Below are 42750 nucleotides of genomic sequence, written 5' to 3'. Positions count from 1 at the left end.
ATTATCAATTCTCCTTAAAATTTTATTCGAGGTGATTAATCTCATGGTCTATTATACCCCGAAAAAAATTTCTCTACCCAAAATATTTTTACTTCTTGATTTTAATATAAAAAATTTAATATGACAAGGTAATCATAAAAAATGTTTACAAATTGTAACATTAAATTTAAATATGTGAGTTTCTAATGCACATATATAAATGTATTTGCCAAATTCAGCTAGATAAAGAAGTATCAAACAATGTAAGATTAACCATAAAAAACCAGTGCTTTTCATATTATGCCATTAGATAATTTCTTAATTTGTAAAATTATTAAAATTCAATTGACTTTTTATAATATATCATTTAAAATATATAAGAATGTGTAGATAAGTTGTCCATTAGCCCCGGACTTATGATACATTATTAGTGTATTGTTTATTTATGCATACTCATTAGGAGGAAACAAATCAATGAAGTGTTATTTACAAAAACCTTCCGAAGTTGAAAGAAAATGGTATTTAGTCGATGCCAAAGGGAAAACTTTGGGCAGACTATCCACAGAAATTGCTACAGTTTTAAGAGGTAAAAACAAAGTTACTTTTACACCTAACGTAGATGGTGGAGATTACGTAGTAGTAATTAATGCAGAACAGGTTCAAGTTACTGGTAAAAAGAGACAAAACAAGGTTTACAGACATCATACAGGATATATAGGTAACTTAAAAGAAATCAATTTTGATAAACTGCTTGTCAAAAATCCAACCAAGATAATCGAATACTCTGTAAGGGGTATGCTTCCTAAAAACAAGCTTAGAGCTGACATGATGAAGAGACTTAGAATTTTTGCGGGTCCAGAGCATCCACATCAGGCTCAAAAAGTTGAAGTTTTAGAATTTAATTAATAGGAGGCAGATTAATGGCAAAGATACAATATATCGGCACAGGCAGAAGAAAAAGTTCTGTTGCTAGAGTTAGACTTCTTCCAGGAGACGGCAAGATTACTATAAACAAAAGAGACATAGAAGAATACTTCGGTCAAGGCTATGAAGTACAAAAAAGAGAAGTAAGACGTCCTCTTGAGCTTACAGATACAACAGGCAAGTATGATGTGTTTGTAAATGTTACTGGTGGCGGATTTACCGGTCAAGCAGGTGCTATAAGACATGGTATATCTAGGGCATTGTTATTAGTTGATCATGACCTTAGAAAACCACTTAAAGCTGAAGGCTTCCTAACAAGAGACCCAAGAATGAAAGAAAGAAAGAAATACGGTCTTAAAGCTGCTCGTAGAGCACCTCAATTCTCTAAACGTTAGTATTTCAGAATTTAAAGGCATTGAAAATTATAAATTTTCAGTGTCTTTATTTTTTTAGGTATTAATTTCTGATGTTTAGCTAAATATAAAAATATTTCCTCAGCTTTTTCAAAAAAGAAGTAATATAAATATCTTATACAATGGGGTAAATACCTACAGTCGCTGTATATTTTGTTTGTCAGAAAATAAATGTTTTATAAAAGTATAGGTCAACTTTATTATTGCATTTTAGCCTAAAATTTATTCGATTATAGTTTGTATTTTACGAACAGAGCTAAGCGCATAAAAAAATCCCCATCAGGTAAACTTATACCTAATGGAGGTTTTAATCAGAAAAATTTTATTATTCGGGGTATACTACGTGTTTCCAGCCGGCATCTTCAGCTTCTTGTGCTGTCTTAAACCATCTTTCGCCTTTGCTTTCTTTTATGATTGTAATGAAGTAGTCTCTATCATCGGGCATATTGTAAATTTTTTCGCCATCGTAATTAATGTTTCCCTTAATTAATAAGTTTTGGGTAGATTTATTGGCATTTTTATCTGATTTTTGAGCTTTTGCTTTTTAGTTGTCTTTTTTGTCTTGCTTTTCTTCTTTTTGATTGTCAATTGTCATGTTTTCTTGTTCTTTATTGATTTTTTTATGTTCAGACTTTTCTTCATTAACTTCTTTTATTTCATCTTTTTCTTGTTTGCTGTCAGTATCTTTTACATCTTCATCTTGTGCTTTTTCTATTTGCTTAGCTGAATGATATCTGTTTATATCGCCTAGTATTACGGTTTTGCTTTCGTTGTCCCAGTTTGTATCTATACCAAGAGCTTTTGTGATAAAGCTGATTGGTACCATGGTTCTATCATTTTTTATTTCAGCAGGTGCATCCAACTTCATTATATGTCCGTCAACTAGAGCATTTTTATTATTAATTGTTACTAATATGACCTTGCCATTTTTCTTAATAGTCGCCGTTTTGCTGATGTTTTCCCATTCAACTTGGCTTTCAAGTCCTTTGGATATTGCGGAAAGTGGCACCATTGTTCTACCGTTTACTATGTATGGATCAACATCGGTTTCGACTTTAGTTCCATTTAAATTAATATCAATAGCTGATGATGAGCCAGCCATCATTAAAAATGCGAATGCTGCTACAAATAATTTTTTCATAAAATTCTCCTTTAATAAGGTTTTTGTTAAATTATTTAATCATTATAATACTTAAAGCTTAATTTAAAAATATAATAGGGCAATTAGTAACCTAAAATTAATTTTCTTTATAAAATTGATAATTGAAATTAATTGACAGCTTATATACATTTTTTATGTAAAATAGATTTTGATGTATATTATTGGGTATCAAATAACAATATTTTAGCAAATATACATTACATTTTGTTTTCTAAACTGTTGAATGGAAAAAATATGAATAAAAAAATTTTATTGGCAGTAATTATTTTAGTTGGTATGCTGTTTTTTATGTATTTAAAAATGACAAGCAGTCCGGCTAATAATGCAAAAGAGGGTGCAAGCATAAATAAAAAGGAGGCAGATTATATCATGGCAAATAAAAAAACAATATATCTTGCAGGAGGATGCTTTTGGGGAATGGAGGGATATTTCCAAAGGATTAATGGCGTAATAGATACAGACGTAGGCTATGCCAACGGAAAGACCAAAGATACAAATTATCAGACCGTATCTCAGACAGACCACGCAGAGACCTTGAAATTGGACTACGACATTTCAAAAATATCACTAGAAGAAATTTTGCTACACTACTTTAGAGTGATAGACCCAACCTCTGTAAATAAGCAGGGTAATGATATAGGTAGACAATACAGGACAGGTATTTACTTTGAAGATAAAAACGATAAGCCGATAATCGATAAAATCATGGCATTTGAAACAAAAAAACATGGTAAGCTTGCGGTAGAGGTGCAAAAATTAACCGAATTTATTTTAGCTGAGGATTATCACCAAGATTATTTAGATAAAAATCCAAATGGGTATTGTCATATAAATCTAAATATGTCAAACGAGCCACTAATAGATGGAAAATATCTTGTGCCATCAAAAGAGGAGCTTAAAAAAAGAGTGGACGAGCTTTCTTATGATGTTATGGTAAATGCAGCTACAGAAAGACCATTTTCAAGCCCATTGGATAAAGAGTACAGAAAAGGAATATATGTGGATAAAGCCACAAAAGAGCCACTTTTTGCCTCAAAAGATAAATTTGACGGAGGTTGTGGCTGGCCGAGTTTTTCAAAACCGATATTGACTGACAAAGTAAAAGAAAATCAAGATACAAGCCATGGCATGATTAGGACAGAGGTAAGAGCACAAAATTCTAATTCACACCTAGGACACGTTTTTACAGATGGACCAAAGGACAAAGGCGGACTAAGATATTGCATAAATGGAGCATCACTGGAATTTATCCCATATGAAGAAATGGACGAAAAAGGATACTCAGAGTATAAAGTTTTTGTTGAGTAGATAGTTAATATAAGTAAACGTAGAATAAGCTGAAATCTAAAAATTAGATTTCAGCTTCTTTTTTAAATATGTATAAATATTTAAAAAAGATAAACTACGGCGTGTATCACTTGTTAAATACTATTTCTATATCTCAATCAACAAATCCAATTCCTACTCCTTGGTAGTTTTTTAATATATTGGAATATGACCATTGCTCCAAATACTTTTTTATAAGCTGTATCATTTTGTCTAAAATTTCATCCCAAGCCTTTTCTTCGTTCCAAGATAATGGTTTTTCTCTTGTTCCAAAATCAAAAATCTCATCACAACACCAGTTTTCATCTTCTAAATCGAAACTCTGTGTTCCAACTAATTCAATCGACCAATTATTTCCGTTGTAAGAAATATATTAATAGCTGAGGACATTGTTAAACCCATAGCTTTACAAGCACTATCAGCTTTTATCTCCTATTTTCTTTTTTCTTTTTTCTTTTTATTTTACACGTTATAGCTCACTTTATCAACCAATTATCGCTCAATATTTTAGTGAAAGAGGACTGGCGAGGTGTCAAAAAAATGACATCTCCCAATATTAAAGTTTAAAACTTTTAATTTTCAGGTTTTTTAGGAAAGGCTGCCTCGTAATTTGCCCATATGCCTTGTTTATTTTGCTTTACTCTTTTTTCTATTTTTTTGTATTCATCATATCGTGTTACATTTGGCTCAAATTTTACGACCTTTGCAAGGGATGCCTCAATCAGTGCCTTGTTAAGGCAGTCTCCGTCTTCTGTATACACAAAGGCTAGGGTGCGTCCGTATTGGTCTAATTTTTCGATATCATATTCTAGGTAGACTTTATGTCCGTCTAAGAAGTTTTTTGTAAAGCTTGAGGCAGTTTTACCAAGTGGTACGTTTCTATATTCTTCTTTTGCCACGCTTTCGGGGGTATTGACGTTTAATAATCTTATGGTTTCTTTTTTGCCATCAATATACACTTTTAGTGTGTCGCCATCTACTACCCTTGCTATTTCATAAAGCTGGTGTTTTTCATTATTAGTTGAGCTTTCCTCTGATTTTGTTTCTTTTTCAAGTATTTCGCTTTGTGTAGAGATATCTTGAGAATTTTTCTTAGGTTCATTGTTAGTTTCATTAGTTGTGACAGCTTTTTTTACTTTTGCAGCTTTGTTGGAGTTTTCCAAGTCGGTTTTGCCGCATACTAGAAACATTACTGCTATAAGTAAGATCGCCAGTCCAACTAGTTTATTGACATTTTTAGTATTATTTTTATTATTCTTATTTTGAAATCTTACTATAAAAAACACAATTATAGGTACTAATATTGCAGCAATCCTTGTCATAGTATCGTGTGTAGTATAAAATACAGATGCAGCATAAAGCACTGCAGCAATTATTCTTGTTAAATTATCTTTATTCATTTATCCTCCGGTAAAAGCTTAGGGTATTAAAATCTTGTATTTTTATTATAACACAAATTATTAAAATTAATTGGATAAAGATAAAAAGCCATGACCTAGTTTCAAATAAGTCATGGCTTTTTTAAATTTTATTAGTAAATTCAGCTATTGCTTTAGTAAGCATTTCTTGCTAAATTTTTAATTTATGCTTGTTATTCTGAATATATTATCCCTTTGTGAACCTTTTACATTTAAAGTATCACCGACTTTAACAAATGGCAATTTTTCTGAGGCATCAATTGAGGCGATGTAGATTGTTTTGTCATCGTTTGCTAGGATATAGTAGAGCGTATTTCCATCTGTAACTACCGGATGAATTTCTTCTACTATAATTGATTTATCTTCATTGCTATATTCAAAAGAGTTAAAGTCGCTGGTTATCTTCATATATTGGTCTAAGGTATCATTTATAGTGTAGCCTACTGCAACCTTTTGATAGCTTTGAGCGTCTACTAGTGAGTACATTTTTGTGAGCTGTGCGGCATCTTTCAACGCCATAAAGTAGGTTGGACGTCCTCTAAGATTTATCAGTATAGGGAAGGTCGCCTTGTATCCTTTTTCTTGTACTGAGCCGGCGGCACTATCCATTACTGAAAATTCCTCAGCAGAGGATACCGGATAGTAGGAGGTCTGTTTTGTACGCATATTTATAAATACAAAACCTATATTAGACGCGTCTTGCAATACAGATGTGATACCGGTGTAAAGAAATATATCCTCACCCCTAGAAACGTAGTTGTAGCCATCTGTTGGCTTAGTTACTCCATCTTGTTTAATCTTTGAGTTGATAAAGCCTTTTTGGTATTGTCCGTTATTATATAGCTGTGCAAGCACTAGGTTTGACGGATATACTCTGTCTATCCATTCAGGAGCCTCAGTAGGTGAATATTTTTCAGTTTTACCTGTGATTGCATCTACGACAATGACATATTTTACATCGGGTGCACCGAATAAACCTATCGTAGGCTCTATTGCTGAAACTACATAATAAGGATTTTTTTCATCATCCAGCTCAAAATTTATTTCGCCGATAATCGCTGTAGGGTAATTAAATCTAACGTGTCTATACAAATATCTGCCAAATTTATCGCTCATGGAGTATTTGATAGGCTTTTCCAGCTTAACCAGCGAAGAGTTTTGAGTAACCATATCTATTGAAATATAGTAAGGAATACCATCGCTCTTGTTTAAAAACCATTTTATCACATCAGCGTAAACAAGAGGTGTTACCCTTACCGGCTTTCCTGCAAGATTTATTTGAGAGTAGGTTTCGTCTATGTCATATTGAGAAACAAGGTCGCCCATTTCTCCCATTTTCCTTGCCCCAAGTTTTACAGCTGTTTCTCTGTCTACTACAGGCAATGTGTTAAAGTCAGCCTCAGGAAAGTCTTTAACAAAATCTGCAGTCTCTTTTTGTAGCATATTTGCATATTTTTTTGCATGAAATATCGGTGAAGAATATAAATTTGATAGAATAATTGCTACCACTAATAAAGCTGCGATGGATATCAAAAATTTATATATTTTTTTGCTGGTATTATTTGCAAATGAATCTACAAAAAATATAAAGGTCAAAATACCAAACAGCACCAACAAATACATATCAAATTGCAATGATTTTAGATTAATCGGGAACAGCGTGAAGTAATAAAATACAAAAGCAAAAATAACAAGAGCAATCAAGCTGAATGTTTTAAAGTGAGAAATAGTGGCATGAATCTTGCCGGTTGTATTGCCATCTTGCTCAAAGCTTTCTACAGTGACCTTATCCTTGTGGAAGATTTTTTTTAATTTTGCAAAAATGTTAGACATCTTTACTCCTAAAATTTTTTATTTCTATTGATTAATAAGCCTCTTCAAATGCACGAGTAAGCTCAGGAAGAATTTGTTTTTTTCTAGAAACTAGATATGGAGCAAAAACCCCTTGCTTAGATTCAGTGCCAAGAGCATTTTTAATTACTGAAGAATCAGCATAATAATAAATATATGAACCCTCTTTTACTATATCGGTGACAGCTAAGACTACATTGAAATAACCCTTTTGCTCAGCCAGCTTTTCAAGATAGACTACAAGCTCTTCGCTGATCTTGTCTATATAGTCAATATCAAGAGTAAATATCTGAGAAATAGCGACCAGTTTTCCTTTTATTGTAAATTCTTTCAAGTCATTATTTAAAATCTGCTCAAGGCTAAGACCCTTTATAGAAGAACCCTCCTTAAACATTTGATTAGTGTAATTATCTAAGTCAAGCTTTAAAATTTTGTTTAGGGAATTAGCCGCATCGATATCATATTTTGTGCAAGTCGGAGATTTAAAATGAAGAGTATCAGAAAGTATACCGCTAATCAGTAAACCGGCAATATCATAAGGTATCATTATACCCGCATCTTTAAACATCTGATGAATAATAGTGCAGGTAGAGCCTACAGTCTTGCTGATATATTGTATAGGCTCAACAGTTTTGAACCCACCTATTCTATGATGGTCGACCACCTCAAGAATATTTGCCTCATCAATACCATTTGCACTTTGATGAAATTCGTTGTGGTCTACAAGAATGACATTTTTTCTACCAGGTCTTATCAAATGCCTCCTACCTATAAAACCGATATACTTACCATCATGGTCTAGTAATGGGTAATTTCTAAACTTAGTTTTTAAAGTAGTGTCCTTTATATCGCTGAGATAGTCATCCATTGTGAACTTGACTATATTGCTCTTTTTCATGATAGACTCGATACTCCTTGATTGAGTAATCTTTGTAACTACACCTGCAATAGCTACATTTACGGATAAAACAGGAATATCATATTTTTCTATCAAACTTTTTTCGTATTCTGAAATACTGTCAATACCTGACAAAATCAGTAGACCAAGAGAGTGATTTAAATTTTCAAAAAAATCCTGCCTATAATTTTTTTCCAAGATTACAACAGTATCTTCATTTAAATTATTATGACTAAAAGAATTGGAATCAAAAACCTCAAGATTTCCTTTAAGAGCTATATCCAATCCAGCCTTGGGTGTATGAAAAAGATTTAGCTCGTCATCACAAAATGTTCTAATAAGTGATGACAAAGTTGAATCCACCGCATCATAGTCAGCATAAAACAGACCTGAGGCGATATCTTGCATCGAAACTATACCAAGTAATTTACCTACATCATCAATAATTGGAAGAGTATGGATTTTTTGTTTTTCCATAGTCTTAAAAGCATCATATATAGAAGATGTCAAAGTAAGAGGAAGAATTTTTTCATAATCAAGGTCTTTCGCTTGTATCCAAACATTATCAAGAAATGCAGGAGCTTTTACCTTAAAATAGTCAAGCACAAATTTTGCCTCGTTTCTTATTTCGCCCAAAACCCTAGGCTCGACAGCATCGTTAAGCTTGTCCTTGAGGTACGCATAAGAAATGCTAGCACAAACTGAATCAGTATCAGGATTTTTATGACCAAAAACAAGAGTTTTCATTTTCCCACTCCAATTTATAACGCTTTATCCAAAACGCTTTTAACTTGCTCCTTTTGAGTTGCACCCTCTACTACCTTTTCACCATCAATGTAAAAAGTAGGAATGTACTCAAAATGTAACCCCTCTAATTTTTCTTTTTGATGGTCTACATCTATTGTCTGTATATCAAGCTTTGCATACTCAGGATTTTGCTGCTGCAATTCTTTTATCCAAGCCTTTGCGTGTGAGCAATGAGGACACCAATCAGCAGTAAACAGTTGTATTTTTTTCATAGTATATCCTTTCGATAATTAAATAAATTTATTTTATTATAACATTATACCCACAAAATAAAAAGTAAATTGATTTTAAGCTATATTGATAATATACATCTAATAGTTTAAAAGAAAATTAACTAATGACAAAAAATAAAACTTTTGCAAAAAACATCACACAATTTTTCTTTTTATGGGAAAATAATGTTTTCTATATAAAAATTTTGACTTATATATCAGATAATACGTATAATAGTAAAAAAACTTTGCACATAATATTTTATACATTGAGATATAGACAGGGCATAAGATTACTTTAAAAACAACAACAACTATTTTATATAAAGAAAAAATAGAGGTTTAATATAACGGAACAAGTGACATTTGGTAAAAATTAATATATTAATTAAAATCATAAACTATGCAATTTATAAAAAATTCGTTTGACAACAAGAGAATTTTGTAGTATATTGTACGAGTATATTTCCGCACATAGATTAGGTGATATATAACATTGCCATCTTGGCAAGACCAATCGTGGCGAGACTTGAAAAAACAGGAGGTGTAAAAATGTACGCAATAATCAAAACTGGCGGTAAACAGTACATGGTAAATGAAGGCGATGTACTAGAAGTTGAAAAGCTTAACGCAAACGAAGGCGATACTGTAGAAGTAGAGGTACTAGCAGTATCAAATGACGGAGACGTTAAAGCAGGAGAAGATGTAAAATCTGCTAAAGTCGTTGCTAAAGTTGTAGAACATGGCAAAGGCAAGAAGATTATAGTTTTCAAATACAAAGCTAAAAAAGACTATCGTAGAAAAAAAGGTCATAGACAACCTTTCACTAAAATACAGATAGAAAAAATCGAAGCATAGTTGATATGATTAAAATTAATATTAAGAAAACTAATAACAAGATAACAAACTTGCAGATAAGTAATCACGCTAATTATGCCGACTATGGTAAAGATATAGTTTGTGCGGCAGTATCTGTATTATCTCAAGCAGTAGTCAATTCAATGATACTTGCACTGGATAACAGAGACGATTTTTTCACAGTGGATGAAAAGACCGGTCAAATTACTATCGATGTACCACAAAAAGTTGACAATATTCAGCAGATAAAGCTAGATACCTTAACTCAAATGTTAGAAGTTAGCTTTAGAGATTTGCAGGAACAATACGAGAATAATATTTCACTTAACTTTGAGGAGGTGGAAATATGATAAAGATTAACTTACAGCTTTTTGCTAGTAAAAAGGGTGTTGGTTCATCAAAGAACGGCAGAGACTCTCATTCTAAAAGACTAGGAGTTAAAACCGGTGATGGACAACTAGTTACAGCAGGCTCTATCATAGTTAGACAAAGAGGTACAAAAATCCATCCGGGAACTAACGTAGGTCTTGGTAAAGACGATACTTTATTTGCTATGGTTGATGGAGTAGTAAAATTTGAAAAGAAAGATTTAAAAAGAAAAAAAGTTAGCGTTTACGCTAAAGAAGCTTAGTTTGAAAACATTAGCAGGTATTGCCAAAAGGCAATACCTGTTTTTTATAACGGTTAGAACTTTTATTGACAACGTCTTTAATTATCTGTTTAAAAAGACATAATAATATTGTGCCGTCAACAGCTAACATTATAGGAACTGTGTAAAAATTTATTACAAAAAACTGTATAATAATGTTTAAAAATCCTGCGATGAAAAGATATGCTAAATATTCTATAACAGCACCTACTATTTTATTAATATAATATATATTATTATAGCATAGCTTTTTTCAATATGCTATAATAGATGACAATTGGATTTTAAAGCTGCAACATATTTTAATTTAACATTAAGGATTGTATTTGAAAATGTTAAGAAAATTTGAACTAAGACATCCAGCGGTTATTATATTTATTTTTTCTTTTCTTTTAACAATCATATATTTAAGATATGACCTCAAAAAATTTGAGCCAAATCAAAATGTCAAGGATAAGATAGTAACTGTAAAAGAGGTAAGAGTAAAAAATAGCAGTGTGACGATTTATTGTGAAGATACAGTTATAAATTTAATTTTTGCCAAAAAAAAATATAAAGCCGGAGATGTACTAAAGGTTAGCGGACTTTTGACAGATAACAGAGCTGAAAACAAAGGTAAAAAAATACATAAACCTAATTTGTATACTGAAAATAAATATGTAATCACATCATCAGCAATTAGTTACAATCTATACCTAAAATCCAAGGGGTATGATTATACATTAAAAGCAAACAAAATAGAAAAAATCGGCTACAAATCCAATCCGTATATATACATACTAAAAATAAGAGAAAACCTAAATAAAACTATAGACCGCATATATTTTAAGCACAACGGGATTTTAAGAGCCTTAATTACAGCGGACAGAGGGTTTATAAATTCTGAGCAAAGAGGGCTTTATCAATTAGCCGGTATAAACCATTTGATAAGTATATCAGGCTTTCACATAATTGTTTTTTCAGGTATATTTTTTAGCTTGCTGTTTTTTCTGCCGGTGAAATCAAGATATTTTACTTCTGCGGCATTGACCTTTTTTTATGTGGCATTAATAGGGTTTGCAAGTCCATGTGTCAGAGCGTATATCTTTTACATTACATATATAGCAAGCATTTATTTGAATAAAAAATATGACGTATATTCGATAGGATTTTTGCTATCGACTGTCTACATGATTTTAAACCCGTATATATTGTTTGACGCTGGCTTTATCCTGTCACTCTTGTCGGTTTTTTCCATAGCGATGTTTTACAGCAAAATCTATAAGTTTTTCACAAGAAAAATGGCCAATAAGTACATCAAAGCTGTTTTTGCACTAATTTCAATGACAATTTCCGCACAAGTTTTGACATTTGTGTATGTGGCTGTAGTATTTAAAGGCGTTGCTACTTACAGTATACTTACAAATCTGATAGCTGTACCGCTGGTTTCATTTTCCTATCCATTTTTAATCAGTTCAATATTTTTGTATCCGATACCATTTTTATCTAAAATTTTGGCAAATATAGTTAATGCAATATATGATTTTTTCTATTTTTCCATGGAAAAAATTACCGGACTTCCTTTTTCGTATGTGGAGTTTACTCCAAGAGCTTATTATCTAATATCTGTTTATACTTTTGCTATTTTAGCCATATATTTTTATAGTACACATAAAATTATTAGAAGAAATTTAGTATCTTTAGACAAATAAATATCTTGATATTTTCGTAGTAGGTAAAATCCAAATAAATGTTTCAAGTCTTGTAATACTAAAGTACGTTAAATATTGTAGCATATATTTTATATCTCACGTATCCAATTTCTTAATGTAATACTTTTTACCATATCTTTTGTAAGTTGATTTATTGTTTCACATAATCTATCAATTACGTCTTTTAATGTCTTAAATACTTCATTCTTGAATCCCATTTGTCGGATTTATTTGCATATCTGTTCTATGGGATTTATTTCCGGTGTATATGGAGGTATGTGTATTATTTTGATGTTTTTTGATATTTTTAGCCCTTTTGATTTGTGCCAACTTGCTCCATCACATATTAATAGTATCATATCTTGTTCATATTCTTTTTCTGTTATTTCGTATATTTTTTTATATTTTATATTATACTATAAATTTTAATGTATTTCAGTATTATACCCGAATTGCGAATTTATAAATAAGATTTTTTTATTTCATTCTCTATATACTCTTAAATCACAATGATAAACGTGTATCACCATAACAGATTTGTTCTCGTGTAAGTTGTGAGCGTGTTTATATAGATGTTTTGAATTACATGTCTGCCCGCTTACGGAAACATTTTGATGTTTGTGTTGATTTTCCGAATGTTTGGCTGTATAATAATAGATGAATTAAGAAAACACTGCTGTTTTTGTTTAAAAATGCTTTGAAATGTTTCAATCTTTGATACAGCGTTTTTATAGCGAAATTCGGGCGTGTTGTTTTTTACATTGCCGTAAAGTTTGAAAGGACAGAAAAATGAAAGTAAACAAGAATCTGACAGGAAGACATGTATTTAATTTTAAAAGCATCGGGAAAAAAATAAGCATAACCTATTCAGCAGTGGTATTCGTTGCAATACTTATATCAGTCATAGGGTTATCCGTATTTTTGAGAAAAATCATCCTGGATAACAGCAAATCTTACATAAACGCCATCACCGATGAGCAGGCACTGCTTTTTTCTTCAAAACTTAAAGAAAAAACCACAATGCTGGAACAGTTAGCCGCAGATGCTGATATATACTCAATGAACAAAGAAAGGCAAGAAAAAGCACTTGGACTAAGGGCAAAAGTTTTTGAAAATAAAGGCGAAAAAGTTGACTTTCAAATATCCTATATGAATGGAGATTCATTCGTTCCAAATACTGATATAACATTCAATTTAAAAGACAAGCCTAATTTTATAAGTACAATAAAAGAAAACAAAAGCATAATAGCTAATCCACTGCTTAACGAAGGCGACAAAAAATTAAACACAATAATCACAACCCCGATATACGAAGACGGAGATTCCACAAAAAACATGGTCGGTGTACTTGGAGCGGTCTACGATTCACTTGAATTTAATAACATCATTATAAACAAAAATACAGATACTCCGCAAGACTTTACATTTGTAGTCGATAAAAACGGAAGCATAATCGCACATAACGACATAGAATTGGTTAAGAATATGAAAAACTACATAAGCGACAGCATACAAGGATATGAAGAGCTTCAAAGCTTAGTATCCGATATGGTGCAGGGGCATACAAATACCGTTGAAAAGACGATTAACGGCAAAGACTATATCCTTAATTACGAGCCTATAAAAAACACCGATCTGTTTATGTGTACGGCAAAACTTGAACACTATATATTAAAAGACCTCGCAAATTTACAAAACCTTATAATTTTAGTTTCCATTGCGGTATTAATAATAATCCTTTTGATATCCAATCTGGTTTCAAAATCAATTACAAAGCCGATTAAAAAAGTTATCGAAGAAGTGCTGAAACTGTCAAACGGTAATCTCAATATAGAAATCGACAATGATTATATTGACAGAAACGATGAGCTTGGAGATATGTCAAAAGGAATAAAGCGGATGGCGGAAAACATTAAATCTACAATAATCAAAATAAACGAACATTCCAATAACACAGCAAGCACATCACAAAAACTTAAAGAAATTGTCGAATCCACCGTTCTTTCAGCAAATGAAGTATCAGGTGCCGTTTCAAACATTGCAAATGGAGCAACAAATCAGGCACAGGAAACACAAGATGCAGCTATGAGCGTCGAAGATAATAACCTTCTTCTTGGAGAAATGTTAAGTGCGTTTGAGAACGTATTAGGCTCGGTGTATTTAATTAAAGAAAAGAAAGACGCGGGAAACAGAACGATATCAGAATTGCAAAACTCCATAAAAGAAAGCAGCAGAGCAAGTGATGAGATCACAGACGTAATATTGAACGCAAATAAAAGTGCCGAAGAAATATCAAAAGCCAGCGAAATGATCGAGTCAATATCCGACCAGACCAACCTATTGGCACTCAACGCCGCAATCGAAGCCGCAAGAGCCGGTGAAGTTGGAAAAGGCTTTGCAGTGGTTGCAGAAGAGATAAGAAAATTAGCCGAACAATCCGCCGGATTTACAAACGACATAAAAAAAGTAATAAATGAACTCAGAGAAAGAACAAAACTCGCGGTAAACACCATAGAAGGAAGTTCAAAAATTGTAAAAACGCAAAACCAAAAAGCTCAAGAAACAAATAATAATTTTATGGAAATGTCAGCTTCCATAGAGGATGCCGAAAAATTCATACAAAAAGTAGGAAAACTTTCAGAACAGATTGTAAAAAGCAACGCAAATCTAATAAATATTATACAAGACTTATCGGCAATCTCCGAAGAAAATGCGGCGGCAACGCAACAAGCGAGTGCCTCAATGGATACACAGGCTCAATCAATGGAAAATATAAGAAAATCATCAGAAGATTTAGCCAAAATATCAGAAGACCTTCAAAAGGAAGTAGCAAAATTTAAAATAATATCCTGACACTAAAACCTGTTTATATCAACACCTGTGTTAAATCAGAATGCAAGTTTATAAAAAATGAGTTTGAGTTGTTCGACAAAGGAGATTGCCAGTGCTCGTCATAGGCAAAAAGTGCTCCGATGTGAACAACTCAAAGGTAGCGTTTTTATTCTAATACTAAAGTACGTTAAATATTGTAGCATATATTTTATATCTCACGTATCCAATTTCTTAATGTAATACTTTTTACCATATCTTTTGTAAGTTGATTTATTGTTTCACATAATCTATCAATTACGTCTTTTAATGTCTTAAATACTTCATTCTTGAATCCCATTTGTCGGATTTATTTGCATATCTGTTCTATGGGATTTATTTCCGGTGTATATGGAGGTATGTGTATTATTTTGATGTTTTTTGATATTTTTAGCCCTTTTGATTTGTGCCAACTTGCTCCATCACATATTAATAGTATCATATCTTGTTAATATTCTTTTGATAATTCTTGCATGAATACATTCATATTATATGTATTACAATTTGGCATTACTAAGAAAAAATTTTCTCCTGTTTTTGGTTCTACTACTCCATATGTGTACCTATATTCTCTTATATGATGACATGGTACTTGTGGTCTTATTCCTTTTCTACACCAACAATACTTGGGTTTATTTATTCTACCAAAGCCGGCTTCATCTTGAAACATTATTCGTATTTTCTTATTTGGGTAATCGTTTTCTGATTTCTTTGCTATTCTTTTAATTTTTTTGAGGATTTTATATCCTAATTACTCGCTTTTTTTGGATGCTTGCTTCTTGGCATAACTTTTCTATATCCATGTCTTTTTAATAGTCTATATATAAAATTATCCGGTGTTTGCTTTCCTATTTCTTCATCAAATTTTATTTTTAATATTTTTGCATCTATTACTTGTCCTTTTTTCATTATTTTTTCAAATTCTGACAATATTTCTTTTTCTTGTGTCAAATATCTGTGATTTCCACCTTTCATATTACTTTTATAATACTGTTTTATTTCTCTTTCTTTAAATTTTTTTAACAAGGTGGCTATATAATTGGGAGTATACTCTGTAATTTTTGCTATCTATACATTTGTGTATCCTTCATATCTTAGTGGTATTACTCTTAATTTTTTATCTGTTTTTTTATTGGTATTTGTTTTTCTTAATTTTTCTACTTGCTCATATTCTTTTTCTGTTATTTAGTATATTTTTTTCATACTTTATATTATACTATAAATTTTAATGTATGCCAGTATAAATTTGTTCTAAAAGCTTGACTATAAAAGTCTTTTTTTATATAATTGGAATAATTTCCTTTTGGAAAGATTTTTTTAAATATTTATTAAACGGGTATTGCAAAAAAGCTGATTGTGATACTAAATGAAGATAGGAGATTTAAATGGGCTTATTTTTAGGGTCGTTGGAGCAGGGGCTAATTTATGCCGTGCTTGCAATGGGAGTATTCATCTCATTTAAAGTTTTGGATATTGCGGATATGTCAGTAGAGGGCAGTTTTCCTTTTGGTGCATTTATTTTTGCCGCACTAGTGACTATTGGGGTAAATCCGATTGTTGCTATGTGTGTAGCCTTTTTAGGGGGCATGATAGCAGGATATATTACAGCTATCTTGTTTATAAAACTGAAAATTACTCCGCTATTAGCAGGTATACTCACGCTCAACATATTTTATTCCATAAACTTGGCTACCATAGGTAGAGGAAAGTCAAACCTACCACTGTTTTCTACAGCCAATATATTTCCGGAAAATAAGCTCCAAGTAATATTTTTACTAATTCTAATTTGCTTGGTAATAAAAATTTTAATGGATATATTTTTTAAAACAGAAGTCGGATATTTAATAGTTGCAACCGGAGACAACGAAAAATTAGTTAGAACTCTAGGGCAAAATTCAAATAAATATAAGATACTAGGACTGATGATTTCAAACGGGCTTGTCGCATTATCAGGCTCACTTATGGCACAAAGCTCAAAATTTGCCGATGCTACCATGGGTACAGGGATTATAGTCTATGCACTGGCATCGATAATCATAGGGGATACAATATTAAAAAACAGCAAATATTTAAATGGTACGACTAGAGCTATAATCGGGGCGATTGCATATAAATTAATTTGGGGGATAGCACTTTTTATAGGCTTGCCATCAAATTATCTAAAGGCAACTACCGCTTTAATAGTCATAGCTTTTATCGCATATAATAATGCGGAATTATCAAGTAAATTTTTAAACAAAAAATCAGAGAAGAATTAAATATTTGCAATTTTAAAAATTGGAGAAGATAATGCTAGAAATAAAAAATATTTACAAGGCATTTAATAAAAATACCGAAAACGAAGTCAGATTATTTGAAGACTTCAGTCTAAATTTCGAAACAGGCACTTGCACAGCCCTAATTGGTACAAACGGCTCAGGCAAATCAACACTACTTAACATTATAGGTGGCAGCATTACTCAGGACGCCGGAGAAATCCTAATAAACGGCAAGGAAATAAGCGGACTTAGAGAAGAACAAAGAGCAGTGCATATAGGCAAGGTACATCAAGATACAAATTTTGGAGTGTGTCCATCTCTTACTATACTTGAAAATATGTCACTGGCAGATAAAAAAGGCGAAAAGTTTTCATTAAAAAAACTAATCGATTTAAGAAAACTAGATGTATATAGAAAGCTACTAAAAGAGCTAGACCTAGGACTTGAAAATAAAATGGGCACGAAAGTAAAATTTTTATCAGGCGGACAAAAACAGTCGCTTTCGCTAATCATGGCTACGATGAAACACCCTGATTTATTATTGTTAGACGAGCATACAGCCGCACTTGACCCAAAGACCTCAACAGTAATAATGGAAAAGACAAAAAAACTCATAAAAACTAAAAAATTGACAACAATTATGATATCTCACAATATGAAAGACGCACTGAAATATTCTGACAGAGTAATCATGCTTGACACAGGCAAAATTGTACTGGACGAATTAAGTGCAAACCTTACAGAAAAACAGCTAAGCGATATATATTTGCAAAAAATTGAAGGATTGATAGGCTAAATACACATAAAATTTTAAATTTTAAGATACCTCCGGTGCATTAGGAGGTATTTTTTAAAATTTCAAATAATATATAAAATTCCTATAAATTAAAGATTATATCTTGAATAATTTATTATTATTTGATAAACTTTATTGAGTTGTAAGATATTTATAAATGGTGGGGGTATTAACATGAAGTTAAATGACATAAAGATTAGGAGTTTACTTAAAGGTATTATAGTTATTATCGTGTTAACTTTATTTATATTAATAGCAATGCTGTCAGTAATGACCAAGGCGAACAAGAACGTTATGCAAACCTATGACAGACAGTTTGAATTTAGCCAAATTGCCCAAAGCGTAGCTGATGCGTCAGATTATCTTACAAATGAGGCAAGACTTTACGTCATAACAACTGATAAAAAGCACCTCGACAATTACTGGGAAGAAGTTAATACAACAAAAAGAAGAGAAAAGGGCATAGAAAGACTAAATGAGATGAAAACTCCACAAGAGTTTATAGATACACTACAAAAAGCAACACAAGAGTCCGCAAATTTGGCAAAAATCGAAGATATTGCCATGAAAAGCTTTGAGCAGGGCGATATAGATGCGGCACGCACAATGATGTTTGATACAAATTATGCCTCTTATAAAGAAAAAATCGATGTATATGTAAATCAGTTTATTACACAGCTAAATGAATATTCAGCTAAAAAAGTATCCGAGGCGACAGCCTTTTCTACAACGATTAACTATATTGTATATGCAGTTATAATTTTATTAGTCATAGTATTGACAACTTCATTTACACTTATAGGCAAAAAAGTATCCGCCCTAAACGAAATAAAAAAACAAATGGACGATTTAGCAGGCAGTGAAGGAGATTTGACAAAACGCTTAGAAGTAAAATCTAAAGACGAAATCGGAGAAATAGCACAAAGCTTTAATATGTTTACCGGTAAAGTTCACGAAATAGTGTCAGAGGTTAATTCAAAGGCATTAGAAATAGAAAATAACTCAGAAAGCCTAAAGCTAAACATTCAAAAAAGCTCAAATTCATCAGAAGAAATATCAAAAGTAGTAGAAGAAATAGCAAGAGGAGCATCCGACCAAGCTAGAGATACAGAGGACTCAGCAGTAAAAGTAAATGAAATGGGACAAGCCCTAGAAAATGACTTCACACTGATGAAGAACCTAAGAGAAGTAGGAACACAAATAGAAAAGAAAAAAGACGAAGGCTTTAAGATATTAGACGAACTAATTGAAAAAACAGAAAAAAGCAGCAAAGACAGCGAACAGATAAATATAATAGTTACCCAAACAAATGAATATGCACAAAAAATAGAAACAGCCAGCCAAATGATACAAGGAATAGCCGACCAAACGAACCTACTTGCCCTAAACGCTGCAATAGAGGCAGCAAGAGCAGGAGAGGCAGGCAAAGGCTTTGCAGTAGTAGCAGACAACGTAAGAACATTGGCTGAGCAATCCATAGGCTTTGCCCAAGAAATAAATACAGTCATCACAGCACTAAAAGAACGTTCAGAAAAAGCCGTAGATACAGTAAAAATATTGAGCGAGGCAATAAAAGCACAATCTGCAGAAGTATATTCTACACAAGATAAGTTTAATGACATATCAAACTCCTTGGGAGATTTAAAAAACGTAGTAGTAGACCTAGAAAAAACAACAGACCTGTTGGATAATAAAAAAGTAGAGATAGTAGACATAGTACAAAATCTATCAGCAATAGCCGAAGAAAATGCAGCCAGCACACAAGAAACCACAGCTACAATACAAGAGCAGTCTGCCTCACTTCACATGGTATCACAACAGACACAGGTGCTACATGACGATATAATCGATATCAAAGATACAATTAATAAATTTAAATTTTAAATACAATCATCAATAAATAAAAATTGGGATAAGGAGAAAAATTTTCCTTGCCCCAATTTTTTATTTAAATTATACAAAATATGATGTATAATATTTTTTAAGAAAAACAATAATTATCATATTACATAAAACAAAAGGAGTAAAAATGAGTACACAAAAAGATATAGTAATCCAAGAAACTTATGGAGAAAGATTTCAATATTGCTGGGGCTGCGGCCCAAAAAATGAGGACGGAATACACCTGCACACAGTGCCAAGTGAAGATGGCAAGTCCTGCGTATGTGAATTTGTACCTGACAAAAAATTCACCGGAGGAGTACCAAACAATCTGTTTGGCGGCATGATAGCAATGGCATTTGACTGCACAGGTACAGCATCAGCAGCATACTTTGCACATAAAAATAAAGGACTTGATTTAACAGAGGATACAGTAATAGGACGCTTTATCACAGCAAGACTGGAAGTAGATTTTAAAAAACCAGTACCAATTGATGGTACAGTAAAAATCACAGCTACACCAGAAGAAATAGGCGAAAGAAAAGTAATAGTCAACATGGAAATGGAGGCAGCAGGAGAACTCAGAGCAAAAGCAAGAATTGTAGCAGTAGGCGTAAAGGATAATATGTAAATGATGACCAACTACTATTGAAAACAAATTGATAAAATTTTGTGAAATATCTGCATATTATTGTGTAATACTACATTTTCTTATGTAAGTTAGTATAAGTTGCCTAAAAAATAAGGCTATAAGAATATAAAAATTCTTATAGTCTTTCTTTTTTTTAAATATTTTAACTTAGCTATGTTAATTTTGCTTAAAATAATGATAAACATTGTAAATCGATTACAAAAATGGTATAATTAAGTAAAAATTAAGTAAATACCCAACTGTTTAAAATGCTTATAAAAAATCACAATATTAGATACATATTTATATAATCTTTAACTAAACTATAAACCAATATATTCATTAAAAAAACATAAAAACGAATATGCTAAATAATTTGTAAAATAGACTACAATCGGTAAAAAATAAAAAGGACTGATTGTTTCTATAGATTTATAAGAGTAGTTCAAAATTTTAGGAGGCAAGGTATGAAAGTTTCAGCACAGCGACTTCAAACTGGTAAGGCTCAAAAAATAAAAAATGGGGGGGGTATTAAATCCCTTGGTACAAGGCTAGTAGCTTACATTGTGGTGGCTTTAGTAGTCATATTATCTGCCAAGCTTGTGTACGATGGAATTTCCTACTACAATCATGAATTAAGACTTTCAAGTACAGTAAGGTTACAAGAAGTCAGAAAACTATCCAGCCAATCACAAGAGGTATTTGGCGAGGCGAATACAATGGTGCGTGGCTTGCAAATGGCAACGGATTTATATATGAAGAAAAATCCTGCAGAAAATCGTGATAGAAAATACCTAGAGGAACTTGTTTTTAATACTTTTGAAGTGGATGATAACCTTGTATCAGGTTTGGGAGCATTCTTTGAACCAAATGTGTTTGATGGAAAAGATGGCGAATTAGGCAGATATGGAATAAATTTGACCAAAAAAGATGGCAAAGTTGAAGCATCAGGTCTACCTGATTTTAGTGGCAGTTGGTATGCGGGGGTAATTTCATCAGGCAAAGCCTCTATAACAGACCCATATCAGACATCTTATGGCACTACAGCCACTACGCTTTCTTATCCTATAAATTTTAACGGAAAAACTATAGGTGTTTGTACTGTAGATATAGATTTAAAAGCAATAGCAAACAATTTGGAAAAACAGATGTCAGCAGATATGTCACATATAGAAATAATTTCAAATACAGGAAAATATGTAATAAACTCTGAGGATTTAGCATTAATAGGAAAGGATGCTTTTGGTGTTAATCCTAAAATAAAGGAGATTGCAGAAAAAACTTCAAAAGGCTCTGAACAGACAGCAGAAATTAAAATTGACAAAGGAAATGCGTTATTTATGACAACACCTCTACCAATTGCAGGGACAGATGAGGTTTGGACATATACGATAGTTGACTTAAAAGATAATTTTGTCGATGGAGCTAAAGAAATGGTGAAGTTGACTATAATAATAAATATATTGGTTATAATTTTAATTTCTTTTATAATATATTTTATAATTAAAAAAATGGTTTCTAAGCCATTGACATTACTAGCCGGTGGCTTGAGGAAATATGCTGAATATGATTTTAGTAAGCATGAAGAAAGACAGCAGCTGCTGCCTTACCTAAAATATAAAGACGAGATAAGCGAAATAGTGTCCTCAGCATCGTCTATGGCTGAAAATGTTAAGACATTGATATCAACAATTTCAAATGATGCACAAAATTTAGCTGCAACAAGTGAAGAGCTTACAGCTACATCACAAAGCACATTAGACTCTTCAAATGAGGTGTCAAGTGCAGTAAATAATATTGCTGAAGGAGCAACAAGCCAAGCTCACGATACTACTGATGCAGCACAAAATATCCAAGATATTCAAGCTGTTGTAGAAAATACTGCAAAAATGGTTACTGAACTAAATGACGCTGTAGAAACTATAAATGTAAAAAAGGAAAACGGTCAAGAGTCTCTTAAACAGCTTATGCAAATAACAGATAAGGCAAATCAAGCTGCACAAGATATGACCGTAGTATTGGTTGAGGCAAACAAGAGTGCGGATAAAATTACATCAGCAAGTGAAATGATACAATCCATATCAGACCAAACTAACCTACTTGCCCTAAATGCTGCTATAGAGGCGGCAAGAGCCGGTGAGGCAGGCAAAGGCTTTGCAGTAGTAGCCGAAGAAATAAGAAAATTAGCGGAACAAACTGCCGGTTTTACAGAAGAGATAAAATCTGTTATTGTAGAGCTAAAAAGTGGTACACAAGGTGCAGTAGATACGATGACAGAGGTAGGAAAAACTGTAGAGCAGCAAGTCCAAAGTGCAGACGACACTCAAGATAACTTTAACCAAATTGCACAAGCTGTAGAGATTAGTGAAGAAATAATAGAAAAGATAACATCGTCATCAAAAAATATACAAGACGGAACAAATAAAATAGTAGGAGTTGTAGAAAATCTGTCAGCAATAGCTGAGGAAAATGCTGCTACAACTGAGCAAGCGTCAGCCTCTGTTACATCACAAACGCAATCAATAAATGATATACTTTCGGCGTCTGAAAACTTGGCACATTTGGCAATGGAATTACAAGAACAGATTGCTAAATTTAGACTATAGAAAAAAATTTGAAAATGAAATTTTAATGTTGTATTGAAAGCTTGAGCATTGAAAAATTCTACAACATAATAAAAATTATGTTGTAGAATTTATAAATTTAATTTATCATTTTAAGAATATGACTAAATAAAAGCTTTTGGAGGAATTGTAGAAAAAATGGAAATTCTGGAGAGAAATGTCGAGAAGATACTTGCAGTTCTTTCATTATTAGCTATATCGCTGATATTTGTATATATTTTCAAAAATAGTGATGCTAGTATAATTAATTGGGATGAAGAAAAAGTAAATTTGAATATAAATGACAAGGTTTATGAAAATCTGTATATAGACAAAATAAACGTTCCTCCTGTAAAGGCTGGAGATGTAGTGACTATAACTAAAAAAGATTTCAAGTTGTCAGATAATAATGAAAATCTAGTTTTCAGAACATACGGTTCTACCATAGATGTATTTTTATCAGGGGAAAATATATATTCTTACGGTGAAGATTTATATAGAGAAGGTAAGACCTTAGGTAGAGGATATCATATAGTCAAGCTAAGGAGCTTGGGAGATAAAACCTCAGATTTAGTGATAAAGCAAAGGATTGTAGAGGATATGTCTTACAGATGGGTAGATTTTTTTAAATTTACTTCAAGTAATAATATTTGGCATGAAATCCTTATAAATAACGTATTTGGGATAGTTTCAGGAATATTCTTGTTTTCATTAGGGGCATTTGGAAATCTAGTGTATGTAGTATTATTCCTTATTACAAAAAAGAATAATTTACATTTATCATATTCATTTGCAACTATGTTCTTTATAGGTCTATGGAATTGTACTACAAGCGGAATAATACAAGCGATAACAGGAAATTATGAAATAATATCTTTTTTGGAATATTTTTCGATTTACGCTACCTTTGTCATGTATCTGTTCTTGGTTGCATTGATAAAGAAAAAATCGGGTAAAACTAAGGCTATAGATATAGTCAAATTATTAAGCTTGTTGATATTAATTGGAGCAACTGCACTTCACCTTTCAGGAACACTTTGTATATCAAAAACGATTATGCTTTTTAGAAATTATGCCTTAATCGTCTTATTGGTGTTATTTTATACTTTATATATAGACTATAAAAATCAGAAAAAATACGAAAATGTGTTGCTTATTGGCAACTGTATTAGTTTTGCACTAATTGTTGTACATATTATAATACATAATTTTAATTTGACTGAAATTATGGATATAACAAATGACAATCTTATCACAATAGCCGTATTGGTAATGATAATAATTCCGTTATTTTTATACTTTTTGGAGCTTGATGAAATAGAAAAATATGAAATGCAAATAAGGGTATTAAAAAGCTTGGCATATATAGATAAATTAACAGGTCTTGGTAATAGGACATCAGGGATTGCATATATAATGGATTTAATAAAAAATGGGTTTGATTATTATATTGTCATGTTTGATTTAAATAATCTTAAAGAAGTAAATGACCATTTAGGACACGACAAGGGTGATGAAATGCTGGTTAATTTTGCGAATTGTCTTAATAGTTCTTTCAGTGACGATTATTGTAAAAAAATAAGATATGGCGGAGATGAATTTATAGTAGTAGCCCAGTTTGACAAGGTTGAAGATATAAATGATAATATTAAACAGTTATTTAGAGTTATTGATGAAGTCAATCGTGATGGCGAAAAGGGTTATAGTTTAAGTGTATCCTATGGGATTGCAAGCAGTAAAGAGTTTGCTACTACAGGATATGAAAATGTAGTTAAATTGGCTGACGAAAGGATGTACAGCTATAAAAGCGAAGTAAAAAATCAGATTTGTGAGACATAAAGCTGCTAGAAAAATAAAGAGCAGTTTAGTTTTATTTTAGAGGTTTAGTAGCAATAAGCGTTAAAGTTTATTTAATAAAAGCTATTATAAAAGGCTCAATATATTTATCTTAGGGTATTTTTCGCTTTCGGCGATACTAGCATTTCCCTTTGATGAACATATTTGAGCCTTTATTGATGCTTTAATAAAGTTTTGTTTTATGCTTAATATTCAAACGGTATTTCAACTTGTATTTTTTTCTTGGCGTTATTGTAAGCCTCTGTACCATAGCCTTGGATTTTTTCTTTGATGTTGTTTTCATTAAAACCCATATATTCAACCATTATCAAGTCAAATTGAAATTTATATTTCATACCTTTTTCCAAGACTTTTGTTTGAAAGTAGCTTTTGCTGCTTTTATCGTCAGAGCTGATGCCTCCACCTTTAACATCATACGAATTGCCATTTTCATCAGTCAATTTTACATTTTGTACGTCATATACATAGTTTACTAAGCCTAATTTATTCCAAGTGTCAACTTGAATATTAGTAACTGAGCTGTCCACGCTTATATTATTAACTTTTGCAAATACTCCGTCTTTTTCAAATACATCTTTAGGTTTAATGACATTTGCAGCAAGTTTTGTGACTTTTACTGGGAATGTCCAATTTCCTTTTATTTCTATATTTTTTTGGTAATCTTTATTGAAACTTTCAATTCTATCAGCCTTTATGATTAAATTCATTTGTTCGGGCGTTTCACCATTAAATGTCAAGGTTTGTTCGTCCACACCAACATAAGTGGTAGGACTTTTTTGCTCTACATGGGAGCTGCCGCCTAAGCCTGTTATACCATATTTTAACCATGATATATGGTCTATACCCATAAATGTGCTGACGTTTTTTCCTAAGTCGATGTCTTTATCAGTTTCGATAATATAAGTGTATGACAAAACATTGTTTGATAATATCACATCTGATAAAGTAATTTTTATCCCCTTGTCCTTTTTGGTCATAAGTATTAATTCACTGCTGTCTTGGTATTTTTCCATGCCCAGCATTGTAAAAATATTTGAGTATATCGGCATATCCCTTGTATAGCCAGGCACTGTAAATCCTGCTAGAAATATCAAAAATGATGCGGCAATCACATTTCTTATATAATGTGGTTTGCTATTTTTTTTGTATATTTTATTAATCCTTTCATCAAAATTTTTTGGCACTTTTATTTTATCTAAATCATTTATATTCATATCTTCCTCCTATTTAAGCTAAATTTTCTTTTAATTTATCCAATGTTCTACTTAATCTGCTTTTTACAGTGCCTATTTTCACGCCTTTAATTTCAGAAATTTCGCTGAGCTTTTTATTTTGAAAATACTTTAGGTTTATTAGCTCCCTTTCTTCGTCATTTAGTAAGTCCAATGTTTTTATTAAATCAATTACACCCTCTGTGTCTTTTTCTTGTAAGGTGAGTGTAAAGTCTTGGTCATCGATAGTTAAATTCATTTTTCTTTTTTTAAGAGTATCTTTGCAGGTGTTTATCAAAATTCTTATAATCCAAGTGTCAAAATATTCCTTTTTTTCAAGATAATCAAATTTTTCTAAGCCTTTTAAAAGTGTATCTTGAACTACGTCCATAGCGTCATTTTCATTTTTCATATATGAATATGCGATTTTGTATAAATCTTTTTCTCTGTTTTGCATCAACTTTTTAAATAGTTCATTTTTATTCATCGTAACCTCCTTTTACACATTAGACGTGTGAGATATATAAAAGGTTGCATTTTTTATAAGTTTTTATAAATATATTATATCAAAAATAAATGCGAAAGGATAATAACGCAGTCAAGTTGATTGACAAATTTGAATACTTATACTAATATAGTTGTATAAAGAGGTGATATTATGTTTAACAAAGATTATTTCATAGGTCTAGGCACGTTATTTGTTTGTATTTGGTTTGTTAAATTATTTTACTAGAACAAGCTATATTGGTAATAATATTAAATCTTGTATCATAATATTTTTGTGCTATACTCTAGGTAAGTTTATAGTTTATAAATTGAAAGATAAATTTTAAATAAAGTTTTGAGTATATTTTGAAATTTAATAAATTATATAATAAAAAATCCTAATCATTTTTAAATGATTAGGATTTTTTGCAGGGGGAACATTATGCTATTACTATTTTGCCATCTTTTACGTCAAGATTTACGTTTGAGCCGTCAGTGATAGTCCCTTTGATTATTTCTTTACCGATTAGGGTTTCGATATTTCTTTGCAGATATCTTTTTACTGGTCTAGCTCCTAGCTCAGGTTCATAGCTTTCGTCTGCTATAAATTGTTTAGTAGCATCGGTCATGTTTATAGTGATTTGTCTGTCTTGAAGTCTTTCTTGGATTTCTTTAAACAATAGGTCTATTATGCCGGATAACTGTTCTTTGGTAAGAGGGTTAAACATTATTATATCGTCTATCCTGTTTAAGAATTCAGGTTTAAATGAACGTTTCATAATCTGTTCTACTTGTTCTTTGGCTGCCTGAGTTACTTTTGAGTTTTGTTTTACACAGTTAAGCAGTATATCTGAGCCTATGTTTGAGGTCATTATTATTACTGTATCTTTGAAGTTTACAGTTTTGCCTTTTGAGTCAGTTAATCTGCCATCATCAAGTAATTGTAATAGGGTATTAAATACTTCAGGGTGAGCTTTTTCTATTTCGTCAAAAAGCACTATGCTGTATGGTTTTCTTCTTACTGCCTCGGTAAGTTGTCCGCCTTCATCGTAGCCTACATATCCTGGAGGTGCTCCTATAAGTCTTGATACGGTATGTTTTTCCTGATATTCGGACATATCTATACGAACGATATTTTTTTCGTTGTCAAATAGTGTTTCAGCTAATGTCTTTGCAAGCTGAGTTTTACCTACTCCTGTTGGACCAAGGAAGATAAATGAGCCGATAGGTTTGTTAGGGTCTTTCAGTCCTGACCTTGCACGCAAGATGCTATTTGCTACGGCCTCTACTGCCTCGTCTTGTCCTATTACTCTTTCGTGAAGTATTTTATCAAGGCTGAGCAGTTTATCTCTTTGAGACTCTACTAATTTACTTACAGGTATGCCTGTCCATTGTGAAACTATCTGAGCAATTTCTTCTTGTGTTACTTCTTGTTTTAGTAGGGCGTTGTCTTTTTTATTTTCTTGGATTTTTGTCAATTCTTCCAATTTTTTTTCAAGCTCTGTCATTTTGCCATATTTTAATCTAGACAATGTTTCAAGGTCATAGTTTCTTTCGGCTATTTCCATCTGTCTTTTTACATCGTCTATTTGTTCTTTGACATTTTTTATTTCGTCTACTGAGTTTCTTTCGATATCCCAGTTGGCTTTTTTCTCTTTGTATTCTTCATTTAAGGTGGAAAGCTCTTTTTCCAAATCAGCAAGCCTTGCAATGGATTTTGTATCGGTTTCTTTTTTAAGAGCCTCTTTTTCTATTTCTAATTGCATTATTTTACGTCCTATATCATCGATGTCTGTTGGGAGTGAGTCTATCTGAGTTTTTATCATTGCGGCTGCCTCGTCCATTAGGTCAATGGCTTTGTCAGGTAAAAATCTGTCATTTAGATATTTGTTAGAAAGGACAGCGGATGCGATTATTGCAGAGTCTGATATCCTTACACCATGATGGACTTCAAATTTTTCTTTTATTCCTCTAAGGATTGATATAGTATCTTCTACGCTAGGCTCGTCAACCATTATTGGCTGAAATCTTCTTTCTAGGGCTGCGTCTTTTTCGATATATTTTCTATATTCTTCGATTGTAGTTGCACCTATGCAGTGTAATTCACCTCTAGCTAGCATTGGTTTTAATAGGTTACCTGCATCCATAGAGCCTTCTGTCTTACCAGCTCCAACTATTGTGTGTAATTCATCGATGAAAAGAATTATTCTGCCATCGGATTTTGACACTTCGTTTAATATGGCTTTTAATCTTTCTTCAAATTCACCTCTATATTTCGCACCGGCGATAAGTGAACCCATATCCAGTGCAAAAATAGTCTTATTTTTTAATGAGTCAGGTACGTCATTTTTTACTATACGCATGGCAAGACCTTCAACTACGGCTGTCTTACCTACACCCGGTTCACCGATTAGGACTGGGTTATTTTTTGTACGTCTTGACAATATCCTTATAGCACGTCTTATTTCTTCTTCTCTGCCTATAACCGGGTCAATCTTGCCCAAGCGTGCAAGCTCAACTAAGTCACGTCCATATTTTTTAAGTGCGTTGTAGGTATCCTCCGGATTTTCAGATGTTACTCTTTGGTTACCTCTTACAGATGTAAGTTTTTCCATGAAATCTTGTTTGGTGATGTTATATTTTTTAAACAGATTCGCAACTGGAGTATTTTTTTCTTCAAACATAGCTAAAAATAAATGTTCTACTGATAAATATTCGTCCTTAAAACTTTCAGCTTGTTTTTTTGCATTATTTAGCATTTGGCTAAATCTTCTAGAGGCATAGACGTTGCTTACCGAGCTGCCTGAAACCTTAGGCAGTTTATCAAGCTCTGCTTTTGTATCTGCCATAAATGAGCCAAGCTTAATATTCATAAGCTCAAGTAATTTTGGTATAATACCATCTTCTTGTGTGAGTAATGCCATCAGCATATGCAGGCTGTCAACCTCTTGGTGAGACATATTTAGTGCCAAGTCCTGAGCTGCAATAATTGCCTCTGTAGTTTTTTGTGTGTAATTATCTGTATTCATATTAACCTCCTTTAATCGTGAGTTAATGTTGGTTTTTCTAATTAATGTTATATTATTTCTATAAATTAACTATAATATTATTATAGCACTATTTTGTTAGCAGTCAAGTGTAAAGAGTGATAATTTTTATATTTTTTATTTACCCTTATATTTTAAATTAAATCAAGATTAGTAATTTTTATAATAAATTTAATAACTAAATTTATTTAATAGCAAAAAAAGAGCCTATCTTATTAAAGAAAAGGCTCAAATTTGAATTTACATTTTTATTGTATATTTAAATATACATCATCAATTCATTTAAAATTTTGTGAATTTGTATTTTCGTTGGTCATGTCAAGAGAATATGAATTGGTTTGTTCTTCGTCTTGCTTAGGGAAGATAGTAAGGGTAAGTTTTTTTATTCTATTATCCTCTGCCACATCTACATGGAATGAAAGATTGCCAATATTAACTGTAGGTTTTTGTGTCTTGGTAGGGATATAGCCCAGCGACTCTATGAGTAGGGCGGATATTGTGTCACAATTTTCGCTTTCTAAATCTGTATCTAGCTCTTTGTTGAGCGTTCTAAGCTCTGTTTTGCCTAATACTCTATAGCTATTTTCTGTGAGCTGTTTTATTTCTATTTCTTCATCATCATCAGTTTCATCGATGATGTCGCCCATTATTTCTTCTATCAAGTCCTCTATGGTAACTATACCCGAAAAGCCGCCGTATTCGTCTACTAATATTGCCATGTGATTTCTTTTGCTTTGCATTTCGCTAAATAGCTCGTCAAGGCTTTTCATTTCAGGTACAAAGTAGGGTGCTTGTAGTAATGATTTAATATCTATATTTTCAAAGCCAACTCTTTTTGCGGCTGCAAGGACGCTTTTCATATTTAATATGCCTATTATATTATCTATTTCGTCCTTGTATACCGGTATTCTAGAGTAATTTGTAGCAATTGCTTCGTCAAGATAGCTTTTAAGTGGGTCATCTATGTCAATTTTATATGTATCTTTTCTGGATACCATAATATCTTTTGCTGTGATTTCATTGAACAAAAATATAGAATTTATTACATTTTTTTCTAAATCATTGAATACACCTTTTTCGCTGGCAGTTTCGACCAAGGCTTTTATCTCTTCCTCTGATACTTTTTCTTCCAAAGCTTTTGCGTCAACCTTGGAAAAGCTCATTACAAAGTCCGTTATGCCATTTATGAGTCTTATAGTCGGTATCAAAAGCCAAGCTAGTGAATTGATAAATCTATACTTTAAGTAGTTAGATTTTTCTTTTGCAATCATAGCTAATTTTTTAGGTATGCTGTCACAAAATGTAATAAGTAAAAAGGTGAATAAAAATGATATTAAAAACTGAGAAAATTTTAGTATGGCTGTTAAATTTGAAATTTCTAAGTTGCTATATAGTCCCTGAAAAAAATATGGCATGATGTACAGTGAGATGTCAAAGCTTGCAAAAATTATTATCAACACTTTTAAAAATTGCAACGCTTTTAAGTAGTAAGCATTTGCTATAATTTTGTTTATCTTGGGATTGGTTTCATTATTATGAATGTTATTTCCGCTAATTTTCTTGATATACATCACTGATACTTCAATAGCTGAACAAAAAGCATAAATAATAAGAATTACAAAAAGTAATACTACCTGTAACCAAGGGGCGGGAATATCCAAGTCAGACATAAATAAATTTTCTCCTTAATAAATGTAATTAAAATAGTAAATATTATTAATAGAGCACTCAGTATATAATCTAATAAAGGATTGACTGAGTGCTCGAAATAGTTAAAGTGCTAAAGTATTATTCTCTTTTCCGTAGAAAAAAGTTCTTAAACTCTTTAGTCCAAAGTTGGCAGGAGTAATAATCTGTTCAGTAGCACCAACAAATAAAACTCCATCAGGCTTTAAAGAGTTAGAAAATTTTTGATATATTTCATCCTTTGCCTCATCCGTAAAATAAATCATTACGTTTCGGCAAACTATCAAATCACAATTTGATATATATGGGTCTTTGAGTAAGTTATGTTTCTTGAAGTTTACTCTGTTTCTAATTTTATCAGAAATTTGGAAACTGTTTGGACCTAATTTGGTAAAATATTTTTCTTTGTACTGTGGGGGCACATTTTTAAGACTGTTAAGGTTATATATTCCCTCCTTAGCCTTAGCCATAGCACCATCGTCTATATCAGTAGCCTCAATAGAGATTTTGTTTAAATCCATTAAACCTGATAATATCATTACCATGGTATAAGGCTCTTCACCAGTGGAGCAAGCTGCACTCCATATCTTAATGGAGGAAGTCTTTTTTAATAGAGCAGGGAATAATTTTTCTTCGACGATTTTCCATTGTTCAGGATTTCTGTAGAATTCCGAAACGTTTATAGTTAGAAAATTAATAAATTCATTGAATTTGTCCTTATCCTTATCTATAAGGTCGAAGTAGCTTAAAAAGTCGTTATACCCATTTCTATTTGCTAAAGAAAAAATACGTCTTTTCATTTGTTTTTCTTTATAAGAAGAAAGGTTAATACCAGTCTTTTTAAAGGTTTTTTCCTTGAATAATTCGTAATCGTCAGCCACGTCTATCTCCTTATATCAAGCAAATAATAATATTATTTGTATATATTAGTTTTCAGTATCTTCCTGTTTAGCATCTTCAGCTTCGGCAGGTTTTTGCTCGCCATCTTCGGCAGGAGCATTTTCGCCAAACAACATTGAAAGCTCAATTTTCTTTTCTTCTTGGTTGATGCCGATTATCTTAACTTCAACTTTGTCTCCAACCTTTAGGATATCCTTAGGGTTTTTGATAAAGTCTTGAGATAAGTTGGATATGTGCACAAAACCATCAACTACTGGCGCTAAGTTTACAAATACACCGTAATCTTTGATGTTTTTAACTTCGCCTTCCACTACATCGCCAACATTGTGGGTACTAGAGAATTCATCCCATGGGTGACCTGATAATGCTTTTATAGAAAGAGAAAGACGATTGTTGCCTTCAGGGTCGTAGTTTATAACTTTTACTTGAATTTTATCATCAATATGGAAGGCTTGATGAATTTTTATATTTCTGTCATAAGAAACTTCACTGATGTGAACAAGTCCAACTATGCCACCGATATCTACAAATAGACCGTAATCTTTGATGTCTCTTATTATACCTGTAAATATTTTACCCTCTTCAATCTTATCAGATATTTCTTTGAATTTTTCTTCTTGAGCTTTTTGAAGTATAGCTTTTCTAGAAAGTATCAATCTTCTCTTTTTAGGGTCAACGTCTAATACTTCTACTTCAAAATCTTTGCCAAGGTAACCTTGAGCAATGTCAGTACCGATGTATCTTAATTCGATATGACCTAGAGGTATAAAGCCTCTGATGCTTGATTTGTAATCTGCAATGATACCTTTGTTGTTGATATCAGATGCTGTAACAGTGATTATATCACCTTTCTTGATTTCTTCCCAAGAGCTGATTTCGTCTACTCTTCTCTTTGAAAGTAATACTTCGCCGTTGTTTTTATCTACCTTTGTAACATAAACCTTGATAGTATCACCAACTTTAATGTTTTCATCATCAAACACTTCTGATTTTGGTAATACGCCGTCAGTTTTATATTTTAGGTCTACATAGAAAGCGTCGTCTTTTTCAATTAAAACTTTTCCTTCAATGACTGTGCCTTTGTAGATTTCTTGATAGTTGTTTTCTTCTTCTTGGAGTAATTTCTCCATTTCACTCATGTCGTTAGTTTCGTTAAATTCCATCATAATTAAATTCTCCTTGTTATTGAACATATTATTAAATTTCAATTAAAGTACAGGGTTTGTTTTGGACTTTAAGTTGATAATATGTCTTTATATTTTTAAACCTTATAGAGCGTCCTTGCCATGACACTTTTTATATTTAAGACCGCTACCACAAGGGCAAGGATCATTTCTGCCTATTTTTGGCTCTTTATGGACTACAATCTTACTTTTTTTGTATTCTTTAGTTATTTCGTCTCTTTTTTCCTGAGTTAGGATGTCTTCCCATTCAGGTAGCGTATATAACCATTCAGCTGTAGCCTCTTGCATATTGTAATAAAGTTTTTCAAAATCAATATCAAATTTGATTTGAGTATCTTCATCCAAGCTTTCCATATCATATTTTTCTTTAAGACTTGAATTTATACCGTCAATAAATCCAATCATAGTAAGTGGCTCTACTTTAAATTCTTCTGCTAAGGATTTTAGCGTACCTTCAAATACTTTGTCCTTATTCTTTAGTATTTTTTCGTAAATATCTTTTTCTATTGGTAGATACCAATTCCAAAATGTGTCGTATTCTTGCTGTGTGGTTATTTCATAAGCTTTTTTTGACCACTGTTTGTACATACTTGCCATTAAACGTTAATCTCCTTTGATTATGATTTCTACAATAAACTATATTGTACTATACTAATAGCTTTTTTTCAAATATTTTTTTATATAATATGCAAATTTAAATATTTATATTTAATAATTAATATACCCAAATTTAAATTAATTATCTAAATTTATTCTACACTTATTATATAATAATAGACAGGCTGTCCACCGTAGAAAAAATCTATTTCTAGATCAGGATAAAGCTTTGCAAGCTCATCGTTAAGAGCTTTGCTATCTTTGCCATTTACATCTTTGCCGTAATATACTGTCACAAGCTCGCTGTCTTCATCGACCATGTTATCCAATAGTTTTTTTACAGCAGCATTGATAGTTTTTTCGCTAGCTAGTATTTTTTTGCCTGAAAGACCGATTATATCGTCTTTTTTTATTGTAAGACCATCTTGCTCGGTATCTCTAACTGCAAAGGTAACTTGACCGCTTTTTACATTGTCAAGTGCATCTGACATTTTTTGGACGTTTTCATCAAAGCTGCCGAAAAAGTCCATTGATATAAGAGCCTCTATTGCTTGAGGTATTTCTTTGGTTCTAAGCACTTTTACGTTTTTTTCACTCATTTCCTGAGCCTGCTCAGCTGCCATTATAATGTTGGAGTTATTTGGCATTATGATTATGTCAGTTTCTTTTAGTGCATTAATTGCGTTCAGGAAGTCTTGAGTGCTAGGGTTCATGGTCTGACCGCCTTCGATGACGTAGTCTACTCCGGATTCTTCCATAATATTTGTGATGCCGTCTCCTGTAGCAACGCTTATTATTGCAAAGGATTTTTGGTTTTCTTTTTCTTTTTTTGTTTGGACTTCGTCAGTTTTGCCTTGAGCTTGTTTATTTTGAGCAAGTCTATCGGTAAATTCAAGTCTCATATTTTCGATTTTTAGTCTGTCTAGCTCTCCGTAGCTACCAGCGATTTCTAGTACATGACCGGGGTTGTTTGAGTGAATATGGATTTTTATAATGTCATCCGCTCCAACTACTATTAGTGAATTACCAAGGTCTTGTATTTTTTCTTGTAAACCTTGTGGAGTAATTTTGTCGGATTTTAGCATAAATTCAGTACAGTATCCAAATTCAGGCATCTCATCAAAGATATGAATGTCCTCTTCAAATAATCTGTCTTGCTGATTTATTGCACTGTGTTCGTTGGTCAAGGTTTTATCAGCGTGAATGATTAATTTTTCACCTTTAAAAGTTTTAATCATTCCTTCTAAGAAAAATACAAAGCCTTGTCCGCCTGAGTCTACAACATTTGCTTGTTTTAACTCTTTTAATAGATTTGGCGTATTTTTTAGGCTGGTATTTGCTGCTACTATAATATCGTCAAAGAAAATGTTAAAGTTATCATAATTATTGTATGAACCGGTAGCAAATTCTGCTGTTTCTCTTATAACGGTAAGGATTGTACCTTCGACCGGTTTGATTACTGCTTTATAAGCTACTTTTGTAGAAGAGTCTAAGGCGTAAGCAAAATCTTTAATACCAAGCTCTTGTTTATCATCGATATATCTGGCAAATCCTCTGAGTATTTGTGATAGTATGACGCCTGAGTTTCCTCTTGCTCCCATCAATGAACCTTTTTTTACAGCCTCTCCTATTTTAGTCATATCTGCGTCATTTATATTTTTTAGCTCTTCGATTGCAGATTTCAATGTCAGTGACATATTTGTACCTGTATCACCGTCAGGGACCGGAAAGACATTGAGTCTATCTACATACTCCTTATTATTTATTAGATTATCTGCTCCTCCGATGAACATATCTTTGAGCATTGCGGGTTTGATAGTTTGCATCCAATCTGCTCCTTATTGTTTATTTTGATACTTTCACGCCTTGTACATTTACTGTCACTTTTTTGACTTTTAAGTCTGTTTGATTTTCTATGTCATATTTAACTTTTTCTATTAAATTGTCAGCGACTACTGAAACTTTTACTCCATATTGTACTATAACGAATAGCTCAACGTAAACCAAGCCGTCTTGTATTTCGATATTTACGCCTTTACTGGAGTCCAAAAAGTTAAGTAGCTCTACTATACCTGTTTTTTTATCTTTTGATGCCATGCCTACTAAGCCATAGGACTCTTTAGTGGCATAACTGGCTATTTTTTTTATGACATCTTTGTCAATTGTAACATTACCCATTTGATTTTTGTAAGATACAGACATTGTACACTCCTTTATATATAGGGGTAAATTAAGTGATATATTTATGATAAATCACTAATTTTTAATTATTAGTATACTTTATTATTTTCAAATTTACAAGTCCTATTAGAATTAGTATTATAATTTCCAAATGTCATTGTTATAATCCTGTATTGTTCTATCTGCTGAAAAATATCCGGAATTAGCTATATTTACAAGTGACATTTTTCTATATGCTATAGGGTCATTGTATTTTTCGATTAATTTGTTTTTAACCTTTATATAATCTTGCAAATCAAGTAGTGCCATAAACCAGTCTTTGGTTATCAGGTCATAGTGTAATGCCTCAAGCTTGGTTAAATCTGCGTATTTATTTAATTCGTCTGAGATTATAAAGTCGACTGCGTCTTTTACAGCTTGATTGTTTTCATAAATTTCACTGCTCTTATATCCATTTGTTTCGTATAGTTTTATTACCTCTTGGGCAGATTTGCCGAAGATGTATATATTTTCTTTACCCACATATTCAGCTATTTCGACATTTGCTCCATCCATTGTGCCAATAGTTACTGCTCCGTTGAGCATCATTTTCATATTTCCTGTGCCTGACGCCTCTTTAGATGCAAGGGATATTTGCTCAGATATGTCTGCGGCAGGGATAATTTTTTCTGCATAATCTACATTATAATTGGTAACCATTATGACTTTTAAGTGTTTTTGCACATCTTTATCATTTTCAATCAGTTGTTGCAGGCATAATATCAAATGTATTATGTTTTTAGCCATTGTGTAGGCTGGGGCAGCTTTTGCTCCAAATATTACGCATATTGGGTGGGCAGGGTAGATGCCTTTTTTTATTTTTAAATAGGTGTCTATGACATAAAGTGCATTCATTTGCTGTCTTTTGTATTCGTGCAGTCTTTTTATCTGTACGTCAAAGATGTAGCTGTCATCAAGGTAAATATTTTCAGTTTCTTTTATATAATTTGAGAGATTTATCTTAGCATCTTTTTTTATTTGTGCAAATTTATTTAATACTTTTTCATCGTCAATGTATTTCATCAGCTCTTTTAACTTATTGCTGTCTTTTTTGTATCCATCTCCAATTAATTTGGTGATATAATCTGATAGCTGTCTATTTGAATAATACATAAATCTTCTGAAGCTTATCCCGTTTGTCTTATTGGAAAATTTTTCGGGATAAATTTTATAAAAATCTTTCAAGGTATCTTCTTTCAATATATCGGTATGGAGCTGAGCTACACCGTTTGTGCTTTTTGAAAAATGTATAGCCATGGTTGCCATGTGTACGATTTTAATATTTTTTAGTATATAGTAAGGTTTGTTGATGCTACTTACCTTTTTAAACTTCATCGGAACGTTTCTAACTATATGAAGGCTTTCATTTTCCGGATATTTTTCTGTTATTATTTCGTTTAATTTATTTATTATAGGAATTAGCTGAGGTACAATCTGCTTTAGGCTTTCATATGGCCATTTTTCAAGTGCCTCCAACAATATGGTGTGATTTGTATATGCACAAGTATTTGTCACTATTTCGACTGCTCTTTCAAAGGCTATGCCGTTTTGTGTAAGCTGTCTGATTAGCTCAGGTATTATCATAGATGGGTGAGTGTCGTTTATTTGCACGACTGCATATTTGTCAAGTTCATCAAGGCTGTGTCCGTTGTCTTGTAACTCTTTTAAGATTAGATAAGCTGCGTTGCAGACCATAAAGTATTGTTGATATATTCTAAGGTGTCTGCCGTCAAGGTCACTATCATCAGGATATAAAAATAGGGTAAGATTTTTTTTAATATCTTTTTTATCAAAATTTATGCCATCTTTTACTATGGATTCATCTGCGGTTTCAATATCAAACAGGTGTAGGGTGTTTGAAGTTTGCCCTGAGCCTGATATTGGTAAATCATACATAACGGCTTTTAATTCTAGGTCACCAAATTTTACTATGTTTGTTACGTCCGTTTTTATAAGGGCGTTACTTTTTTCAAGCCATGGATTTGGTATTTCTAGTTGTGAATTATTTTTAAAGGTTTGTTTAAACAACCCTAAATGGTAATTTATTCCTACACCATCACCTTTTAAGTCCAGTGATGTAAGTGAGTCTAGGAAACAGCTGGCAAGTCTGCCAAGACCGCCATTACCTAAGGATGGCTCAGGTTCTACAGCTTCTATTTGAGCTAAGGTTTTTCCATTTTCTAATAGGATTTTTTCTATTTCGTCTCTAATTCCTAAATTTTCTAAGTTATTTTTAAGTAATTTGCCTATTAAAAACTCTGCTGATAAGTAATATAATTTTCTTTTATCTTTTGAGTTTTGCTTTCTTTGTAGTAGCATTTGGTTTGATAATTCGCTTAACACTTTATATATTTGTTCATTATCTAATGATTTAAAATCAGTATTATAAATTTTTTCGCTCAATTGGTTTAAATTATTAATCATGGGCGGCTCCTCTTTATATTTTACTTAAATTATTATAATATATTTTACCATAAAAAATTAAACCCAAGTATTTAATTTTTAAATAATTGGGTTTAATTTATTTTTTATTTATAAAGTAAGTCGGGATAAGTCTAATTTAAATACAAGGTTTGCATTTTGTGATAGCTAGTTAGTGATTATACTTGTATTTTGTTTACTGTGTTTTCTAAGTCTTGTGACAATTCTTTCAGTGACTCTGTCTCGTCTACTATCTGCTCAAATGTAGATGCCTGTTCTTGTGTAGATGCAGATATCTCCTGTGTAGCTGCTGCATTTTCCTCTGATAGTGCTGATAGATTTTGTATCACTGATGATATGTTTTTGTTTGCATCGGATACTACATTTGAGGCATCATTTACACTGTCGATAGTGGATTTACTCTTGGTTATTGCGTCTGCGATTTCTGAGAATTTTTGCATAGCGTCTTGTGATTTTGCATCCTGAATATTTACTATTTCAGCGACTTTTACCATAGTATCAACTGCACTTGCAGTCTTTTGCTTTAATGTGTCTATTACTCCTCTTATCTCGTCAGTAAAGCCTGCTGATTGCTCAGCTAATTTTCTGATTTCTTCTGCAACTACGGCAAAGCCTTTGCCTGCCTCACCGGCTCTTGCTGCCTCTATTGCTGCATTTAGTGCTAATAGATTTGTTTGGTCTGATATAGATTGTATCATTTCACTGGCTTTTGATATTTGCTCTGCTGATTGGTTTGTATCGTTTATTATTTGTGATACTTCTTGAGCAGAGGCCTTTGTTTGATTTGTATATTGTAACAATTCGTCTAGTGATACTTGTCCTTCATTTTTCTTTGCATCTATTTGTCTTATAGACTCTATTAATCCATCTATTGAGTCGTGCATAGTGTCTAATGATTGAGATGTGCTTTCTACGTTTTCTACTGCCGTTTGACTTTCTTGTGCCTGTGAGGTTGCACCTTGTGCTATTTCGTCTACGCTGGACGCCATCTGAGATGTTATGTTTGATGCCTGTTGTGCTCTACCTGTGATATTTTCTATCGCAGTAGCCAAATTTGTAGTAGCATTTTTTATAGTGTGGCTTATGCCGGCTATATTAGTCCTCATATCTACTATAGAGTCATAAATTCTACCGACTTCATCGGTTCTCTTTGAATAGTCTTTTTCTGATTTTGAGATTAAGTCTAGCTGAGCTATTTTTTTGATGTCTTTTTCAAGATTGCCTATACCGCGGGCGATAAGTGATGCTGCCTTGTATACTATTAAATCTACTATAACAAGTGCTATTAGTGCTACTATTATAAGTATTTTTATCATATTGTATAATGGTGCTAAAATTTCGTCTTGGTCAATAGATATCAAGACTGTCATGCCTCTATCTTTGATATTGAAAAATCCTGAAAATTTTGTAGAGCCATGAAAGAAATATTCTCCTGCTCCCATTTCTGACTTTGAAACTTTAGTTTCAAAGAAATCTGCTACTTCTTTATAAGAGCTGTCCTCTTTTGCCTTTTTGAGTATATTTAGACCGCTTTGTGCTATTTCAGGGTTTGTATGTCCTATTACAGTAGTGGTGTTTGTATCGTAGAGGGCGATTATTCCACTTTTTCCCCACTTGAATGACTTGCATAAATCATTCAAAAATGAAGTGTTTTTTATGCCGGCAAATATACCTGCTATTTGGCCGTCTATATAGTATGGTGCTGCGGTTATTATTACTTGTTTGCCGGTCAGCTTGTCCTCTATTATATTTGTAGTAAATACTTCGCCTTGTATTGCTGCCTTGTAATAGTCTGTATCGGCAACGTCAAGTTTGTCTGCTGTAGGTGTCAGATTTGTACACATACCGCTTTTATCTGTGAAGAAAAATATGTCAAAGCCTAGCTCTTCAGCACGAGACTGATAAAACTTTACTCTTTCCTCAAAGGTAAATGCAGGATCTGTCAATATATCTGCGTTTGCCAGCTCTGTAACAGAGCTTTCTATGATGCGTACTTGAGAGTCTATGACCTGAGCAGATTGCTGAGTGGTAGTAATCATATCGCTCATTACTTGTTGCTTAAAGGCATCTCTTGAAAAGAAATAGGCTATGCCCATGAGCACTAGGATACTTAATGTAAATGCTGTGCCTAAACCTAAAACCATTGGTCTTTTTAATGAATTTGATTTTTTAGTCGTAACTTTTATTTCTTTTTCCATCTAATCACCTCAAGTTTATTTTTTCACACATTAGTGCTTAGGAATTATTATAATATTAAAAAAAATAAAAGACAAGTAATTTTTATATTTTTTCCAAACATTTTCTGTTTCACAAACATTTTCCACTTTTAAAGGGGATAAAGTGGGGGTGCATTTTTGCAAAAAGAAAAATCAATATTATTTTTTAAGTCTAAAAGATAATTAGATAAGTATAAAATTATTTAAGTGCGTTAATTGCATATTGAGCATATACACCTGCACCATTTTTTAGTTATGTGTCCAATTACCCCTGTTTTTGGCTCTTCTTGAGGTATTTCATATTCTATGCCCATTTTTTCAAGTTCTTCAGCTATTTTTTTAGTAGTCTCAAATTCTTTGAATGATGGTTCAGGATGAGCGTGGAAGTGACGCCTCATGTCTATTATATATTTTTCTGAATTATTTAAAGATTGTTTAATATCCATTTTATCCCCTGCTAAATTATAAAAATATTTATGATTATTTAGAAAAATTATTTAAGTATCATAGGTGCCATTATTCCTGCAAGGACAACTGAACCGATTGAAACGGTTATAAATCCGGGAACCAACATCTTAGGCAAAATCTGAGATAAAATTAAATCCTGTTCTTCTTTTGTTTTGCCGACACCATTTGCCACTTCGTTTGATACTATAATAGTAGTGTCACAAGGCATGGGGTTTAGTATTAGTTTAGTTTTTGTGCATTTTTTATAATTTCGTTATTTTCATCAAGTCCAATTTGTTTTACTACGTCCATACTAACAAAATTTTCGCCTTTTTCAGCATAGAAAAATGGGATTGTTGATGGTTTTACATTTTGAAGTAGGATTTGTTCTGCCATTTGGGCTGATTTTTCTCCAAAACTTTTGTAAGAAACCCCATTTGCAAGCATAATGCTTTTTGCTGCATCGGAGTCATCAAATAAACCTGCACTAACTAGGATTTTTTTTGCTGAATTTGTTTTTGATGCAAGTAATTCTAGTGAGCTTGATACTAGGTTATCTGTAATCATGTATACTGCATCGGACTTTCCAAGCATTGCATCTATACCTTGTGGTAAGTCATTTATATTATTTACACCTACATCTACTATTTCCAGTCCTAGCTCAGTGGCATATTTTTTAGCCTCTTTTACTTGTATTTGTGAGTTTGTTTCGCTAGTAGAGTAAACTATACCGACTTTTTTTATGCTTGGGTCAAGCTTGTTAAATAGTTCTAACTGGGATTTTACCGGTGCTTTATCTGATGTACCGGTGATATTTTCTGCTTTTAAATCGGATTGCTCAGGGTCTGTTACTGCTGCAAATACTATTGGTATATCACTAGTGACATTTTTTGCCGCTTGAGCAGATGGTGTGGATATAGCAAAGATTAAATCTACTTTTTTATCTACAAAGCTTTGTGCGATGGTATTAGCTACAGAAAGGTCGCCTTGTGCACTTTGGTAAATAATTTGAGCATCTACTCCATCAGCTTTTAGTTTTTCTTCAAAGCCTTTTCTTACCATGTCAAGGGATGGGTGTTCAGCTATTTGTGTTATTCCTATTTTTAATTTTTTATTTGTAGTTGATTTTTCAAGGTCTGTTTTTGTTTCTCCTGATGCTGAGCAAGCTGACAGTAAGGCTACTGATGAAAGTAGTAATGCTATTAGTGATTTTTTCATTTTTAAATCCTCCA

The 42750-nt window shown here is 32.3% G+C and carries 35 protein-coding genes and 2 pseudogenes; 14 read left to right on the top strand and 23 right to left on the bottom strand.

All coding sequences use genetic code 11. The features are described 5' to 3' along the window. Positions 1 to 453 precede the first annotated feature (453 nt). Together rplM and rpsI are read left to right on the top strand one after the other, a co-directional pair. Entirely contained in the window at positions 454 to 885 is a 432-nt protein-coding gene (gene rplM, locus BBG48_RS07495; protein WP_068913165.1) for a 50S ribosomal protein L13, read from the top strand. Between the two features lie 14 nt (positions 886 to 899). Further along, positions 900 to 1298: a 30S ribosomal protein S9 gene (rpsI, locus tag BBG48_RS07490; protein ID WP_068913163.1), complete on the top strand. Its 399-nt coding sequence runs from the start codon at positions 900 to 902 to the stop codon at positions 1296 to 1298. A gap of 343 nt (positions 1299 to 1641) precedes the next feature. Here the strand turns inward: rpsI and BBG48_RS11655 are convergent, their stop codons facing one another. Together BBG48_RS11655 and BBG48_RS07485 are read right to left on the bottom strand one after the other, a co-directional pair. Beyond that, positions 1642 to 1791 carry a hypothetical protein gene (locus BBG48_RS11655; RefSeq protein ID WP_456297792.1) on the bottom strand — a complete coding sequence of 50 codons (150 nt, stop codon included), beginning with the start codon at positions 1789 to 1791 and terminating at the stop codon, positions 1642 to 1644. 69 nt (positions 1792 to 1860) lie between these two features. Further along, entirely contained in the window at positions 1861 to 2457 is a 597-nt protein-coding gene (locus tag BBG48_RS07485; RefSeq protein WP_068913161.1) for a copper amine oxidase N-terminal domain-containing protein, read from the bottom strand. Between the two features lie 255 nt (positions 2458 to 2712). On the opposite strand from BBG48_RS07485, the gene msrB reads away from it, so the two are divergent. Next, a complete protein-coding gene (msrB, locus tag BBG48_RS07480; protein ID WP_068913159.1) occupies positions 2713 to 3786 on the top strand; it encodes a peptide-methionine (R)-S-oxide reductase MsrB in 1074 nt (357 codons plus the stop codon). Positions 3787 to 4376: 590 nt separating this feature from the next. On the opposite strand, the gene BBG48_RS07470 is transcribed toward msrB, so the two are convergent. The 4 genes from BBG48_RS07470 to BBG48_RS07455 form a co-directional block, all read right to left on the bottom strand. After that, positions 4377 to 5204, bottom strand: a complete 828-nt coding sequence (locus tag BBG48_RS07470; RefSeq protein WP_068913157.1) for a thermonuclease family protein — start codon at positions 5202 to 5204, stop codon at positions 4377 to 4379. Between the two features lie 177 nt (positions 5205 to 5381). Beyond that, positions 5382 to 7055: a hypothetical protein gene (locus BBG48_RS07465; protein WP_068913156.1), complete on the bottom strand. Its 1674-nt coding sequence runs from the start codon at positions 7053 to 7055 to the stop codon at positions 5382 to 5384. A gap of 31 nt (positions 7056 to 7086) precedes the next feature. Continuing rightward, positions 7087 to 8718 (bottom strand): putative manganese-dependent inorganic diphosphatase, encoded by a 1632-nt coding sequence (locus tag BBG48_RS07460; protein WP_068913154.1) that lies wholly within the window; start codon positions 8716 to 8718, stop codon positions 7087 to 7089. Positions 8719 to 8732: 14 nt separating this feature from the next. Beyond that, entirely contained in the window at positions 8733 to 8990 is a 258-nt protein-coding gene (locus BBG48_RS07455) for a thioredoxin family protein (RefSeq protein ID WP_068913152.1), read from the bottom strand. A gap of 552 nt (positions 8991 to 9542) precedes the next feature. Here BBG48_RS07455 and rplU point away from each other — a divergent pair. From rplU to BBG48_RS07435, 4 genes are all read left to right on the top strand, one after another. Further along, positions 9543 to 9848 (top strand): 50S ribosomal protein L21, encoded by a 306-nt coding sequence (rplU, locus tag BBG48_RS07450; protein ID WP_068913150.1) that lies wholly within the window; start codon positions 9543 to 9545, stop codon positions 9846 to 9848. A gap of 5 nt (positions 9849 to 9853) precedes the next feature. After that, positions 9854 to 10198, top strand: a complete 345-nt coding sequence (locus BBG48_RS07445; RefSeq protein WP_068913149.1) for a ribosomal-processing cysteine protease Prp — start codon at positions 9854 to 9856, stop codon at positions 10196 to 10198. After that, positions 10195 to 10479 (top strand): 50S ribosomal protein L27, encoded by a 285-nt coding sequence (gene rpmA, locus BBG48_RS07440; protein ID WP_068913147.1) that lies wholly within the window; start codon positions 10195 to 10197, stop codon positions 10477 to 10479. Before BBG48_RS07445 ends, rpmA begins: the two co-directional genes overlap by 4 nt. Positions 10480 to 10829: 350 nt before the next feature. Continuing rightward, positions 10830 to 12188 carry a ComEC/Rec2 family competence protein gene (locus tag BBG48_RS07435; RefSeq protein ID WP_068913249.1) on the top strand — a complete coding sequence of 453 codons (1359 nt, stop codon included), beginning with the start codon at positions 10830 to 10832 and terminating at the stop codon, positions 12186 to 12188. A 241-nt stretch (positions 12189 to 12429) separates the two neighbouring features. Here BBG48_RS07435 and BBG48_RS11600 read toward each other — a convergent pair. Then, positions 12430 to 12532, bottom strand: a pseudogene (locus tag BBG48_RS11600) (hypothetical protein); the annotation flags it as partial. A gap of 445 nt (positions 12533 to 12977) precedes the next feature. On the opposite strand from BBG48_RS11600, the gene BBG48_RS07425 reads away from it, so the two are divergent. Continuing rightward, positions 12978 to 15041 (top strand): methyl-accepting chemotaxis protein, encoded by a 2064-nt coding sequence (locus BBG48_RS07425; RefSeq protein WP_068913145.1) that lies wholly within the window; start codon positions 12978 to 12980, stop codon positions 15039 to 15041. A 325-nt stretch (positions 15042 to 15366) separates the two neighbouring features. On the opposite strand, the pseudogene BBG48_RS11595 reads toward BBG48_RS07425, so the two are convergent. Continuing rightward, positions 15367 to 15726: pseudogene (locus BBG48_RS11595) on the bottom strand (IS630 family transposase). 77 nt (positions 15727 to 15803) lie between these two features. Then, positions 15804 to 16082, bottom strand: a complete 279-nt coding sequence (locus BBG48_RS07410; protein ID WP_068913144.1) for a helix-turn-helix domain-containing protein — start codon at positions 16080 to 16082, stop codon at positions 15804 to 15806. Between the two features lie 359 nt (positions 16083 to 16441). Here BBG48_RS07410 and BBG48_RS07405 point away from each other — a divergent pair, with 359 nt between their 5' ends. The 6 genes from BBG48_RS07405 (at position 16442) to BBG48_RS07380 (ending at position 25064) form a co-directional block, all read left to right on the top strand. Further along, on the top strand, positions 16442 to 17314 hold the full coding sequence (locus BBG48_RS07405) for an ABC transporter permease (RefSeq protein WP_068913142.1): 873 nt from the start codon (positions 16442 to 16444) through the stop codon (positions 17312 to 17314). Between the two features lie 31 nt (positions 17315 to 17345). After that, on the top strand, positions 17346 to 18110 hold the full coding sequence (locus tag BBG48_RS07400) for an ABC transporter ATP-binding protein (RefSeq protein WP_068913140.1): 765 nt from the start codon (positions 17346 to 17348) through the stop codon (positions 18108 to 18110). A gap of 174 nt (positions 18111 to 18284) precedes the next feature. Continuing rightward, complete coding sequence (locus BBG48_RS07395) at positions 18285 to 19994, top strand: methyl-accepting chemotaxis protein (protein ID WP_068913138.1); 1710 nt, start codon at positions 18285 to 18287, stop codon at positions 19992 to 19994. A gap of 145 nt (positions 19995 to 20139) precedes the next feature. Beyond that, on the top strand, positions 20140 to 20622 hold the full coding sequence (locus tag BBG48_RS07390; protein WP_068913137.1) for a PaaI family thioesterase: 483 nt from the start codon (positions 20140 to 20142) through the stop codon (positions 20620 to 20622). 467 nt (positions 20623 to 21089) lie between these two features. Continuing rightward, positions 21090 to 23228 carry a methyl-accepting chemotaxis protein gene (locus tag BBG48_RS07385; RefSeq protein WP_094754425.1) on the top strand — a complete coding sequence of 713 codons (2139 nt, stop codon included), beginning with the start codon at positions 21090 to 21092 and terminating at the stop codon, positions 23226 to 23228. A 156-nt stretch (positions 23229 to 23384) separates the two neighbouring features. Then, complete coding sequence (locus BBG48_RS07380; protein WP_068913135.1) at positions 23385 to 25064, top strand: GGDEF domain-containing protein; 1680 nt, start codon at positions 23385 to 23387, stop codon at positions 25062 to 25064. A gap of 203 nt (positions 25065 to 25267) precedes the next feature. Here BBG48_RS07380 and BBG48_RS07375 read toward each other — a convergent pair whose 3' ends face one another. The 14 genes from BBG48_RS07375 to BBG48_RS07315 all read right to left on the bottom strand — a co-directional run. Further along, positions 25268 to 26296 (bottom strand): DUF4179 domain-containing protein, encoded by a 1029-nt coding sequence (locus BBG48_RS07375; protein WP_068913134.1) that lies wholly within the window; start codon positions 26294 to 26296, stop codon positions 25268 to 25270. A 13-nt stretch (positions 26297 to 26309) separates the two neighbouring features. Next, a complete protein-coding gene (locus tag BBG48_RS07370; RefSeq protein WP_068913132.1) occupies positions 26310 to 26780 on the bottom strand; it encodes an RNA polymerase sigma factor in 471 nt (156 codons plus the stop codon). Between the two features lie 439 nt (positions 26781 to 27219). Beyond that, positions 27220 to 29808 carry an ATP-dependent chaperone ClpB gene (clpB, locus tag BBG48_RS07365; RefSeq protein ID WP_068913130.1) on the bottom strand — a complete coding sequence of 863 codons (2589 nt, stop codon included), beginning with the start codon at positions 29806 to 29808 and terminating at the stop codon, positions 27220 to 27222. A 296-nt stretch (positions 29809 to 30104) separates the two neighbouring features. Beyond that, on the bottom strand, positions 30105 to 31496 hold the full coding sequence (locus tag BBG48_RS07360) for a hemolysin family protein (protein WP_068913129.1): 1392 nt from the start codon (positions 31494 to 31496) through the stop codon (positions 30105 to 30107). Positions 31497 to 31598: 102 nt separating this feature from the next. Beyond that, positions 31599 to 32393, bottom strand: a complete 795-nt coding sequence (locus BBG48_RS07355; RefSeq protein WP_068913127.1) for a CheR family methyltransferase — start codon at positions 32391 to 32393, stop codon at positions 31599 to 31601. A gap of 45 nt (positions 32394 to 32438) precedes the next feature. Next, positions 32439 to 33578, bottom strand: a complete 1140-nt coding sequence (locus BBG48_RS07350) for a 30S ribosomal protein S1 (protein ID WP_243446766.1) — start codon at positions 33576 to 33578, stop codon at positions 32439 to 32441. Between the two features lie 102 nt (positions 33579 to 33680). Further along, positions 33681 to 34193, bottom strand: a complete 513-nt coding sequence (locus tag BBG48_RS07345) for an SEC-C metal-binding domain-containing protein (protein WP_068913125.1) — start codon at positions 34191 to 34193, stop codon at positions 33681 to 33683. A 152-nt stretch (positions 34194 to 34345) separates the two neighbouring features. Further along, positions 34346 to 36019 carry a DAK2 domain-containing protein gene (locus BBG48_RS07340; protein WP_068913123.1) on the bottom strand — a complete coding sequence of 558 codons (1674 nt, stop codon included), beginning with the start codon at positions 36017 to 36019 and terminating at the stop codon, positions 34346 to 34348. Positions 36020 to 36038: 19 nt separating this feature from the next. Next, complete coding sequence (locus BBG48_RS07335; protein WP_068913120.1) at positions 36039 to 36395, bottom strand: Asp23/Gls24 family envelope stress response protein; 357 nt, start codon at positions 36393 to 36395, stop codon at positions 36039 to 36041. 117 nt (positions 36396 to 36512) lie between these two features. Beyond that, the gene (locus tag BBG48_RS07330) at positions 36513 to 38837 is read right to left on the bottom strand and encodes a glycogen/starch/alpha-glucan phosphorylase (protein WP_068913118.1); all 2325 of its coding nucleotides are present in this window, start codon (positions 38835 to 38837) and stop codon (positions 36513 to 36515) included. 176 nt (positions 38838 to 39013) lie between these two features. Then, entirely contained in the window at positions 39014 to 41053 is a 2040-nt protein-coding gene (locus tag BBG48_RS07325) for a methyl-accepting chemotaxis protein (protein ID WP_068913116.1), read from the bottom strand. A gap of 230 nt (positions 41054 to 41283) precedes the next feature. Then, positions 41284 to 41517, bottom strand: coding sequence for a hypothetical protein (locus BBG48_RS07320; protein ID WP_068913114.1), 234 nt, complete (start codon positions 41515 to 41517; stop codon positions 41284 to 41286). 47 nt (positions 41518 to 41564) lie between these two features. Further along, positions 41565 to 41747 (bottom strand): hypothetical protein, encoded by a 183-nt coding sequence (locus BBG48_RS10900; RefSeq protein WP_147292836.1) that lies wholly within the window; start codon positions 41745 to 41747, stop codon positions 41565 to 41567. Positions 41748 to 41758: 11 nt separating this feature from the next. Further along, positions 41759 to 42750, bottom strand: a 992-nt coding sequence (locus BBG48_RS07315) for an ABC transporter substrate-binding protein (protein ID WP_319946258.1), incomplete at its 5' end; no start/stop codon positions are given.

Origin of the sequence: Criibacterium bergeronii, assembly GCF_001693775.2 — a bacterium.
In the GTDB taxonomy this organism is placed as follows: Bacteria; Bacillota; Clostridia; order Peptostreptococcales; family Filifactoraceae; genus Peptoanaerobacter; species Peptoanaerobacter bergeronii.
This window is presented reverse-complemented; position numbering and strand designations above follow the sequence as displayed.

Excerpts from the sequence above, each read along its gene's own strand:
- rplM (WP_068913165.1), top strand. The coding sequence starts at position 454 with ATGAAGTGTTATTTACAAAAACCTTCCGAAGTTGAAAGAAAATGGTAT.
- rpsI (WP_068913163.1), top strand. The coding sequence starts at position 900 with ATGGCAAAGATACAATATATCGGCACAGGCAGAAGAAAAAGTTCTGTT.
- BBG48_RS07485 (WP_068913161.1), bottom strand. The coding sequence starts at position 2,457 with ATGAAAAAATTATTTGTAGCAGCATTCGCATTTTTAATGATGGCTGGC.
- msrB (WP_068913159.1), top strand. The coding sequence starts at position 2,713 with ATGAATAAAAAAATTTTATTGGCAGTAATTATTTTAGTTGGTATGCTG.
- BBG48_RS07470 (WP_068913157.1), bottom strand. The coding sequence starts at position 5,204 with ATGAATAAAGATAATTTAACAAGAATAATTGCTGCAGTGCTTTATGCT.
- BBG48_RS07465 (WP_068913156.1), bottom strand. The coding sequence starts at position 7,055 with ATGTCTAACATTTTTGCAAAATTAAAAAAAATCTTCCACAAGGATAAG.
- BBG48_RS07460 (WP_068913154.1), bottom strand. The coding sequence starts at position 8,718 with ATGAAAACTCTTGTTTTTGGTCATAAAAATCCTGATACTGATTCAGTT.
- BBG48_RS07455 (WP_068913152.1), bottom strand. The coding sequence starts at position 8,990 with ATGAAAAAAATACAACTGTTTACTGCTGATTGGTGTCCTCATTGCTCA.
- rplU (WP_068913150.1), top strand. The coding sequence starts at position 9,543 with ATGTACGCAATAATCAAAACTGGCGGTAAACAGTACATGGTAAATGAA.
- BBG48_RS07445 (WP_068913149.1), top strand. The coding sequence starts at position 9,854 with ATGATTAAAATTAATATTAAGAAAACTAATAACAAGATAACAAACTTG.
- rpmA (WP_068913147.1), top strand. The coding sequence starts at position 10,195 with ATGATAAAGATTAACTTACAGCTTTTTGCTAGTAAAAAGGGTGTTGGT.
- BBG48_RS07435 (WP_068913249.1), top strand. The coding sequence starts at position 10,830 with ATGTTAAGAAAATTTGAACTAAGACATCCAGCGGTTATTATATTTATT.
- BBG48_RS07425 (WP_068913145.1), top strand. The coding sequence starts at position 12,978 with ATGAAAGTAAACAAGAATCTGACAGGAAGACATGTATTTAATTTTAAA.
- BBG48_RS07405 (WP_068913142.1), top strand. The coding sequence starts at position 16,442 with ATGGGCTTATTTTTAGGGTCGTTGGAGCAGGGGCTAATTTATGCCGTG.
- BBG48_RS07400 (WP_068913140.1), top strand. The coding sequence starts at position 17,346 with ATGCTAGAAATAAAAAATATTTACAAGGCATTTAATAAAAATACCGAA.
- BBG48_RS07395 (WP_068913138.1), top strand. The coding sequence starts at position 18,285 with ATGAAGTTAAATGACATAAAGATTAGGAGTTTACTTAAAGGTATTATA.
- BBG48_RS07390 (WP_068913137.1), top strand. The coding sequence starts at position 20,140 with ATGAGTACACAAAAAGATATAGTAATCCAAGAAACTTATGGAGAAAGA.
- BBG48_RS07385 (WP_094754425.1), top strand. The coding sequence starts at position 21,090 with ATGAAAGTTTCAGCACAGCGACTTCAAACTGGTAAGGCTCAAAAAATA.
- BBG48_RS07380 (WP_068913135.1), top strand. The coding sequence starts at position 23,385 with ATGGAAATTCTGGAGAGAAATGTCGAGAAGATACTTGCAGTTCTTTCA.
- BBG48_RS07375 (WP_068913134.1), bottom strand. The coding sequence starts at position 26,296 with ATGAATATAAATGATTTAGATAAAATAAAAGTGCCAAAAAATTTTGAT.
- BBG48_RS07370 (WP_068913132.1), bottom strand. The coding sequence starts at position 26,780 with ATGAATAAAAATGAACTATTTAAAAAGTTGATGCAAAACAGAGAAAAA.
- clpB (WP_068913130.1), bottom strand. The coding sequence starts at position 29,808 with ATGAATACAGATAATTACACACAAAAAACTACAGAGGCAATTATTGCA.
- BBG48_RS07360 (WP_068913129.1), bottom strand. The coding sequence starts at position 31,496 with ATGTCTGACTTGGATATTCCCGCCCCTTGGTTACAGGTAGTATTACTT.
- BBG48_RS07350 (WP_243446766.1), bottom strand. The coding sequence starts at position 33,578 with ATGATGGAATTTAACGAAACTAACGACATGAGTGAAATGGAGAAATTA.
- BBG48_RS07345 (WP_068913125.1), bottom strand. The coding sequence starts at position 34,193 with ATGGCAAGTATGTACAAACAGTGGTCAAAAAAAGCTTATGAAATAACC.
- BBG48_RS07340 (WP_068913123.1), bottom strand. The coding sequence starts at position 36,019 with ATGCAAACTATCAAACCCGCAATGCTCAAAGATATGTTCATCGGAGGA.
- BBG48_RS07335 (WP_068913120.1), bottom strand. The coding sequence starts at position 36,395 with ATGTCTGTATCTTACAAAAATCAAATGGGTAATGTTACAATTGACAAA.
- BBG48_RS07330 (WP_068913118.1), bottom strand. The coding sequence starts at position 38,837 with ATGATTAATAATTTAAACCAATTGAGCGAAAAAATTTATAATACTGAT.
- BBG48_RS07325 (WP_068913116.1), bottom strand. The coding sequence starts at position 41,053 with ATGGAAAAAGAAATAAAAGTTACGACTAAAAAATCAAATTCATTAAAA.
- BBG48_RS07320 (WP_068913114.1), bottom strand. The coding sequence starts at position 41,517 with ATGGATATTAAACAATCTTTAAATAATTCAGAAAAATATATAATAGAC.
- BBG48_RS10900 (WP_147292836.1), bottom strand. The coding sequence starts at position 41,747 with ATGCCTTGTGACACTACTATTATAGTATCAAACGAAGTGGCAAATGGT.